This window comes from Flavobacterium melibiosi, assembly GCF_048158545.1.
Taxonomy (GTDB): domain Bacteria; phylum Bacteroidota; class Bacteroidia; order Flavobacteriales; family Flavobacteriaceae; genus Flavobacterium; species Flavobacterium melibiosi.
In genome coordinates this window covers 1-57,671 of record NZ_JBLNKU010000019.1, presented here as the reverse complement: position 1 = coordinate 57,671, position 57,671 = coordinate 1, and the positions used below count along the sequence as shown (strand labels likewise).

Sequence of the window (57,671 nt, the reverse complement as noted above, 5' to 3'; positions counted from 1 at the left end):
ATACTCCGGGTTTTTCTTTTTGCAACAAACTATTAAAACTTATTTTATAAAAGTCCACCACCACCTTGGGTTTCGTTTTTGTCACGTTGTTTTCGTTGAATGGCTTTGTTTTTTCCTGTGCCAAAGCGATAATTGAATCCAACATATGCTGATTGACTTTCCCAATTGAATTGTCCTTCTTGTCTTTTTGGTTTAGTACCGTCGAACGCAAAATTCATAGTATTGAATACATCACTGAATCGGGCTGTTATGGTTCCACTTCCTTTTAAAATTGTATAGCTCGATCCTAAATCTATTTTATACATGGGCTGTCTTTCAAATTGCAAACCTAAATCACGTCCCCTGTACATTCCTGACAGCTGAAGACGAAGGTTTTTAGAAGGTTTAAACGTATTGCTGATTCGGGTGTTAAAAGTAGTCACATCTACTTCTATAAATTCATCGGCAACAATTCCTTTTGTTTTTTTAGTATACGCATCAAAACTGATGTTGGCACTCCACCATTTTTTAAAATCTAAATTTCCGGATAGTTCAAAACCATACGCATTATTGTCATTCAGGTTGGCGTATGATAGAATTTGTTTTGAAGGATCAGTCGGGCTTTCGTAAAGTGTTCTTGTTATTTCATCGTTTATTCTTCTGTAAAATACGCCGGTTGTAATGGAGCCTATTTTTGTTTTTCGCGTGTAATTCAATTCATACGAATTAGTGAACTGCGGGAAAAGTTCCGGATTTCCTTCGGAATCAACCTGAGGAGTACTCCATTCACGAATAGGATTTACCTGGTTGATGCTTGGTCTGTCCACACGTCTGGAAACACTCAGGTTAAAAGAGTTTTTTTCACTAGGGGAGTAATTGATATATCCCGAAGGATAAAGTGTGAATAAATCATCTTCGAAAGTAGCATCATTCTCATTTACCTTTCTGAATAGTGCGCTTGCATTGTATTTTTCAAATCGGGTCCCTGCTTGTGCACTCCATTTCCCCCATTGTTTTGAATAGGTTGCATAGGCAGAGTATATATTTCTATCATAAGCGAAATCGGAATTGTAAGCATTGTCTAAAAGAAACTTATTTCGGGTATCTTCAATTCTGGTTTCTAGTCCTAATTCTAATTTAGCGGTCTCTGATATAGGATCTGTATAATCTAAATTTATTAAAGTATTATTTCCGACATTGGTAATATAGTTGGTTGCAGGAGTACTAAAAGCACCGATTTCCTTGTTGTCGTTAGTGTTGTAATTGACTTCGAGTTCTATATAATGGCCTTCTTTTTTGAAGTTCTTTTTATAATCTAAGTTATAGGTCTGTGAATAATTATCATCTTCATTGTTGAACAATTGTGTAATGTCTTCTTTTCCAAGATCGACAAAATTAACTGTGGTTTTAGAATCGCCACTGCCTTTAAAAATATTATGGTTTGTATAGAAGGAAATAGTATTTTTTTCATTCAGATAGAAATCAAAGCCTATTTTTGCTAAATGAGAAGTATTGTTGTTTACAAAAGTGAATTTTTGAAAATCTTCCTCACCAGGCTCTAATGTGTTTATAAATCCACGATTGGATTGCTTGCCGGTATTCAATCCGTAATTTCCATAAATATTGAACTTTCCGGTTCTGTAATTCATATCTACTGAAGAATTTAATTTTGGTGTTTTTCCAAAGGTTACACCATTATTTATACTTCCGTTGAAACCAATTTTACTGTTTTTGTTCAATACAATATTGATAATTCCGCTCATTCCTTCCGGATTGTATTTAGCAGAAGGATTGGTGATCAATTCAATTTGCTTGATGGATGTAGAAGGGATTTGTTGTAGCAGTTGTGAAGCATCAATATTAGTAGGCTTTCCATCAATTAGTATTCGGACATTTGAATTGCCGCGAAGGCTTATCGCATTGGTTTGCGGATCAACACTTACCGAAGGAATGTTGTTCATGATTTCTGCGGCAGTGGCTCCTGCAGATAATAAGTCTTTACCAACGTTGATTACTTTTCTATCGATCTTTTGTTCAATTGTAGAGCGTTCATTTACTACTTCGACTCCTTCTAATTGGATAGCATCTTCCTCTAAAGAGATTGTTTTTAAGTCCGCTGTTTTTCCTTTTGCAGTTAGTGAAATTGTTTTGTAAACGGTTTTGTAGCCTATAAACTGTATTTCTACAGTGTAGCTTTTTAAATCCAGATTTTTGATAAGGAACGTTCCCTTGTCTGAAGTGATGCCTCCGGTAACTATTTTGTTTTCTTCTTTAACTACAATATTTACATAAGGTAGTGGTTCGTTGGTTTTCTTGTCGATAACCTTTCCGGAAATAGTTCCTTGATTTTCCAGAAGAATTGGTTTGACCGAAGTTTGGCCTTGTATCGGAAGCACCGCTCCCAATAAACAAAGTAAAATTAATTTGAGATTCATGATTTTTGATTTTTTATTAAAATTGATTGATGATGATGCAAAGGTATATATTTATTTTAAATAACATGTATTACATAATACTGTTTTATACAATGTAATTTTTATTTAAATTGAATATTTGAAAAGTTACTTAATAGACTCTTGAATGTTTAAATTGTTACAGCTATTTTAAAAAAAAGAGCTGAACTGCAAAAAGTAAATGATTATACCATGTTTTGCGTAGGAAATTATATTGTTTTCCAATTTTCAAATTGATGCATTATAACTATCTTTGCAACCTTAAAATAAATACATAAAATGACATTATCACAAATTCTTACGCCTTCTATTGAAAAAGCGGTTCTCGCTTTGTTTGACATTGCTATTGACAAAGTTGAATTTCAAACCACTCGGAAGGAATTTGAGGGTGATATAACTATGGTGATTTTTCCATTGTTAAAAGTTATAAAAAGTAATCCCGTAGAATTAGGGACTAAAATTGGTAACTATTTGGTGGAAAATGTAACCGAAGTGAGTCGTTTTAATGTCGTTTCTGGATTTTTAAACATTGTTATCTCTGACGAATATTATTTGGATTTCTTCAATGGAATCAAAGACAATACAAAATTTGGTTTCGTTACGCCATCCCGAAGCTTCGGGACTGAAGATAAAGCCGTAATGGTCGAGTATTCTTCGCCTAACACAAATAAGCCGTTGCATTTAGGTCACGTTCGTAACAATCTTTTAGGATATTCAGTCGCCGAAATTATCAAAGCTTCCGGTAAAAAAGTATATAAAACCCAAATCATAAACGATAGAGGAATTCATATTTGCAAATCAATGTTGGCTTGGCAAAAATTCGGAAACGGACAAACGCCAGAATCAACAGGGTTAAAAGGAGATAAATTAGTCGGGAATTATTATGTGGCTTTTGATAAAGCGTATAAAGAAGAAATTGCCCAATTAATGAGTGCCGGTAAAACGGAGGAAGAAGCGAAAAAACAAGCGCCGATTATTCTGGAAGCACAAGAAATGCTGTTGAAATGGGAAGCTGGTGATGCAGAAGTAATCAATCTTTGGAAAACCATGAATCAATGGGTTTATGATGGTTTTGCTATTACTTATAAAAATTTAGGGGTTGATTTTGATTGTTTTTATTATGAAAGTAATACCTATTTGTTAGGTAAGGATGTCGTTCAGATAGGTCTTGAGAAAGGTGTTTTTGAAAAAGATCCTGATGGTTCGGTTTGGATAGATTTAACCGATGAGGGTTTAGATAGAAAAATTGTACTTCGTTCAGACGGAACTGCAGTTTATATGACGCAGGATATTGGAACTGCTATTCAACGTGTAAAAGATTACCCGGATGTTGGCGGAATGGTTTATACGGTAGGAAACGAACAAGATTATCATTTCAAAGTATTGTTTCTTATCCTGAAAAAATTAGGTTTTGACTGGTCAGAAAATCTATTTCATTTGTCTTATGGAATGGTAGATCTGCCTTCTGGAAAAATGAAAAGCCGAGAAGGAACTGTTGTCGATGCCGATGATTTGATGCAGGAAATGACAGATACAGCTCAGAAAATTGCTGAAGATTTAGGTAAATTAGATACCTATTCTGCTGAAGAAAAAGCAAAATTATACAATACGATAGGTTTGGGAGCTTTGAAATATTACATTTTAAAAGTAGATCCAAAAAAACGAATCCTTTTCAATCCGGAAGAATCAGTAGATTTTGCGGGTAATACGGGACCGTTTATTCAATATACGTATGCCAGAATTCAGTCGATTATTCGTAAGGCTAATTTTGATTTTTCCAATACATCACAAATGGTGACCTTGCACGAAAAAGAGAAAGAATTATTGAAACAATTGGAATTGTTTCCTGAGGTGATTCAGAGTGCAGCCCATAACCATAGTCCGGCTTTATTAGCAAACTTCACCTACGATTTGGTGCGGGAATACAATTCATTCTACCAGGCTGTTCCAATTCTTGGGGAAGAAGATTTACAGAAAAAAATATTCAGAGTGCAATTGTCTAAAAAAGTGGCTGATACCATCGCTGCTTCTTTTAGTTTGTTAGGGATTAATGTTCCGGAAAGAATGTAACAAAATAAAATTGTTCAAACACAAAGCGACTTCACATTGAGGTCGTTTTTTTGTTAAAATAAATCGGAATACCCCCCTCGTCAATTATCTAATTATCTGATTGCCTAATTATCTAATTAGTTTATCTTTGCACTTCAATAAAATAAAAAATCATGTTCGATAATTTAAGCGATAAACTAGACAAAGCCTTTCATATACTAAAAGGTCACGGAAAAATCACCGAAGTAAACGTAGCTGAAACATTAAAAGAGGTTCGTAGAGCTTTACTGGATGCCGATGTTAACTTTAAAATCGCCAAAGATTTTACCACCAAAGTAAAAGAAAAAGCAATTGGTCAGGATGTATTAACCACGCTTCAACCGGGACAATTATTGGTAAAGTTGGTAAAAGACGAGCTTACTGAATTAATGGGTGGGGATGTTGCCGGAATCAATCTTTCTGGTACTCCAACGGTTATTTTAATGTCAGGTTTACAAGGTTCAGGTAAAACTACTTTTTCTGGAAAATTAGCTAATTATTTATTGACCAAAAAGAATAAGAAACCATTATTAGTAGCTTGTGATATCTATCGTCCTGCAGCTATTCAACAATTGTATGTTGTCGGAGATTCGATAGGAGTAGAGGTATATTCTGAACCAGAGAATAAAAATCCTGTAGAGATTGCTCAAAATGCAATCAAGCACGCAAAAGCCAATGGCTTTAACGTAGTGATTGTCGATACAGCAGGTCGTTTGGCCGTGGATGAGGAAATGATGAATGAGATCGAACGCGTTCACAAAGCAATTCAGCCTCATGAAACCTTATTTGTTGTTGATGCAATGACGGGTCAAGATGCTGTAAATACTGCAAAAACCTTTAATGAAAGATTAAATTTCGATGGTGTTATCCTTACTAAATTAGATGGAGATACCCGTGGTGGAGCTGCAATTTCAATTAAATCAGTAGTTAATAAACCGATTAAATTTGTAGGTACAGGGGAGAAAATGGATGCCATTGATGTATTCTATCCTGTTCGTATGGCGGAACGTATCCTTGGAATGGGAGATGTTGTGTCTTTGGTGGAAAGAGCGCAAGAGCAATTTGACGAAGAAGAAGCCAGAAAAATCCAAAAGAAAATTGCTAAAAATGAATTTGGGTTTGATGATTTCTTGTCCCAAATCCAACAAGTGAAGAAAATGGGTAATATGAAAGATTTGGTTGGAATGATACCAGGTGCTTCAAAAGCCATGAAAGATGTTGAAATTGAAGACGATGCTTTTAAGCATATTGAAGCTATCATTCATTCGATGACTCCAAAAGAAAGAAGTAAGCCAGCCATAATTGACGTAAAAAGAAAAGCTAGAATTGCAAAAGGTTCCGGAACAAAAATAGAGCAAGTGAATCAATTGATGAAGCAGTTCGAGCAAATGAGTAAGATGATGAAAATGATGCAAGGTCCGGGAGGGAAAAATCTAATGAAAATGATGGGTGGCATGCAAGGTGGTATGCCAGGAATGAGATAAAAAAAATAGTGTTCAGTATTCAGGTTTTCAGTAATCAGTTTTGAAACACATTATACTATTAATATTTTAAGAGTTTTCGTTTAAGTGTCCAAAACTTTAAACTTTAAACTTTAAACTTTTTAAACAAGAAGAAATGCAACTACTAGACGGAAAAAAAACATCGGAAGATATTAAACAGGAAATTGCTGCCGAAGTTCAACAAATGAAAAACAATGGGGAAAAAGTACCTCATTTAGCAGCTGTAATCGTTGGTACTAATGGCGCCAGCTTAACATATGTTGGCAGTAAAGTACGGTCTTGTGAACAAATTGGCTTCGAATCCACTTTAGTAAGTTTACCGGAAACTATTACTGAAACAGAGTTGCTTTCAAAAATCAAAGAACTAAATGAAGATGATGATTTAGATGGTTATATCGTTCAATTGCCTTTGCCAAAACACATTGATGAGCAAAAAATCTTGATGGCGATTGATCCTGATAAAGATGTAGATGGTTTTCATCCTGCCAATTTCGGAAAAATGGCTTTGGAAATGGAGACATTTTTACCGGCAACTCCATTTGGAATTATGCAATTGTTAGAACGCTACAAAGTAGAAACTGCAGGCAAACATACCGTTGTTATTGGACGTAGCCACATTGTGGGTCGTCCAATGAGTATCTTGATGAGTCGCAAAGGATATCCAGGTGATTCAACGGTAACACTTACTCACAGTAGAACAAAAAATATTGAAGAATTTACAAGAAATGCTGATATTATCATTACAGCACTAGGAGTTCCTAATTACCTTAAAGCCGATATGGTAAAAGAGGGAGTGGTTGTAATTGATGTAGGTATTACCAGAGTAGAAGATGCTTCTCACCCAAAAGGATACGTGATTACTGGCGATGTTGATTTTGATGAAGTGAGTAAAAAGTCCTCTTTTATAACACCCGTTCCAGGTGGAGTAGGACCAATGACAATTGCAATGTTATTGCAAAATACATTGCTGGCAAGGAAACTGAGAAGCCGTAAATAAAAAGTACTATTATTTTATATAGAAGCCTTAAACGATAGTTTAAGGCTTTTTTTATCTTAAAAAACGCTTAAAATTCTGATAATTGATGGTAGAACAGAATTTAAAGAATACTTTTGCACTACTTAAAAAAAAACTTTAAAATGGACGATTATTATTCGGAAATGTTGAACTAATATAGCACTTGTACTATTTTCAAGAGGCTATAAATAAACCCATAGAATTTTGAAATGAGAGCTTTTTACAAAAATAATAACGGATTAATTGCCACTACTGAATGGACTCCAAACTGCTGGATAAATATTGAATGTCCTACCGAAGCAGAAAAAAAATATTTACTCGAAGAATTACAAATTCCAGAAGCATTTTATAATGATATTGAGGATATTGACGAAAGACCAAGGATAGAAATTGAAAATGGTTGGACTCTGATAATCATGCGAATTCCTGTGAAGAGTAACGATGTGAAGTTGCCTTTTCATACAATTCCTGTCGGCGTTGTTTTTAAAGGAGAAGTTTGCATTACCATCAGTTTTCATAAAACGGAAATGCTCACCGATTTTGTAACCTACACCAAACGCAAGAATATTAATATTAAAGATAACTTCGATTTAGTGTTGAAGTTATTGCTTTCCTCCAGTGTTTGGTTTTTAAAATATTTAAAGCAAGTCAATCAAAAAATAAAATTAGCCGAGGATAATTTAGAAAAGTCAATTAAGAATGAAGAATTACAAGCGTTGCTTCAAATAGAAAAATGTTTGGTTTTCTTTATGACATCTTTGAAAGGGAATGATATTTTGTTGCATCGAATCAAGAATATAAAGTCCCAAAAAGAACATTTTGATCTTGATTTGTTGGAAGATGTTGAAATTGAATTGCGTCAGGCGCAAGAAACCACTAATATTTACAGTGACATCTTAACAGGAACCATGGACGCGTATGCTTCTGTGATTTCTAATAATATGAATACTATCATGAAGCAGATGACTTCGATTTCGATAATTCTGATGATTCCAACATTGATTGCCAGTCTTTATGGAATGAATGTGCCTAATGATTTAGAAGATAATCGCTATGGAATATGGATTGTCATTTCCGTATCCGTTTTGTTATCTGCTTTTGGTGTGTTTTTGTTCAAAAGAAAAAGATGGTTTTAAAAAAACGTTTCGAATTTTGAAACGTTTTTAAATTTGCCCATCCTTAAAATAGGAATGAATAAAATGCACCGTTATGCAAGAGTGTTTCGTATTGATGTTTAGGGTTTTATTGGTTACATCTGGAGCTGCATTTGTTTAGCAATAATTTCTTCTAAGTTTTTTAAAACAACAGGTTTAGTGATAAAATCATCCATACCGTTAGAAATGGCTTTTACCTTGTCTTCATCAAATGCACTTGCAGTTACAGCAATAATTGGTATTGCGTTAATTTGGTATTTTGCAGAGGAATGTATTTTTTCTGTTGCTTCAAACCCATCCATTTCAGGCATGTGTAAATCCATAAAAATGATGTCATAATCGTTTTCATTATAAAGTGAAACCGCTTCTTTTCCATTAATTGCAATATCTGAAGGGATATTTAGTTTATTCAAAAGTTTATGCAAAACTTTTTGATTGATTAAATTATCTTCAACAATTAATGCTTTATTAATAATTACATCTTTTATAGTATTGAACTGACTTTCACTGCTGTCTTCAACTGGAATTATCTTTGTATTGATTTTGAATGGAATTTCAAAACTAAAACTCGATCCTCCACTTTCTAAAGCTATAATATTTAATTTAGTACCTCCCATTAGTTGTACTAATTGGTTAGAAATTGTTAAACCCAATCCGGTGCCACCATATTTTCTCGTGGTTGTTAAATCTGCTTGTTCAAAAGCTAAAAGCATTTGTTCTGTTTTATCAGGGTCAATACCTATACCAGAATCCGTGATTTTAAAATTCAAATATTGTAAATCATCTATTCGATTTAATAAATTTACCTCAAGTTTAACATCACCATGAGTTGTAAACTTAATGGCGTTGTCAATAAGGTTGATCAGTACTTGTTGTAATCTTAAATTATCTCCAAGTATGTTATTTGAGATGCCGTCATCATAAATAAAATGCAGTTTTATGTTTTCATCATTTATTCGGTATTCAAATAATCGCATCAGTTTAGTGAGCTCTTTTTTAAGATGTATTGGATATTGTTCTATCTTCATTTTGCCAGCTTCCATTTTTGAATGATCTAAAATCATATTTACAATACCTAAAAGATGATCTGCACTGTGTTCCGCTATTTCTATGTATTCCGTTTGTTCACTATTCAATGCGCTTGTTTTGAGCATGTTTAACATACCGATAACTCCATTAAGAGGCGAGCGAATTTCGTGACTCATATTGGCAAGAAATTGTGTTTTGAAGGTTGCTGTTTTATTCGCTTGTTCCGTTTTCTTTTCTAAAAAAATAATGTTTTCAGATAGCTTTTCTTTTAATATACCGTAACTCATTAATAAGAAATCAACTTCTCTAATTGATGATCTGTGATTTAAATTGCATATAGGTTCTTTGAAATTGGATTTTATATAATTTGAAATATCTAACGAAAGTAATTTGATGTCTTTTGTGAAATATTTAGATATGTAAATACATAATAGTAAAGCAATTAGTGCCATGAGTAGTGTTTGGCATAATTGAGAATAGAATAAGGTTTCTTTTAATTCATTTATTCTTTTTTTATTATGAGCTATAATTTGAACAAATGAATTTTCAACAGCCTCATTCATTTTATTTATTTTTCCATATAAACCCTGATTTTGAGCAACTCCTAGTTTTGAACTCAATTTCACCAAAGAATCAAAGTTATTTTTATAATCTGTAAGCACTTGCTTGGTTGCTGAATCAATATTTCTATCTTTTAAAGTTGAAGTGTATAAATCTTTAAATTTTTGGATAGAAGTATCGTCTGAACGTAACATATAGTCTTTCTCGTGTCTGCGAAATTGAAGTAAAGTAATTTTGTTTAATGAAGAGTTTTTTTCTAAAAAATGTGCTTTCTTTCTCATCTCACCTTCAATCCCATGATCTTTAAAGCCGCGGATTAATGCTGTTTTTTTAAACTGATTTACAACACTATAAAGATTATCTATTTTTTTTGAAAGATGAGTCATAGATGGATTGTTTCCGATGTTCAACTCTTTCGATTCTTTGAAAATTACATCAATTTCCTTTCTTTGATTTTTTAAATTGTCTATGTATAGTTTAAGGTCTTTTTGATTATGATTTAGGTAAAAGTCTTTTTCCTTATATCCAAACAACAAAAATGTTTGAAAATTTCGGATGTTAGCGGTAAACTCTTGTGAAACCCGGTACGATTTGTAAGTGAAGTTATTCAGATAATCTACTTTGCAGTCGATATACAGGTAAAACATAAACCAAACAGCTATCAAAACAATCATTGATGAAAATGATAAAAATATTTGTGTTCTGAAGTAACGAAAATTGTTGAGGAAAAATTTCAAATACTATTTTTTAGATGACCAGCAAATTTATGGCGTCCATTAAAAAAACAGATTAATATACTTCAAACAAAAGGTTAAGTTATTGTATAGTGAATTAAAATTATCAGTAAGTATGAATAAAGTCGAAAGGAGAATAATAAAGAGGCACTAATTTATAGTGTAATTGGAATTACAGATATTATTGGTATAGATTAAACGGTTTAATAATTGGACGGAATTTACTTAGTGAGAATTGCAACAAAAAACGAACCAAAATAAAATCTGTTTCTATTTTGAAATCTAAAAATAAAATATAACTTTGTAATTCAAAGTACTTTATTTATGAATCAAAAACATCAAGAAGATTTATCGCATATTCGTTCCATGATGGAGCGCTCTTCAAGATTTATTTCGTTAAGTGGCCTTTCAGGAGTATTTGCCGGGTTATTTGCATTAGCGGGTTCAATTTATGCCTATCAGTTGTTTAAGCATTATGGCATTGAATATTTTGATGGTAAGCAAAAGACGTATAGTTATGATTTAATAATCGAATTAGCATTTATTGCTTCGGCAATTTTAATTTTAGCTTTGGGCTCTGGTATATTTTTTACTTTGAGAAAAAGTAAAAAGTTTGATTTACCGGTTTGGACTAATACTACTAAAAAGATGTTACTGAATCTAGCGATTCCTTTATTGGTTGGAGGCGTATTTTGTATGGCACTTTTATACCATCAGTTATTCGCTCTGATTGCTCCTGTTACTTTATTGTTTTATGGCTTAGCACTTATTAATGCCGGGAAATATACTTTTTCGGATATTAAATATTTGGGTACATGTGAAATTGTTTTAGGATGTATTTCCCTTTTTTATCTTGGATATGGACTTATTTTTTGGGCTATAGGATTTGGAATTTTACATATTCTGTACGGTTTAATTATGTTCAAAAAATACAAATAGAAATGGGAATCATTGATACATTAAATAAAGATTTCGAAAGTCGAGTCAGACTAGGCATTATGTCTGTTCTGATGGTAAACGACTGGATTGATTTTACCGAAATGAAATCTTTATTGAATATTACTGATGGTAATTTAGCAAGTCATTCTTCGGCATTGGAAAAAACGGGATACATAGAAGTTAAAAAAGAGTTTGTTGGTAAAAAACCGAAAACTTCGTATCGAGTTACCAATATGGGTAGAGCTGCTTTTGTATCGCACTTAAATAGTCTTGAAAAATTAATCAAATCTAAATAACCTTTTTTTTATCTTTATACTTTGAAATACAAAGTACTTTTAAATTTTTTATTATGAAAAAACACCATTTAATTTTAGCTTGTAGCCTGATTTTTACTTTGCTTTTTTACAACGAAGAAGTAGGAGTGAATTTGGCAATTTTCGGTTTGGTATTGACCGGAATGATATGCTATTTCTTTCAGGAACGATTTACCAGTCGTTTGCATTTAGTATTAGTAAGCACTTCTATTTTGTCGTGTTTTGCTTTTGCTTGGTATGGCGATTTTGTATCTTTTTTGGCTTTATCCATGTCTATTCTTTTTTTACAATTTAAAACCCATGAAGTAAAACTTAAAATGCTACAGATTTTCCCCATTGTATTTATCAATGGATTTGCTTCACTAGGACGCATATTGATGTTTAGTCAATGGCTTCCAAAAAGAGAAATCAAAAATGATTTTGCTAAAAAAATTATAGCTTACGTTGTTATTCCAGCTCTATTTATAACCTTGTTTTTTGTGGTATACGCGTTCGGTAGTGAACACTTTTCATCTCTATTTACGGATTATACGTTAGATTTGGATGTTTTGGAAGTCTTTCTAATTTCTTTGTTAGGCTTCTACATTTCGTTTAGTTTCTGGAATTACTGGGTACCTGATATTTGTTATGATTTTAATTCAAAATTAGATAACGATTTTAGCGATGAAAGAAAAATGGAGCATCAACAAACTTTTCCATTTCTTGATTTGGTTTTCGAAAGAAAGAGCGGCGAAATTACGTTAGTACTTTTAAATTGTATGATTTTAATTTTTATTGGTACCTATAATTATGAACAGTTTTTTGAGGAGAAAGTGGTTCTGTCTTTGAGCGCCGCAACACATGAAAGAGTAAATGCTGTTATTTTTTCAATAGTAATGGCTGTTGGGGTTATGCTATTCTTTTTTAAAAATGGATTCAATTTTGACAAGAAAGCGAGTAATCTCAAATTACTATCCAAAATTTGGATAGCATTGAACGGAGTATTAATTATCAGTACCATTATAAAAAATGTTGAATATGTTGCTGCATTTGGTTTAACCTATAAAAGACTTGGCGTTTTCGCTTTCTTGTTATTAGCAGTTGTAGGTTTGTTAATTACTTTTTGGAAGATTTATAAGCAAAAAACAAATGCTTATCTTTTCAATCAAATGATTTGGTATTTTTATGGAACAATACTTTTATGCAGTTTTGTTAATTGGGGGAATATAATCACCAATTACAATATTTCTGTAAATAAAGGGGTAGAGCCTATGTTTTTATCCGGATTAAATTTTAATGATGAACCCCGTCGAGACTATTTTTTACTAAAGCAATTAGATGGACAAGAAATTGAGCTTTCAAGAGAGAAAGAGATTAGTGACAGGCAATCGGATAACTTTTTATCAAAAGCTTTATACTACGAATTTTTAACTAAGAAATAAAAGTAAAAACCCATTTCAAAATTAGACTGCCCCCAAAAAGTTAGATACTATTTGGTTTTTTTTTCATGCTTAATAATCGCCTCTTCCTTTAAACCTTGGATCATCTCTTTTGATGAATTCGGTTCTTCTTTTTGGAGCTTCAGTTTTGGGTAAACTCGCTTCTTCTGTTTTGCTCGAAGGTTCAATCAATTCGTTTAATTCTTTGATTTCTGCATCTGTTAAATCACGGTAGCGACCTACGGGAATGTCAAGCGAAATATTGATGATTCTAATACGTTTCAAAGCGGTAACTTCATAACCCAGATATTCGCACATTCTACGAATTTGGCGGTTTAAACCTTGGGTCAAGACGATTTTAAAAATGGTGGAGCTGATTTTTTCTACCTTACATTTTCGGGTAATAGTGTCCAAAATTGGTACGCCATTTCCCATTTTTTCAATAAATCGATCGGTTATGAGTTTGTTAACCGTTACGGTATATTCTTTTTCGTGATTGTTTCTGGCGCGAAGAATTTTGTTAACAATATCACCGTCATTGGTCATAAAAATTAATCCTTCACTGGCCTTGTCTAATCTTCCAATAGGAAAAATACGTTTGGGATAATTGATATAATCTACAATGTTATTGCGAACATCTAAATTGGTAGTACATTCAATGCCTACTGGTTTGTTGAAAGCCAAATAAACGGGTTTCTCATTTTTCTCACGGATTAGTTTACCGTCAATACGCACTTCGTCATCGGGAGAAACTTTTGTCCCTAATTCCGGAACGACTCCATTGATGGTTACACGACCTTCTTCAATGATTTTATCAGCTTCGCGGCGAGAGCAATATCCCGTTTCTCCTATGAATTTATTGAGGCGTTTTAGATTTTCTTCCATGATGCAAAAGTAGTACTAAATTGTTTAATCGTTTATGCGGTTATTTGTTTATTTGAAAATTAAGAAGTTTGGATAAGATTTTACGGACGACTTGTTTTTAATTACTCTGTTTCAAATAAAAAGCGGGAAACTTTTTCGTATAACTCGTTATCATGCATGCTGTGCCCTAAGCCCTTAGTTTCTATGAAAATTACATTTTTCCAAGCCTCGGCAATTTTCTTTCCTTCTTCGAATAAAACTACGGAGTCGTCAATGTCATGGGCAATTAGTCCTTTTATATTTAATTTTGAAGCAAATATTTTGCCGGAAAATTGTTCTAGACTGAGTTTAAAATTGTTGAGATAATGCGTTTCTAAAGATTTTGAAATTTTAGCATTCAAGCTTAATAATGTAATGTAATTGTTCAGGATGATTTTGAAATCACTCGGAGCTCCCAATATTACCATTTTTTTTAAGGCATCATTTTGATAGACGGATTGGTAATACAAGCAGGTTTTTCCACCAATGGAATGACCGATGAGATACTGTGGTTTGAATTTTTCCACAGCAACATGAATAAATTCGGCGTATTGAGGAATATTGAATTCTTTTCCGCTGGATAATCCATGAGCCGGACCATCGATAGCAATAATAGTACTTCCTGATTTTTGTAGGTAAGGCAGCAAGTTTTCCCAGCGAGAAGCATTGCTTTCCCATCCGTGAACCAAAAGAATGATAGTGTCATTTCCTTTCCAAGTGTAGGTTTGAAAGAAATTTTCTTCCTGTTGAAACGTTTGGGATTGTGCTTCTTGCAGAATTTCGGGCAGCTTATTTTTAGATAATTTACCTTCTCTGGGTTCACTAAAAAAGGCATACGCGAGTTGCGATGCTTTTTTTGGAAATACAAAACTTAGAAGGTTAATGTATAATCCAATAGATTTTGTGAATATAAAAAAAAACATTTTTTTCATAATAAAAAAGCCTCCGATTAGGAGGCTTAAATGTAATTAGAATTTAGAAAACAATTGTTCCATTTTCTCTTTTTCTTCGTCGGCCAATGTGCTGTCGACTAATATTCTTCCTGAATGTTCATCAGTGATGATTTTCTTTCTTGAAGCAATTTCTACTTGTGTCTGAGGTGGAATCGTAAAGAATGATCCTGCGGAAGCTCCTCTTTCAATAGAAACAACAGCTAACCCATTACGAACACTTGTTCTGATTCTAGTATAAGCTTTCAATAATCTTTCTTCGATTAAAGCTTGGTATTCAGCTGATTTCTCAGATAAAAAAGCTTCTTCTTTTGCAGTTTCAGACATGATAGCGTCTAATTCTGATTTTTTATGTTTCAAGTGATTAGATTTTGCTTCTAATCTTTCTTTTGAATTTGAGATTACTTCTTTCTTGTGTTCGATAGAAGCTTTCATTTCTTTAATTTGTTTTTCGGACAATTGAATTTCTAATTCTTGAAATTCAACCTCTTTAGTCAACGAATTAAATTCTCTGTTGTTGCGAACAGTTTCTTGTTGCTTCGTATATTTTTTGATAGCCTCTTTGTGCTCATCAATTGCATTCTTTTTTGCTTTGATCAGATCTTCGATAACTTCGAGTTCACTTTTCAATTTTTCCGAACGGGTGCTTAAACCTGCAACTTCATCTTCTAAATCCTCTACTTCTAGAGGAAGTTCACCTCTTACATTTCTGATTTCGTCAATTCTAGAGTCAATTAGTTGTAAATCGTAAATTGCTCTTAACTTGTCCTCAACACTTAATTCTTTCGTATTCGCCATATTCTATAAGTACTTAACTGGATTTGAATTTTCTTCTGATAAAATAACTGCAAAATTAAGGATTTTTTTCCGAAGATACTCAACAATATAATTTTTTGTATAGCGTTCGCTTTCAAAATGTCCGATATCTGCCAATAAAAGTTGATTTTCGGCTTCATAAAACTGATGATACTTTAAATCAGCTGTTAAATAAACATCAGCTCCGGCTTGAATTGCATTTTTTATCGCAAAACTTCCTGCTCCGCCAAGAACCGCGACTTTTTTTATTTCCTTTCCTATAAAGTTGGAATGTCTAATCCCACCGCATTGCATTTTTTCTTTTGCAAAAAGCAGAAACTCTTTTTCACTCATGGGATTTTTTAATTCGCCAATCATTCCCAAACCAATATTCTGATGTTTGTTTTGCAACGCATAAATTTCATACGCCACTTCTTCATACGCGTGGCTTTTGAATAAGGCTTTCAGGATTTTGTTTTCCAAATGCTTTTCGAAAGTGACTTCGATTTTGATTTCGTCGCCTTGCACAAACTCAAATCGTTCTCCAACTTGTGGATTGCTGTGTTCATTTCCCATGTAAGTTCCAATTCCTTTCGAATTAAAACTGCAATTTTCATAATTTCCAATCGTTCCGGCTCCAGCATCAAATAATGCATTTCGCACTTCTTCTGCATTTTCAGGAATCGTATAGGTTACTAATTTGCGAATGAAGTTTTCCTTTGGAATCAAGATTTTAGTATTTATCAATCCCAAGGTATCACAAAATATTTTATTCACGCCTTCTTGATGATTGTCCAAGGCGGTGTGAACGGCATAAATGGTAATGTCATTTTTTATGGCTTTAATTACGGCTCGTTCCACGTAGTTTTTTCCCGTTATTTTTTTTAAACCCGAAAATAATATGGGATGAAAACAAACCACTAAATTGCATTTTTTTGCAATCGCTTCATCAATTATATTTTCTAAAGCATCATGGCAAACCAAAACTCCAGTTGCTTCGGATTCTTGATTTCCAACCAATAATCCCACATTGTCAAAATCTTCAGCATAGGCGAGTGGCGCCATTTCTTCGAGTACGGAAATTATTTCTTTGATTTTACTCATCGTTTAGTTTTTTTGGTATTCGTGAATCTTTGATTTCATAACATCAGATTTTTGATTGTTTAATTCTGGATTTTCGAATTAACAAATTAACGAATAAACAAATCAACTTTTTTTATAAAGATAAAATATTCTACTTTCGTAAAATGAATTTACTACGAAAATTACTGTTTCCGTTTGCCATTTTATATGGTCTGATAACGAGTATTCGGAATTTTCTTTTCGATAAAGGAGTTTTAAAATCCTATTCTTTTGATTTACCCGTTATTGCTGTTGGAAATCTTAGCGTTGGCGGTACAGGAAAAACACCTCAAATCGAATATTTGATTCGTTTACTTTCGGACAAATACAAAATTGCCACGTTGAGTCGTGGCTATAAAAGGCAGTCTACAGGTTTTATTTTGGCGGAAGCCAATTCAAATGCTGCAATTCTTGGAGACGAGCCTTTTCAATTTTATAAAAAATTCGCGACTATTCAAGTTGCCGTTGATGCCGATAGAAAAAATGGGATCGAACAATTGCTTTCACAACCCATAAAACCAGAAGTGATTCTGCTTGATGACGCTTTTCAACACCGAAAAGTAAAAGCAGGTTTCTATATTTTATTGACTTCCTACGGGGATTTGTATTCGGATGATTTTATGTTGCCAACCGGAAATTTACGCGAAAGCCGAAGCGGAGCAGAAAGAGCGAACATGATTATTGTAACCAAATGTCCTTTTAATCTTTCGCAAGACAAACAGAATGATATTAGAAACAGATTAAAGGTTTCTGGAAATCAGGAATTGTACTTTACTTTTATAGCGTATGACAATTTTATTTATGCAGAGAACCGAAAGGTAAATGTAAATGAAATTCAATCGGCTGCTAAATTACTCGTAGCAGGAATTGCAAAACCGGAACCGTTTTTTGCCTATTTACAAGATACCAATGATGTCTGCTTGTCTTTTCCGGACCATCATAATTTTACCGATAAAGACATTTTGGAAATTAAAAATTTAGCGCAAAATAACATTATTATCACTACCGAAAAAGATTATGTACGATTGAAAGGAAGTTTGCCAAGCGAACAACTTTTCTATTTACCAATACAAGGTTCTTTCGTTTCTGGAAGTGAAAATTTTGATAAAAATATTTTAAATTATGTGGGAACAAGTACAAGAAACCGTTAGTTTTATTAAAGTAAAAATTGATTTTACCCCAAAATATGGGGTGATTTTAGGGTCAGGTTTAGGAAGTTTTACTGATGAAATGAAAGTAGAATTTACTTTGCCTTACAACGAAATACCAAATTTCCCTGTGTCAACCGTTCAAGGTCATAAAGGCGCATTGGTTTTTGGGACAATAGGCGATAAAAATGTAGTTGCCATGCAAGGCCGATTTCATTTTTACGAGGGCTATTCGATGAAGGAAGTTACTTTTCCAGTACGAGTGATGAAATTTTTAGGTGTTGAGAAATTAATAGTTTCAAATGCTTCAGGTGGTGTAAATCCAAATTATAGTGTAGGTGCTATTGTCATGATTACTGATCATATCAATATGACACCAGAACATCCTTTGCGTGGTAAAAATGACGAACGCTTTGGACCTCGTTTTGTAAATATGAGCGAACCGTATTCCAGAAAGATGATTGCCAAAGCTACTGAACTGGCTCAAGAATTAAGCATTGAGGTTCATGAAGGAATTTATCTGGGTTTACAAGGTCCTACTTTTGAAACCTTGGCTGAATACAAAATGGTGAAAATTCTTGGTGCTGATTGCGTAGGAATGTCAACGGTTCCCGAGGTGATTGTGGCCCGTCATATGGATTTAGAAACATTCGGGATTTCAGTAATTACTGATATGGGAAATGAAGAAAGTATAGGGACAATTTCTCATGATGAAGTTTTAGAAGCTGCTAAAAATGCAGAACCAAAAGTGAGAAGCCTAATCAAAGAATTGATTTTGAAATATTAGCATCGCTACACATGTCTGGCAATTGCGGCATAGAATTCTTCCGGTATGAATGGTTTTGTAACAACATCATTCATGCCAAAGGATAAAAGCATTTCCCGATTTTCGTCTAGTGATATTGCGGTAAGTGCAATAATAGGTGTTTCAGTGTCAAATTTTCTAATTTGTTCCGTAGCAATAGTTCCATTGATACCGGGTAAATGGACATCCATTAGAATCAGATCAAATTTGTTGTTTTTTGCTTTTTCTATTGCATCTTCACCATTGTCAATTATTTCGCAAAATATTCCTTTGTTGCGAAGCATTTTGTCGGTAATCATTTGATTGATTTTATTGTCTTCTACTAAAAGTATTTTTTTGTTTTTTAAGCGAGAGTCATCATATGTTTTAGGTTTTTCATCGAGGTTCACTAATTGGGAACCCATTTTAAATTGTAGCTCAAACGAAAATGAAGAGCCTTTTCCTACGACACTACTTAAATTTATTCTACCACCCAGAATTTTAATTAATTTTTTTACAATTGTCAACCCTAAACCAGTTCCCCCGTATTTTCGATTGATCTCTATTGAACCTTGAGAAAAACTATCAAAAACACTTTGTAATTTGTCTGCCGGAATTCCAATTCCTGTATCAGTTACTTCAAAATATAATGTGGCATTTTTATCTTTCAAAGAATGAAGTTTCACAATTACGCTTACACTGCCGTTTTTTGTGAATTTAAGTGCATTGTTAATCAGATTCAGCATGATCTGAGATAATTTTGTAGGGTCACCAATCAAATAATCAGGAATAGAAGAGTCAATTTCAAGATTAAATTTATTGTTGTTTATAGAAGCTATTTCTTTTAAAGAGTTTTGTATGTCTTCTAATAATTGTTTAAGATTAAAGCTGATGTATTCGATTTCAACCTTATTAGAATCAATTTTATTAATTTCCAGAATTTCATTTATAAACTTTGTCAGATAATCCCCGGAAAATTTTAAGGAAGATAAATAGTTCATTTGGGATTTTTTCGGATTTTCTTCCAATAATAAATGGGCTATTCCATTTATGGCATTCAGTGGTGTCCGAAGTTCATGACTCACAGTTGATAAGAATTCAGATCGGGCATTAGAGGCTCTTTCGGCTTTCTCTTTAGCGATTTCCAACTCTTTGTTTTTTTCTTTCAGCATTAGATTGGATTGCGTTCTAATAATATTATTTTTATACAAAGACAAGCTTAATAATGATAAAATAGAAATTAATGCAATCGCCAAAATACTAATTAACTTAGAAAATTTACTAGTTTTCTCCTGTTGCTTATTATCTCTGTCAATTTGTGCCAGTTCCTTTAAACGTTCTGTTTCTTTAAACTTATCATAATCATCAATACCCAGTCTTTCGTTATTTAAAATAGAAATACTTTCTTTCAGATTAAGATGTTGTTTCAAATAGGAATAGGCATTGTTTTTGTCTAATGTTTTTTCAAAAACAGTACTTAATGCAAGCAAAATATCTGATTTTTGTTCTATGTTTTTATCTTTTTCATTCAGCTTCAATGCTTTGTTAAGATAGTTTAAAGCCAAATTAAATCTATTCCTTGAGGCTTCAATTGTTCCTATTTGGTATAATGCTTCTACCTTTGAATTTAAGATTTCCGGGCTATCAGGTTTTGCAATTATGGTTTTGAAAATTGTTGAAGCCACATCGTAATTTTCTTTTGACTTGCTTATAATTCCTCTTTGAAGTGCTAGTGTTTCAGCAGTATCACTGATTTTTAGTTCTTCAAATATGGATTCAGTTTTGTCAAAACAAATTTCGGCATCAGCAAAATTTGATTTTTCTATATAACATACTCCAAGATAGTAATAGGAGTAGGCGTATTCAGCGTTCGGTTTTAAGTTTTTATATAACGTGATACTTCTGTGAAAGGTTTCGATAGCATCATTATATTTTTTTAAATCAAAATAGATTTTACCTAAGTTATAGGTTTGATTAGCCTGAGCTTGAGTGTTACGAATTACCTTAGAATAGTTTATAGCTTTTTGTGTGTAAAAAAGCGCATTTTTGTATTTATTGTTTAAGATATTTGAGCTACTTAAAGTACTGTAATACGAGATGCTATCTGTTTTCTCGTTAGTTTGAGAATACAGAAACGAATTTAAAAAAAAGATAAAAATGAAAAGGTATTTCATTTATAACTAAATTTTTATTTGTTAATTTTTTTACTTTCTATTAAAAGAACTAAATCGATAATTCTAGACGAATAGCCTATTTCATTATCATACCAGCCTACTACTTTTACCATTTTATCAATAACAGAAGTGAGTTGGGCATCAAATATACATGAATTTTTATTGCCAATCACATCAACAGAAACAATCGGGTCTTCGGTATAATCCAAAATTCCCTTTAAATTTGTTTGTGCGGCAATTTTGAAAGCAGCGTTGATCTCATTTATAGTCACCGCACGTTTTACATTGAAAGTAATATCAGTCAAAGAACCATCAGGAACGGGTACTCGTATGCCGCATCCGCCAATTTTACCTTCAAACTCAGGAAATATTTTTGTCAATGCTTTTGCCGCTCCAGTTGTTGTGGGTACGATGGACTGACTTGCCCCGCGAGCGCGACGTAAATCTTTATGAGGTTGATCGTGTAAACTTTGGTCTGTAGTATAGGAGTGAATGGTAGTGATGTAAGCTTGTTCTATACCGCAAAGCTCATTGATTACTTTAATCATCGGTGCTGCATTATTCGTGGTGCAACTAGCATTCGAAATTATGGTTTCAGTGCCGTCAAGAATAAAATCATTTACACCGAGCACTACCGTTTTTATAGTGTCAACTTCCGAAGGTGCAGAAAGAATCATTTTTTTGGCGCCAGCAATAATATGGGAATTCAGTTCTTCAAAAGTTTTGTACTTACCAGTTGATTCCACTACGTAATCAATGTCTAAACTTTTCCAATCCAGGTTTGAAATACTTTTTTCGTGAAAAAACAAAAAATGATTTCCATCTACCAGAATTCCTTTTTCGTCATCGCTGACCGCAAATGGTAAAACACCATGAATACTGTCATATTTCACTAAATGCGCCATTGTTTTTTTATCAGCAATATCATTTATGGCAACAACTTCTATTGAGGGATGGTTTAAAAGTAATCGGAATAAATTCCTGCCGATTCTTCCAAAACCATTTATGGCAATTCTTGTTTTCAATATTTTTTTGTTTAAAGTTTCAGGTTTGAAGTTTCAAGTTGAGCAACTTTAAACCTAAAACTTGAAACAATTCTTTAAAGAATATGTTTTTGTGCTTTGTAGGATGAACGAACTAACGGTCCGCTTTCTACGTGACGGAACCCTAATTCCAAACCAAATTGCTCGTATTTTGCAAATTGTTCCGGCGTTATAAATTCCTTTACTGGCAAGTGTTTTTTACTCGGTTGCAAGTATTGACCTATCGTTACAATATCAACATTGGCTTCACGCAAATCTCGCATCGTTTGATACACTTCCTCTTCTTGTTCGCCAAGACCAAGCATAATTCCCGACTTCGTTCTGTTAATTCCTTTTTCTTTTAAGTAACGTAACACTTCAAGACTTCGGTCATATTTTGCCTGAATTCGTACCTCACGTGTCAATCTGCGAACGGTTTCTACATTATGAGAAACCACTTCAGGATTCGCTTCCACGATTCTATCAATATTTCTTTCGATGCCTTGAAAATCAGGAATCAGAGTTTCCAGCGTTGTGTTTGGGTTCATTCTGCGAATGGCTTTCACGGTTTCTATCCAAATAATAGAACCGCCATCTTTCAAGTCATCTCTGTCAACGCTTGTAATTACAGCATGTTTGATGTTCATGATTTTGATAGAACGCGCCACTTTTTCAGGTTCATCCCAGTCTACAGTTTCCGGTCTTCCGGTTTTTACACCACAAAAACCACAGGAACGCGTACATACATTTCCTAAAATCATAAATGTTGCCGTTCCTTCGCCCCAGCATTCACCCATATTTGGGCAGCTTCCCGAAGTACAAATCGTATTCAAACTATATTTATCAACTAAGCCGCGAAGCTCAGTATATTTTTGGCCTATTGGGAGTTTTACCTTCAACCATTTTGGTTTTCCTACAGGTAAAGTATTTTCTAAAACAGTTTCCATATATCAATTTTCAGAGCACAAAGATAAGGAATGTAGTTTATTTGTGGATTCGTTTATTTGTTTATTTGAAGAAAGAGAAACGGATGCTTTAGGAGCACAATATTTGCTTGTTTTTAGAAAATAGTCGTCCTGCTTTCCGTTATATCCACGCAAAAAAATGCGTGGGATGCCACTGCAATCAGGGCTATATTAGGGCTTTTTGTTGGTTTATGATAAAATGGTAAAGAAAATAATGTGGGTATAAAAATGCTTCAAAATTAATTGAAGCATTTCTTTTTTATTTAATTCATCTGTACCGTAATGGGAAGATTATAGGCAGTTCGCACTGCTTTTCCGTCAATCATTCCCAGCGACCATTTCGTTTTTAAGGATTTCAACACTCGAACGGCTTCTTTGCCCAAGCCATAACCTGGATCTCTTTTTACCTGAATGTCCTAAAATAGTCGTGTCCCGAATTGTCATAATCATGTTGGATTTTTCATGTTATAATCAAAAAAACCTGTGACAATCCGTCAAATCCGTCAAATCTGTGTTCTATTCTAATGTATGAAAATTTGTATCCAAGGTAGGGTTGTAGCGCGTTTTTATTTATAACCACAAGATATGAATTGCCGTTGGTTTTAACCAACGGATAGGAAATTTTAGAGCAAATTGGCTTTAGCCAAAATAGTTTTATAATTTCGGCTAAAGCCAATTTTCATTTCTCATTTTAATCCATTGGTTAAAACCAACGGCAATTGAAAAAATAAAAAAAAACAGTATAAATAATCGTATTATCTTTTATTCTGAATGATTTCCGCCAGAAGTTTTTTGGCGCGAAGCAATTTAATTTTGACATTACTCAACGGTTCGTCAATTTTGTTGGCAATTTCTTGGTAACTCATTTCCTGAAAATAACGAAGTTGAATTACTTCTTGGTAATGCGGTTTTAATTCTTTGATAAATTGTAGTAATCGAGAAAGGTTTTGTTCGGTAATTAATTCATCTTCTGCAGATGGAGTAGTGTCGGCAATATTATAGGCTTGCTGGTCTTCTTCTTCAGTAATTTCAACAAAAAGGCTTGATTTCTTTTTTCGCAATAAATCGATATGGACGTTTTTTGCAATAGCGATAAGCCAAGTATTAAACTGGAATTCCGAGTTGTAAGTAGCTATTTTATCGAATGCTTTCGAGAACGTTTCGATGGTAATGTCTTCGGCATTAGTTTCGTTTTCGGTACGTTTTAGCATAAAACCATATACTTCATTCCAATAATAATCCAATAGAAAAGTAAAGGCAACTTGATCGCCTTGTTTTGCTTTTTCTATCTGTTTGTTTATTTCCAATGTACTGGTTTTGAGAATATATTTGTTATAAAGATATTGATTTGTGTGAATATAAGTGCTATCTCAACTAAAGGAAACCAGAACTTAATGTCATTTTCTTTTAATTTTCCTGCTGAAAATCCAACAACAATCCAAGCGACAAGATATCGCAGCGCAATTAAACTCAAAACTAATATCCATTGAAATTGAAAAGATAATAAGATAATAGGCAATAAAATAAATAGCAATTGCGAACAATAAAATGCTCCTAATTGTAATTTATCTAAAGGTTTGTAGTAATTTGCCGTGGCAATATGCCTTCTTTTTTGGGTAAACCAGTCTTTAAATGTTGTTTTTGGTTTAGAAAGTGTAAAACTTTCCGGGGTGTAAGCAATGGTCGTATTTTTTGCATTTGCCGCTTGATTGATAAATAAGTCATCATCTCCCGAACGAATTTGCATGTGTTCTATAAAGCCATTTACATTAAAAAACGTTTCTTTTTTGTAAGCTAAATTTCTCCCAACACCCATATACGGATGTCCTATTTTTGCCCAAGAGAAATATTGAATTGCAGTAAGTAAAGTTTCAAAACGAATTATTTTATTCAGAAATGAATTGGGGATTTTTTTATATTTACCATAACCCAAAACAATTGTTTTTTGCATTGTAAATTGAGAACTCATAGCTGTTATCCAATCTTTTGAAGTCGGGTAACAATCAGCATCAGTGAATAATAAATATTCTTTTTTTGCAGATTTTATTCCTAAAGTCAGTGCGTATTTTTTGTTACCCCAAAAGGCTTCGTTGTTTTCTACTTTTACCAAACGAACATTTGGATATTGCTTTTCAAAGCCTTCAAAAATAGCCAAAGTATTATCACTTGAAGCATCGTCAATCAAGACAATTTCAAAATCAGGATAGTTTTGTTCCGCAAGTAACGGGATGAAATTCGCTACATTTTCTTCTTCGTTTTTCGCACAAACAATAACCGATATCGGGATTCTTTTTGGTGTTATTTTCTGTGCTTTGGCGAAAGCAAATTTCCCAAAAACACCTAGATAATACGAAATTTGAACAACAACAATAAAAATAAAAAAGTAAAGAATTAGTATAAGCATCTGAGTTTAATGAGTTTTTAAATCGAGTGCAAAGGTATGAATAGAATTGTGAATTGTTAAATACAATCTGTGAATTTCGAAAGAATTTATATTGGGCATTTCTTCATCTCATTTGCGATAGCGATGGACTGATTTGTATTGACTTTTTCTAACTCGGCAATGATGTTTTGATGATTTTTTTCGTCTCTGTTTTGAGACAATTTTCTTGTGGCTTGGATTTCAGTGATTTCAATTTCAAATGCTACAATTCCACGAGTTTGCATCATGGTTTTTTGAGACAAATCTTCTACACGAACCGGGTTTTCAGAATTTTTTTCGTACTTATCAACTAGTTTCTTTAAAGATTCGATTACGGCTTCTCCTTCGATAATTTTGATTTTTCCATACACATGAACTGCAATATAGTTCCATGTTGGTACATTTTCATGATCGTACCAAGAGGAAGAAATATAACTGTGAGGTCCTGAAAATACTGCTAAAATTTGGTCATTGTCTATGAAACCATTCCATTGTGGGTTTTCTTTGGAAATGTGCCCGCATAAAATACCGTTGCCTTCTTTATTAGTGTCTAGTTCCAAAGGAATATGTGTGGCGCACAATTTTCCATTGGTTTGATTGATTAGAATACCAAAACTATTCTCTTGCAGAAATTTTTTGATTTCTTCTTGATTTTCGTTTTTATAAATATCGGGTGTATACATATTTGATAACTTAGGTTTTTTGATATTAGAATTAAAAATAAGATGAATCGATTTGTTATCTAATAATCTAAGGAGTCTAACAATCTGTTTTTGTTAAATCACATTCACTTCGGCTTCAATATGAATGCCAAACGTTTTAAAAATAGTCTCCTGAATATCTTTTGAAACATTCAAAATTTCCTGTCCGGTCGCATTACCATAATTTACTAAAACCAACGCTTGATTTTTATGGATTCCTGCATCACCAAAACGTTTTCCTTTAAACCCAGCCTGCTCAATTAACCAGCCCGCAGGAACTTTTACTTCGGTTTCAGAAATATCAAAATATTTCATTTCAGGAAATTGCTGATGAATTTTTTTGAAATCCGATTTTAATAGAATTGGATTTTTAAAAAAACTACCGCTGTTCCCTAGTTCTTTTGGATCGGGTAATTTGCTTTGTCGAATAGCAATTACGGCATTGCTGACATCCTTTAAAGTAGGATTTGTGATATAATTTTTGGCTAATTCAGACGAAATATCTCCGTAAGAAGTATTGATTTTATGGTTCGTTTTTGTCAATTTAAAAACAACCGATGTAATGATGTATTGATTTTTCACTTCGTTTTTAAAAACGCTTTCTCGGTATCCAAAATGACATTCTTCTTTTGTGAACGTTTTCATTTCCTGACTTTCTATTGTCATCGCTTCACAGGAAACAAAAGTATCTTTAATTTCCGTGCCATAAGCACCAATGTTTTGGACCGGTGTAGTGCCTACATTTCCAGGAATGAGTGACATGTTTTCTAAACCACCAAAATTTTGGTCGATGGTCCAAAGCACAAATTCATGCCAACTTTCACCAGCTTGACTTTTGACCCAAACAAAATCATTATTTTCTTCAATAATTTTCTTGCCTTTCAAATCGATATGTATAACAAGTGCATCAATGTCTTTTGTCAAAAGCATATTGCTTCCACCACCCAAAATAAATTTTTTCTGAGATTTATTTTCTTGTAAAATAGTTTTCAAATCTTCTACAGAATGAACGGCAACGAACTGTTTTGCTTTGGCTTCAATGCCAAAAGTATTGTGTTTTTTTAAAGAGAAATTAGGTACTATTTCCATAAAAGAAAGTGCTTTTTGAATTGTTTAATGTCGTGTCAAAAGTAAGAATTATAAATTGGTTGTTTGTGATTTTCGATAATCATACAAGATCCATTAATTCTAAAATAGATTATTCTGCTTTTGATCCATCAATTAATTGATGGTATTTATCGGCAATAATCTTCATATTAATACTGTAATCTACATTTTTTTCAACAAATTTTCTATTTTTAGAAACGGCTTGTTGTCTATGTTCTGTATTCTCAAAGGACCAGATTAATTCTTCTGCAAGCTTTTTATAATCGTCAATTGGGATCAATTGACCGTTTTTTCTGTGCTCGATCCAGCTTTGATTCCCTGGAATGTCACTTACAATTGGATAGCAGTTTGTTGCCATCGCTTCAAATAAGGAAGCTGAAACACCTTCGGTTATTGGCATGCTAATGTAAATGTTGGATTGTTGTAATAGTTTTGGTAATGCTGTATTCGGAATTCTTCCAGTAAAGTTTACTTTGTTTTCGATGCTTAACTCTTTGGCTAAATCTTTCAATTTAGAAAGTTGAGAACCATCTCCTATAATGGTAAGTGCAAAATCAATTCCCTTTTGGTTTAAAATGGCAAATGATTTTAAAATGATATCGTGACGATATTCCGGCAATAAGGATCGGGTGACAATTGCGCAAATTTTTTCTGGATTGGCATTGTTGTTATTGCCGAATTTCTCCAAATCAATTCCCTTTGGTAAAACCAAAACTTTATTCATATTGACATTGGCTTCTATCATAGAAATAGTCATTACTGGACCCCAAGCATGAATTAAATCTGATTTTTTGAAAGCATAATTCTGAATGAGTTTTTTTAAAGGTAATGAAATCGATTTTTCAGGCCATAAATCCGTTCTGCCTTGTTGTGCAATTGCAACAGGTTTTACACCAGATAATGCGGCAAGAAAGCCATAGCTCGTGGTTCTTTCTGCAATAACCATATCCGGTTTTTGCAGTTGGATTATTTTTTTGATTTTAAAAAAAGCGTGACCAAATTCGAAGATTCTTTTTATTCGATTAAAAATGCCGCTATTTGATGTTTTTAATTCCCAAGTGATAATCTCAAAATCGCCAAATTCCTTAAGACCATTCATCCAAGTGATGGCATCGGCTCTATAGGTTTCTCCTAAAAAAAGTATTCTTCTCTTTTTTATCGACATAATTTGAATTACTCGGAAGTTAAAGCTCGATTTATGAAATCGTTTAATGGTTTTAACGCAATTAGTTTTTTGCTCATTACTGTAACAAAATCTTTTTTGGAAGCGGCTGAAATATCAATTCTTTGAGAAGACTCAAAGCTTTTTAATTTTAAAAATTCAATAGCCGGATGTTCTTTTTCGTACCCTCGAGGTGGGTTTTTTAGCGTATTTTTTTCATTTCGATCAAAATCTTTAAATTCCTTTTTAAAATTTTTCTCCTCAAGAATTGCTTCTAAATCATCATGAAAATAAGCAATTTCTTTACGCATTTTTTTCAAATCCTCCGCTTCAGGACAATACAATCCACCGGCAATAAAACTGGCTCCTTTTTCTAAATGAATATAATACCCAGATCGATTTAGACCTTTTGCACCCGAAGAAAGCCAAATTCCTAAATGCGATTTATAAGGAGTCTTGTCCTTAGAAAACCGAATGTCACGATTGATTCTAAAAGTGCAATTTTTGACTTCCAACATTTCTAGCGAAGGATCCATTGGTTTCATGGCGTCAAGTAGATCAGCAACTAATTGCTGGTAATCATTCTTGACCGCTTCGTACCTTTTTTTATTTTCCAAAAACCAATCTCTATTATTGTTGGCCTTTAAATCATCCAGAAATTGGAGTGTGTCTTTTGAAAGCATCTTAAAACTATTGTAATTGTTTTCTTAAATCAGTTTCACTTATAAAACCAGAATGTTTCCATTTTACTTCTTTGTTTTCATATAATAATAAGGTAGGAAGTTCGCTGATTTTCATTTCAGTCATCAAGGTTTTATTTTTATCTGCATCCAATCGAATAATAACGATTTTATCTGCTAATTCTTTTTCCATTTGCAAAAGATACGGTTTCATTTTTTTGCATGGAGCGCACCATTCTGCATAAAAATCAATCAATACTTTTTTGTCCGAATTTAATAATTCGTTGTATTCCGGAGTTGATATACCAATTATTTTGCTGCTTGGTTTAGAAAGGCCAGCTGCATCCCATTTTAATATTCCGCCGTCTAATTGATAAATGGTTGTAAAGCCTAATTCACTTAATTTTTCAGCAGCTTTTTGACTTCTTCCTCCACTTTTGCAATACACAAAAACTGGTTTTGATTTATCCAGTTTTTCTACATCAGAAACAAAAGTATTTCCAAGCCAATTTACATTTTTAGCATTGTCAATATGATCTGACGCAAATTCCTCAGGAGTTCTTACATCTAGGATTTGTGGATTTGGAGTCTCCTTTATTCTTTCTGCAAAAGCTTTGGCTTCAATGGTTTTTACGTCTTTTGAAGTTTGTCCATTACAGGATAAAACGACAAAAGATAAGATTAGGAGGTATATTGAATGAAATTTCATTGTAATTTGATTTAAATTAGAATAGGCTAAATTAGGTAATTTTTCAATTTTTGAACCTTGATAAACTATTAAATAAAAGTTATAAATTAAAAATTTTATAGGTTTGATGTGTCGATTTTACAACGGCTTCCGTACGCTCCGGATGCGTGTCTGAAATAAAAAGTTGTCCAAAAGTATCGCTATTGACCATTTCTATGATTTTGGCTACGCGACTTTCGTCCAATTTATCAAAGATGTCATCAAAAAGCAAAATTGGTTTCACGCCACTTTGCTTTTTTAAAAATTCAAATTGTGCTAATTTTAAAGCGATTAGAAACGATTTTTGTTGTCCTTGTGATCCAAATTTTTTAATCGGATGTTGGTCTATTTCAAATGATAGATCATCTTTGTGAATTCCCACGCTTGTATAGTGTAAAGCTCTGTCTTTATTGATGTTTTCCTGCAATAAAGTCAACAAGTTTTTTTCGAATAAATGACTTTCATACACCAGTTGAACGGTTTCCTGTGAACCCGTTATGGCTTGATGATGTGTATTGAAAATAGGAATAAACTGGTCGATAAATTCTTTTCTTTTTTCGAAAATATAATCTCCAAAACCATTAAGTTGCTCATTATATATAGATAGCGTATCGTTGTCAAAAACATGATTCAATGCGAAATATTTCAACAAAGCATTGCGCTGGCTCATTACTTTTTGATATTGAATGAGTTGCTGTAAATAATGGGAGTCCAGTTGGGAAATGACGCTATCCATAAATTTTCTTCTGGTTTCGCTGCCTTCCACAATCAAATCCCTGTCGGCAGGAGAAATGATAACCAAAGGAATAAAGCCAATATGATCTGAGAATTTGTCATAGGCTTTTCCGTTACGTTTCAATATCTTTTTTTGCCCTTTTTTTAGACTACAAAGAATTTGTTCATTTCTTTCGTTTTTTTCAAATTCAGCATCAATCACAAAGAATTCTTCTCCGTGTTTAATATTCTGAACCGCTAATGGATTGAAATAACTTTTTCCGTACGATAAATGGTAGATTGCATCAAGCACATTTGTCTTTCCAATACCATTCTTACCTACAAAACAATTTATTTTGGTGTCAAAATCGAAATTTGCTTCCGAAAAATTCTTATAATTGAATAATGAAATCTTTTTTAAATACATCTGTAAGGCTTGCTGGTATTGAGAACTTTGATGTTTTTAAATGGGTTTTTCAAAGTGGGTGCAAATTATTGAAAAATATCGATAAAAATGGCTTTTAGATTTTTTCTATGGAAATTATTTTTCCTTTGGAAAGAAAGAACCTCCTATAATATTTTTTTGAATATAAAAGCATATTTTTTATGTCGGTTTGAATAAAAATTTTATTTTTGCGACTCACTAAATTAAAAATAAATGGCTACTTACAGTAAAAGAGGATATAAAGCACCAAAAGAAAAAGAAGTAAAAGATACAGTTGAAGAGGTAATTGCTGATGAAAAAGATAGCACAACTGCAGGTGTTTTTTCTAAATTAGATGAAACAGCTTCGTTAACGGAGAATTGGGTAGCCAGAAATCAAAAAATCATTATTGGATTAGTTGCAGGTGTTGCGATATTAACTGTTGGTTACTTAGCCTACCAAAAATTTATTGCTGCGCCAAAACAGGATGAAGCTGCAAATGAAATGTTTGTTGCTCAACAAAATTTTCAAAAAGCTACCGATGGAGTGGCAAGTGATTCATTATATAAGTTGTCTTTGAATGGTTCAGAAGGTAAATTTGGATTCTTAAAAATTGCTGATGAATATTCAGGAACTGATGCAGGAAATTTAGCTAACTATTATGCTGGGATAGCTTATTTGAACACAGGAAAATACACTGAAGCGATTGAATATTTAGGTAAATTCAAATCAGAAGATATTGTATTGGGTGCTTTGGCAAAAGGAGCTATTGGAGATGCTTATGCTCAAAAAAATCAACCAAAAGAAGCTTTAGAGAATTATGTAAAAGCTGCTGAGTCAAATAAAAATGATTTCACTACACCACGTTTCTTATTAAAAGCTGGAAAAACTGCTTTAGCATTAGGAAATAAAGCTGATGCTTTGAAATATTTTACAGATATTAAAGATAATTTTGATGCAACTCCAGAAGCGGCTTCAATTGACGTTTTGATTGGATTGGCTCAATAGTAAAAAATGATTTAAGATTCCTGATTCAAGATTGAAGATTTTTGTTTTCAAAATACTATCTTTAATATCTGAAATCAAAATACTAAAATCAAAAATCAAAAATCAATGGCTACCGTAAATAAAAACTTATCCGAGTACGATAAAAATTCAATCCCAAACGCGAAAGATTTTCGCTTTGGGATTGTTGTTTCAGAATGGAATGATTCCATAACTGAAGGTCTTTATAAAGGTGCTATAGAAGCGCTTTTGGAAAACCAAGTTCCAGCCCAGCATATTATTCGCTGGAATGTTCCTGGAAGCTTTGAGCTTATCTATGGTTCAAAGAAAATGTTGCAAACGCAGAATGTTGATGCTGTTATCGCTATTGGATGTGTAATTCAGGGGCAAACCAAGCATTTTGATTTTGTATGTGAAGGAGTAACCCAAGGAATTAAAGATTTGAATGTTCAAACTGACATTCCGGTTATTTTTTGTGTTTTGACTGATAATACCATGCAACAATCCATTGATAGAAGTGGAGGAATTCACGGTAACAAAGGTACTGAGGCTGCTATTGCTGCTATAAAAATGGCATATATTCGTCAACAGGCTTCGTTATCACATCAAATAGATAATCAACATTTATTGTTTGCAGGGGCAATTCAAATAGAAGAAGGTTCGCCTTTAGAGTTAAAGGAATAAAAAATTAAAATAAATAATTCAAAACCTATACTGTTCCACAAATAGTATAGGTTTTTTTGTTTTTTTTATGATTAAATAAGCTACCATTCCCAATAGAAAATCATTAAATTTGTACTTCTTGGTTTTAAAAAACCTAAAACTTAAACTTTAAACCTAAATTTTTTAATGTCGAGTATTATTCAATTACTTCCTGATCACGTTGCCAATCAAATTGCTGCTGGAGAAGTCGTTCAAAGACCAGCTTCGGTTGTAAAAGAATTGCTTGAAAATGCGGTGGATGCCAGAGCTACGGATATCAAATTAATCATTAAAGATGCAGGCAAGGCATTAGTACAAGTTATAGATAATGGTTTAGGAATGAGTGTGACCGATGCCCGTTTGTGTTTTGAGCGCCATGCGACTTCCAAAATTCGTCAAGCCGAAGATTTATTTTCCTTACATACCAAAGGTTTTCGTGGAGAGGCATTAGCATCTATTGCGGCTATTGCCCATGTAGAAATGAAAACCAAGCAAGATCAAGAAGAACTTGGAACACATATTATTATTGAAGGCAGCAAGTTCGTATCACAAGACGTAGCTGTTTTGCCAAAAGGTACTTCATTTTCAGTCAAAAACTTATTTTTTAATATTCCGGCGCGACGTAATTTTCTTAAATCGGATACGGTGGAATACCGTCATGTAATTGATGAATTTCAACGTGTGGCTTTGGCTCACCCAAAAATACATTTTACATTTTATCACAACGGCAGTGAAATGTTCAATTTGCCGCCGTCCACCTTACGACAACGAATTGTAAATATTTTTTCGGGTAAAACTAATGAGAAATTAGTACCGGTTCAGGAAGAAACAGAAATAGTGACTATTCAAGGATTTGTTAGCAAACCTGAATTTGCAAAAAAAAATCGGGGAGAACAGTTTTTCTTTGTCAACGATCGTTTTATTAAAAGCGGCTATTTGCATCATGCTGTTATGGCTGCTTATGATGGGATTTTGAAAGACGGTGCGCAACCCAGTTATTTTTTATATTTATCGGTGCCGCCAAACACAATTGATATCAATATTCATCCTACTAAAACGGAGATTAAGTTTGATGACGAACATGCTTTATATGCTATTTTAAGGGCATCAATAAAACATAGTTTGGGTCAGTTTAATGTGGCTCCAGTTTTGGATTTTGATAGGGATTCTAATTTAGACACGCCATATCATTACAAAGATTTAGAAGGTGCTACTCCTACGATTCAGGTTGATGGAAATTTTAATCCTTTTTCTGAAGATAAACCCAGCAAGCAATTTTCCAGTTATAGAAAACCGGAACCGACAGCAAATTGGGAAAGTTTGTATGTGGGACTAAAACAGGATACAGACGAAATTGGTCATATTACTTTTGAAAATGAAGAGGTAACTTCGTCTTTATTTAATGACGAAGAAGTAGAGCATTCCGTTCATAAAACCTATCAAATACATAAAAAATACATTGTTTCATCGATAAAATCAGGAATGGTAATTGTTGATCAACAACGTGCACATCAACGTGTTTTGTACGAACAGTTTCTAGTTAGTATGACGGTTAACCAAGCATCTAGCCAACAGTTATTGTTTCCATTAAACTTGTTTTTTTCGACAAGTGAAATGGATATTATCGCTGAATTGCAACTTTCATTAATGAATACCGGATTTGTTTTCGAAGAAAATAATATTGATCATATCGTCATTTCAGGGATACCCGTGAATGTGACAGAAAGTGAAGTTTCAATAGTTTTGGAACAATTGTTAAGTGATTTACAGGATGGAATTCCAGAGAGCAGTTTTAGCCAAAATGATACAATTGCCAAATCCATGGCTAAAAGTTTGGCTGTAAAAACAGGGACACACCTTACAGAAAAAGAACAGGAAAACTTGGTAAACGGGCTTTTTGCTTGTAAAGACCCCAATGTTTCCCCATTTCATAAACCTACTTTCATCACAATGCGTGTGGAAGATTTAGACAAAAAATTTGCACTATGAGAAACGTAACGGAGACGGTTAAGCAATTAATCATTATTAATATATTATTTTTTGTTGGAACACTTGCATTAGGGGATCCAGCTTATAAAATGCTTTCCATGTATTTTCCTGAAAATCCAAATTTTCAAGTTTGGCAGTCTATTTCACACATGTTTATGCATGGTGGATTTATGCATATTTTCTTCAATATGTTTGCTTTATATTCTTTTGGTTCTGCATTGGAAAGCATTTGGGGAAGTAAAAAGTTTCTCTTTTTCTATATTTCCTGTGGTTTAGGCGCAGCATTGCTCCATACAGGAATTAACTATTATTATTTTCAGGACGGAGTAAATGTTTTGATGGAACAGGGGTTTTCAAAAACAGATATTTTAGCGGTTTTGAATGGAGGAAGTAATGACCAGATTGTGCCACTTTTAAATAGTCCTAGCTTTCAAAATTTCGTAAGTGCTTATTTTGGAACTGTTGTAGGAGCTTCAGGCGCTATTTATGGTGTAATTGTTGCTTTTGCATTTATGTTTCCGAATGCTGAATTGGCTTTGATGTTTATCCCGGTTCCAATAAAAGCAAAGTATTTTGTACCAGGTTTAGTTTTAGTAGATTTGTATTTAGGAGTATCCGGTCAATCAATTTTTGGAGGCGGTGGCGGAATAGCTCATTTTGCTCATGTAGGTGGCGCATTATTTGGTTTTATAATTATGTGGTACTGGAATAAAAATCAGTTTAATAAGAACCGTTGGAATTAAAAAAGCAATCATTTTCCAGTCGTAGTCTTCAGTTATTTATTACGGCTAAAACATTGATATTAAATCTAAATTGAATTATGAATATTATTGACGATCTGAAGTTACAATACAAGATGGGAGGAATAGCAATTAAGCTAATCTTCTGGAACGTAGTTTGCTTTCTGGTTTCATTATTGTTTTTCTACCAATTTAAGGTTGGAGCATTTGATTTTCCAACCTGGATTGCTCTTTCTTCGGATCCTTCTAATTTTATTGTGAAACCTTGGACTTTTTTAACCTATGCCTTTTTTCACGATGGATTTTGGCATTTGCTATTTAATATGATGGTTTTGAACTTTTCAAGTACTTTGTTTTTGACCTTTTTTACACCTAAGCAGTATTTAGGGTTGTATGTATTGAGTGCTATATTTGCTGGAATAGCTTTCGTTGCCGGGTATTATTTTTTGAATTTAAGTTCTTCCATTGTTGGTGCGTCTGCAGCAATTATGGCCGTTTTAGTTGCCACAACAACCTATCATCCTTTGATGAATTTGCGATTGTTGTTAATTGGAAATGTAAAACTGTGGCATATTACTTTTGTGATCATTTTAATAGATTTAATGCAATTTAGATTAGGAAATACTGGTGGACATATTTCTCATCTTTCCGGAGCTTTATTTGGTTTTATTTTTATTAAATTGCTCCAGAATGGAATTGATTTAAGTAAAATAGTATCACGTGTTTTAGAATTCTTTACAAATTTGTTTAAAAAAAATGCGGCATCACCATTTAAAAAGGTACATAAAAATTATAGTAGACCAGTTGAAAAAAGTAGTTCAAGAATAATTACAAAGGACAAAGCACAGCAACAGATTGATGAAATTTTAGATAAAATTAGTCAGTCAGGGTATGATAGTTTGACGAAAGAAGAAAAAGAATTTTTGTTTAAGGCGGGTAAGTAGGTTAGCAGTATTCAGTTTTCAGTCAGCAGAAAAAAAAATAAAAAATGAAAAACCTTTCATGGTTCAATAAAGTAATGTTTGTATTAAATATAGCGCTTGCTGTAATGACTTTCATTGCCTATATTTTGCCTTTTTTAGCGCCAAAATCTTTTCCGCTTTTATCGGTATTGACGCTTTTTATGCCTCTTTTTTTTATCGTAAATGGGTTATTTTTTGCTTATTGGGCAATTCAATTCAAAAAGCGAATGATTGTTTCCGGTTTGGTACTTTTGATTGGAATTACCTTTATAAATAAATTCTATAAATTTTCTTCTGTTGAATTGCCCAAAGCCGAGAATGATTTTACTATAATGAGTTATAACGTGCACCTGTTTAATGTGTTCAAATGGATTGATAGAAACGATGTCCCTTCTGAGATTCTAAGTTTTATAAATGAGAAAAATCCCGATATACTGTGTATTCAAGAATACTCTTCTTCAGCCGATATTGATTTGAAAGTATACCCACATCGGTATATTTTTACAGATGGGAATAATATTAAAACTGGACAGGCTATCTTTTCTAAATTCCCTATCATTGACCAGGGGAATGTTATTTTTCCTAACTCCACTAATAATGTTGTTTTTGCGGATATAAAAAAAGGAAAGGATATTATCAGAGTATACAATATGCATTTACAGTCGTTAAAGATATCTCCTGATGTAAATGAAATTGATGAAAATATAGAGGCAATTAATCAGAATAAATCACAAATGATGTTCAAAAGGATTAGTGTAGCTTTTAAAGAACAACAACAGCAAGCAGAGATTTTTAAGGAACATAAAAAGGACTGCCAATATCCTGTTGTTATTTGTGGAGACATGAATAACAGTGCTTTTTCCTATGTGTACAGAAATATAAAAGGAAAGTTGAAAGATAGTTTTGAAGAAGCAGGAAAGGGCTTTGGGGAGACGTATAAATTCAGATATTATCCTGCGCGAATCGACTATATTTTTGTTGATGAAAAAATCACGGTCAAAAAATTTGAAAATTTTCCGGAATTTATAAATTCAGATCATTTTCCTATTATGGCACGATTATCTTTTGATCAGAATTAATAGGAAACGCTATTTTAAAATCAGTTGCTGTTTTTTCAAATAGTCCATTGCATATTTTCCTTCATTGAACAACAGATCCAGAGTACTTAGATTATTGATGAATCCATGTTTGTCATCAAAAACCTGGGTGTAGCTTTCAAATAGAGAGCTGTCTTTTTTTCCGTCTGCCAAAAATCTAAAGTCTTTTGTTGCAGTTGTATCCACTTCAGCAAAGTATTCGGTTGTAGTGGTAAATTCCAATTTCATTCTCAAACATTTAGTCATAATTGCTAAAGTCTCAAAATTCAAATCCAATAGAAAGGTGTGTTTTTTGTCGAATATTGGTCGGATATCATCTTCGAAAAATTCAAAAAAAGGAGAGCTTCTATAAGCAGCTTCTAATGATTTGAAATGTTGTTTTTGCCAGTCAAAATTAGTCTCTATTTTTATATCCTTCGTTTTTTGATGACTTTCTTTCGAATGTTTTACGGGGATATTCAATAACTGAATTCCATTTGGACTGTAAATATAAGTGCGATTGCGATTGGTTTGTTTTTGAAAATTATCTGCTATTTCAAACGTAATGCTTTCCGCTTGTGCCATGGCTGCGAAATGACTTATTGATGGGAAATAGGTGGGATGGATGAGAATGTTCATATTTGTCTAAAGTTTTTAAAGTTATAAAGTCTAAATTCATAAAGCTAGATTAAATATAAACTTTAGGACTTTAGACCTTGAAACTTTTGACTAATTTTTTCTCTCTTTTCTTTTTTTCCAAAAATATTCTCCAACAAAAAATGCTACTAAAGCAAGCAGAAATAGTTTAAAATAGGATTGAGGTTGGCCTTCACCGCTAACAGTTGTAAAAACTCTGTCCCAACGTATTTTATTTAACCCTTTTCCATTTGGATCGATACTCAACCATATAAAAATAGGTTTTCCTACGATATGATTTTCTGGAACGTAACCCCAATAACGGCTGTCTTCAGAGTTATGGCGATTGTCTCCCATCATCCAATAATAATTTTGATCGAAAGTATAGCTGTTGACTACTTTTCCGTCAATTCTTATTTCGGAACCATTTACTTTTAAATCTTTATTCTCGTAGTCTGTAATAATCGCTTTGTAAAAAGGCAATGTCTCGGTTGTCAAAGCGACCGTTTTCCCTTTTTCCGGAATATAGATAGGACCCAAATTATCACGGTTCCATTTGTTGATATGGGGGAATATACCACTTTCAACACCTTTTGAAATTTGTCTTGTTACAGACACAATTCCGGGAGTGTTTTTTAATCTTTCTGCTCCGGCAGCCGTAAGCGCTTTTAAGAATAAGGTGTCTCTTAAGTCGCTTCTAAAACCAGCTTCGTCTGTTACATCTAAATCTTTTAGTAGGTACTCAAAATCGATTGGAGTTTTTCCATCTAATGCTACAGCATAAGAAAATTGTGGTTTTGCTCTTTCTGACAATTGTAATATTTTGCCATTAATATATATAATGCCATCTTTTATAGACAGGCTGTCGCCAGGAATACCAACGCATCTTTTTACATAATTTGATTTCTTATCTACAGGTTTGTAGGCGCGTCTTTTTGATGTGTCAAAAAATTTGTAAACGGTGTCCACCGGCCAGTTAAACACCACAATATCCGTGCGCTCAATATTTTGAATTCCCGGTAATCTTAAATAGGGTAATTGTGGCCAGGTCAAGTACGATTTATTTTTGGTTAAAGGAATTGAATCATGTACCATTGGCAAAGCCACTGTGGTCATAGGAACCCTGGCTCCGTAATTCATTTTACTCACAAATAAAAAATCACCAATTAACAGCGATTTCTCCAATGATGATGTAGGAATGGTGTACGGTTGTATAAAATAGGTGTGCACTAACGTAGCTACAATTACAGCAAAAAGTAAAGAACTAATAGTGTCTGCCGTTTTATTTTCAGGTTGCAGACTTCTGTCAGCCACGTATGCTACTTTTTGAGTATAGTTGACATAATAGATGTAGAATCCACAGGTAATAATTCCTAAAAAAGTATCTAAAGAGGATCTTTTTCCGAAACTTCTCAGGGTTTCAACCCAAATAACCGGAAACATAATTAGGTTGATTATAGGGATAAAAAGCAAAATCGTCCACCAAGTAGGGCGGCCTATTATTTTCATTAATACAATAGCATTATAAACAGGAATAGCAGCTTCCCAACGTTTTCTTCCCGCAATTTCGTATAGTTTCCAAGTTCCTAAGAAGTGAACTACCTGAATAATTAGGAAAAATACAAACCATTGATATAGTGTCATAATAAACTTATTTGGTTAATTCTTTTTTTGTCTTTTGAAATTCTATTTTTCTATATTTAAAACATCTTTCATGGTGAAAACTCCTTGTTTTCCAACAATCCATTCTGCTGCAATTACAGCACCAAGGGCAAAACCTTCGCGATTGTGTGCGGTATGTTTTATTTCTATAGCATCAACTGATGAATTGTAGGTTACGGTATGAGTTCCTGGAACCGATCCAATTCTTTTGGCTTCAATATGGATTTCGTTTGCTTTAGGGTTTTCTAATGTCCAATTCGTGTAGGAACTATTTTCTATTACTCCTTTTGCCAATGAAATTGCAGTTCCACTTGGTGCATCCAGTTTTTGGGTATGATGAATTTCTTCCATGTCAACGGTGTAGCTGTCAAATTTTGACATTATTTTAGCCAAATACTCATTGAGTTCAAAGAAAAGATTCACGCCTAAACTAAAATTAGAACTGGATATGAATCCTCCGTTTTTTTCTTTGCAGAGTGCCAACATTTCATCGTAATGTTCAAGCCAGCCCGTTGTTCCGGAAATCACAGGAACATTAGCATGGAAACAATTGGAAATATTGCTGACAGCAGCTGTTGGAACACTGAAATCGATAGCCACATCAGCATTTGAAAGTCCTTCATAGGTGTTGAATTCATCTTTTTTTAAAACAATTTCATGACCTCTTTCAAGAGCAATTCTTTCTATTACCTGACCCATTTTTCCGTATCCTAAAAGCGCAATTTTCATTTGTTTTAATTTTTTAAATTTAAATAAACAGTAACCCGACGGCTTGTTCCGCTCTGCAGTTAAAAGTTATAATTAAGAGTTAGTCCGAAGTTTGTTTTGAATGTTACATCATTGGGATAAATATTTGGTCTCACGGATAAGTTTTCATCTACATTAAACTGCAATAAAGCAGCATCAACATTGGCGTCAACAATATTCAAAACATAAAAACCCAAAGTAACTAAAGCGGACAAATCTCGATTTCTTTGATAAAATTTCTGACCGGCAATTAATCGGCTATTGTCTAAGAAGGCTAAATCATCAGTAGTATATCCTTCTAATCTGCTTTTGTAAGCATCCCTGTATTGATGGTATTTCCTGTTGTTATCAATATAAAAGTATACGCTAGTTCCTAAGGCTCCATAAACAAGTGGTATTTTCCAGTATTTTTTGTTATAAGCCTGTCCTAAACCCGGCAATATTGCTGAAAAGAAAGCTGCTTTTGCAGGAGTCAACGGATCTATATCATTCGATTTCAAAGTGTCTTTTGCTATCAGAACCGCATCTTCAGTTTTCGATTGTGCAAAAACAGTAGCGTTTCCTGCTATAAAGAGGAATAGACCTATGAAAATGATTTTATGCACTACTCGTTTATTAGTTTAATAATTCTGTTGAAGTCTTCTTCAGAATGAAATGGAATAGTGATTTTTCCTTTGCCGTTTCCGGCTACTTTCACATCGACTTTGGTTCCGAAATAATTTGTAAAAGTGCTTTTATGCGCATCTGCAATTTCAAATGAAGCCACTTTTGGTTTGCCGGCAGGTTTTGGTTTTAAACTTTCCTGATAGTTTTTTACCAAAGCTTCCGTATCTCGAACCGATAGATTTTGACTGACGATTTTTTGATAAATATCAGTTTGAATATCTTGGTCTTCAATATTGATTATTGCACGACCATGACCCATACTGATGAAACCATCACGAATTCCGGTTTGGATTATCGGGTCTAATTTTAAAAGTCTTAAATAATTGGCAATCGTAGATCTTTTTTTTCCTACACGCTCACTCATTTGTTCCTGGGTCAATTGAATTTCATCAATCAAACGTTGGTACGAAAGTGCAATCTCAATTGGATCTAAATCATGACGTTGGATATTTTCTACCAAGGCCATAACCAATGATTCGTTATCATTTGCAATACGAATGTAAGCAGGAACGGTAGTCAATCCCACAAGAGTTGACGCACGAAGACGACGCTCACCCGAAATCAACTGGTATTTATTGAAGTCTAATTTACGTACGGTAATAGGCTGAATAACGCCTAATTCTTTGATAGAAGTCGCTAATTCTCTCAATGATTCCTCATTGAAATTACTTCTTGGCTGAAACGGATTTATTTCAATTGCTTCAATTTCAAGCTCAATAATATTTCCTACAACTTTATCGGCATTTTTATCGTCAACGGATTTTATATCATTTTCCGGATCTTTCAATAACGCAGATAATCCTCTTCCTAAGGCTTGTTTTTTTATTGCTTTTGCCATAAAACTATTTACTGTTTTTCTTTATAACTTCTTGAGCAAGATGTAAGTAATTAGTAGCTCCTTTGCTTGTTGCATCGTAGTTTATTATACTTTCTCCAAAGCTTGGCGCTTCGCTCAGTTTTACATTTCTTTGAATAATGGTATCAAAAACCATGTCGTTGAAATGTTTTTGAACCTCTTCAACTACTTGGTTTGATAAACGCAATCTCGAGTCAAACATGGTCAATAATAACCCTTCAATGTCTAAATCCGGATTGTGAATTTTTTGGATGCTTTTTATCGTATTCAATAATTTCCCTAATCCTTCCAGTGCAAAATACTCACATTGAATAGGAATAATCACAGAATCTGCTGCAGTCAAAGCATTTAAAGTAAGTAATCCCAGCGATGGTGCGCAATCGATGATGATATAATCATACTCGTCTTTGACACTTTCCAATGCTTTTTTAAGCATATATTCCCTGTTTTCTTTATCGACTAATTCGATTTCAATAGCAACAAGGTCAATATGTGATGGAATTACGTCCACATTTGGAGCAGAACATTTTATGATGGCCTCTTTTGGCGTATGACTATGTTCCAGAATTTGATACGTACCTATCTCAACAGATTCAACATCAATACCCAATCCTGAAGACGCATTTGCCTGTGGATCAGCATCAATAAGTAATACTTTTTTTTCTAAAACACCCAGTGAAGCAGCAAGATTAACTGACGTTGTCGTCTTTCCAACTCCACCTTTTTGATTAGCAATCGCGATGATTTTGCCCATTTATTTTTCTAAATTTTGAACCGTAAAAATACAATTATTTATGGTTTCTAAAAATCTATTTTGTTAACATTTGTTAAAGCTTGATTAGTCGCTATTTGACAATTCCCATTTTTAAAACGGATTTCATTTTGCAGGAGCTATTCCAGCTGTACGCTACAAGTTCTTGAGTTGCTCCCAGTTTTTTCTAAAGCCATAAAAGGAGCTTCCTTTGGTCGCTCTTTTCTGTCAAGAAAAAATAGGGAGCAACCCGTCGAAGCTTTTCACTGCCATCTGGGCTAGGGGAGTTGTGGCTAAATAATGCTTTGGAAAAAACAAATTTATTTTAGATTTCCCTATTGATTTTTGCACTAAATAAATTTAGTTCTTATTTCTGAAATAGTTTTGCATAAGCCAAAAATAGTACTATATTTGCACCCGCTTTCGGGGTGTAGCGTAGCTCGGTTATCGCGCCTGCTTTGGGAGCAGGAGGCCGCAGGTTCGAATCCTGCCACCCCGACTAAAAATCCTTTCTGTCTCAACAGAAGGGATTTTTTTATTATAGAATAACAAAAACTGATTATTCAGGTTCTATAATACAGCAATTATGACTTATTTTTGTCCTGTTAAAAATTATAATATAATCGTACTATGTCAGATACAATAGAAAAAATTAAATGTCTTATTATAGGTTCTGGTCCAGCGGGTTATACCGCAGCAATATATGCCGCCAGAGCAAATATGAATCCCGTTTTATACCAAGGAATGCAACCTGGTGGACAGCTAACAACTACAAATGAAGTGGAAAATTGGCCTGGTAATCCAGAAGGAATTACTGGTCCAGAAATGATGGTGGGATTGCAAGCACAAGCACAACGTTTTGGTACTGATGTGCGTGATGGTTGGGCAACTAAAGTTGATTTCTCAGGAGATGTTCATAAAGTTTGGATCAATGATACGATAGAATTGCATTGCGAAACAGTAATTATTTCTACTGGAGCATCTGCTAAATATTTAGGGATGCCATCAGAACAACATTATTTGAAAATGGGTGGTGGAGTTTCTGCATGTGCTGTTTGTGACGGTTTTTTCTATAGAAATCAAGAAGTAGTAATTGTAGGTGCAGGAGATTCAGCTTGTGAAGAAGCACACTATTTGTCCAAACTTTGTAAAAAAGTAACGATGTTAGTGCGTAGCGAAAAATTCAGAGCTTCTAAAATCATGGAAGAACGCGTTCGCAAAACCGAAAACATTACCATATTAATGAATCATGATACTGTTGAAGTGTTAGGAGATGAACAAGTTGTTGAAGGGGTTAAAGCTTTAAATAAAACGACAAACGAAGTTTTTGATATTCCTGCAACTGGTTTCTTCGTGGCTATTGGTCACAAACCAAATACTGATATTTTTAAAGATTATATCACATTAGACGAGACAGGATATATTATCAATACTCCTGGAACTTCAAAAACAAATGTTGATGGCGTTTTCGTAGCGGGAGATGCTGCGGATCATGTATATCGTCAAGCGATAACTGCAGCCGGAACAGGTTGTATGGCCGCTCTTGATGCCGAAAGATATTTGGCTTCTAAAGAATAATCGTAGTTGGAAAATTTCAATATAAAAAAAGTCCCATTTGCCTTAGCAAGTGGGACTTTTTTGTTGGTTAGAAGATATTTTTATTCAATCCAGTTTTTACTCCCTCTCCTTTGGAGAGGGTTGGGGAGAGGATTTTCTATTTCAACTTTTTTATCAATTTTGCTTCATCTGCAAATTTTCTGATTTCAATTTTTGGAGCGCCCACAAGTTGGATTTCTGATTTATTAGCGGCGTCTATAATAACTGTTGTCACAGCATTTACACTACAATTGGAATAACTTTCCGTGGTTACATCAACATTTTTTATAGTTAATTTATTTCCTGTCAAGCTCGAGTTATTATCCATTCTAATAATGGCATTAGTTGCATCTCCTTCGATATTAGCATTTGATTTTTGGTACATATCCACTTTCAAATCAGTAGTGGTAACTAAGGCTTTTAGAGATGAATTTTTACTTAATTCGATAATTGCGTTTTCTGATTTCAAATTTAGTTCTGTTTTTGATTTATCATCAGCCTGTAATATGAAATTTTTGGCATTGACATTCAAAAAAAGCCCTGAATAATCCTGCGTTTTAAATGTTAGATTGCCCAATTGAATTTCTTGTATTGCATTTATAGTTGATTCATTTTTTGAAGTTACCAAGTTTAAATCTTTAGTATAAGTAATCCTTACAATTAGTTTTTTGTAGTTCACGGCTTCTTTGGTAGTGTAAATGCGCAGTATATTATCTCTTAAATCCAGTGAAATGATATCGTGTAAATTGTCATCGGCTTCAATTTTTAGTTCTGTTTTTTCTCCTCTTTCCAAGTGAACTTCGAGATTATCTTCTATTTCAAGCGCTTCAAAATTCCCAATTTCTCTTTGCTCAACGGTAACCGTTTTTGATCCTTTTATTTTATCTTTTTTTTGTGCCAATGTCAATGTGGTTGATAAAAGGAGTAGGAGTATGGCAGTATATTTTTTCATAGTCATTTGAATTAGAGTCTACACAAATATAAAAAAATCATCCACTTTTGATGGATGATTTATCTAATTTTTAATTGAAAATTAATTCTTATTCGAGATGAACGCTTCCTCCGGAATTTGCTTCTTTTCGAATTGATTTTGGAACGGTATTGTAACTCACGCTTCCTCCACTAGATGCTTCTGCTTCCAAACTTACTATTGGATGTACATTAATAGAAGCGCCGCTTGAAGCTTCAGCTTTGATTTCATTTGCCAATAAATCTTTGGCATCTATTGTACTGCCGCTTGATGCTTCGGTTTCAAGTTTAAGTGCTTTTCCATTTATGTCAATAGTGCTGCCGCTACTGGCTTCACAAAAAATAGTATCCGATTCAATATTTACATCTATTGAAGCTGCGCTTGAGGATTCCAGTTTAATGTTTTCCCCTTTTAATGTATTGCTACTTTTGATTGTAGCTGCACTTGAAGCTTCTAATCGATTAATAGCAGGCATTTTTACAGTTACTTTTTTTGATTTTATGTTGTTAAAAGAATTGTAATCACAAGCAATAACGAGAACGCCATTTTCTACTTTTGTGGTTATTGCTTTTTGCAAATTGTCATCAGCTTCAACAATTATTTCTATTTTGTTCGATTGTTCAATAACAAGATCTATGGCATTGCTGACTTCAACACTTTTAAAATCGCCTTGTACAATTCGTTTTTCGGTTGTAACATGGCCGCTTCCTTCTATGGATTTCATGTTTATGATATGATTACATGATGTGAATAACAAGGCAGTTAAAGTGACAATAATAAATTTTGTGATTAATGTGATAATTTTTATCATGGCTATTTGGTTTTATTTTGATTGAATAATATCCCCGGTTGCAATTGTACCTTGTTTTATTTCTTTTTTGGTGGAACCAAGAATTAAATAATAATTATTGAAATAAGATGGTAAACCTTCAGATTCATGCCCAACCGTATTTCGAATTTCAAAATGTAAATGTGGAAAAAACGAACTTCCCGATGTTCCAATTTCACCAATTTGTTCGCCTTTTTTTATTTTGTCTCCAGCTTTAAAATTGATCGAACTATTGTTTTTTAAATGACCATACAAACTATAGATACCCTCATTGTGTTTGATGACGACATAGTTACCATATAGCGCCAACGGGTTGTTTTTTAATGCGGGAATGTCAAAAGTTTTATCATCTTTCTGATTTGTTTCTATTGCTACTATTTCCCCATTGGCAACTGCTATAACTTTAGTTTCAAAACCAAACCAATCGGTGTTGTTTTCCCCTTTATTTATAAATTGTTCCCCTTCTGAATTTAGAACTACAAAATCATAGGCATAACGCATGAAATTTCCCGTAAATCCTAATTGTTTTATAGGGATGAATTCGTAATTAAAGCGGAGATGATGGGAATAAAAATCATGACCGTCATAAACTAACAGCTTGTTTTTCAGTGGCAATGTGAAATCCTGGACTTGTTCATAATCTTTTGGAATAACTACATTTTTAACCTCAATACTATCATTGAAAGTGAATGTATATTCCAGTTTTTCAGTAATTGCATTTACCTCTGGAAAAGGATTGAATAACAAGTCTTTTGAAACACTATTCCATTGAATATTTGGAATAGTGTTTATACTAGGTGCTGTACCATTATTGTCTAAGAACTTTTGCTGAATGAGCTTATTGTTTTTATCAAAAACAGAAACTTCTAAGCGTGTTAGTTTTAAAGTGTCTTTTGAATTGTTTTCTACAATAAAATCAAAATTCAAATTGCATTGGTTATTGATTTTCTCTTTTATGGGATTTTCAGGTTTGTGTTCAATTTTAATATTGTTTTGAGCACTTGCAATTAATCCGACTAATCCGAAAAAGGGTATTAAAAACCTATTTCTAATAGAATGAATAGCTTCCATTTTTTAGTTACTTAGTCTTAATGATAATACCGTCTTTGTTTATTTTTAATTCTTTAAAATCTTTTTTTGAATTGCTGATAGTATCCCCTTTTACAGAAACACCATCTTCATTAATAGTAACAGATGTTTCAGTGCTATCATTTTCCACATCATCGTATTCATTTTCATCAGCAGGGCAATTCAAACATTTTATTTGTGAGTTTTCCACTTTATAAATATAGTTGTCAGAACTGAAATGCAAATTGAAGAATGAATCATCTGAATTATCATAATCCTGCACGCTGCTATCAGGTTTTAATAAAGTTCCTTCTGGTAAGTATAAGAACACTTCCACTTCCTGATCACGGAATTTATTACTTACTTCGGTCAATAAATAATTGTCTAAAATCAATTTATTTCCTTCAATTTTGATCGCATATTTTATTTTTTCTGCTCTTTGTTTGGCGTCCTGAAATGATTTTCCTCTTGCCATTTTCTCAATTTGAATGAAAGGTAATTTTTCATCTGTACGTAAAATTTCTAATCTTACATTATTGGAATAAATCAATTGAGTGTTAGCTGAATCCTGAACAAACTTGAAGCTTTCTCTATTGTTAATGTCTTTAGTGTAATACTCATTGTATCTGAATTTTACAAATAAAGTGTCATTTGGCATTAGATTAATTGTTTCTTTTTGAACTGTTTTTCCTTCGTAAGCCACTTCTGATGCTTGTTTTATTCCTATTGAAATTAGTATCGCTATAGCAATTATCCAAAGTGCTAATAATGTGTACTTAGCAATGTTTCCTATTGATTTCATGGTTGGAGACAATAATTTGAAACCTAAAAGTGTCAAGAAAAAGAACGGAATTCCAACAGCAAAGAACATTAACAATCCAAAAGACCATATTGGATAATCCGTGAAATTTCCTGCTTCAATAAAACTTTGCCATGGCACATTAATAAAATCTGAGGAACCTAAAGTGAAAACAGCAATTAGTAAAGAAACTAATGTCGCAATTCCAGTTATGATTAAAATCACACCCAAAAACTTTGCGAAAATCTTGAAAATAGTCATGATAAAATCACCAAAAGAGCTTCCTATTTTCCCGGCACCCGTTTTTATTTGATTGCCATATTTGTCGTAATCAACATTTTTTAATTTTCCAGAAACGCTTTCAAATTCTTCACGTACTTTTTTTTCGATATTCGAAATATTTACCGGTTCTCCAGTCATTTCTAGTTTTTCTGATGTTGTAATGGCTTCAGGTGTTACAATCCAAAGAATGATATACGCTAAAATTCCAGTTCCAAATCCAGCAAAAACTAATAGTATTAGAACGATTCTGATCCATACGGCATCAATTCCAAAATAATGTCCTAATCCTGCAGCAACACCACCAATCATACCTTTTTCTTTATCACGGTATAATTTTTTTGTTCTTCTGTTTGAGTGGTCACTAAAGGTTTGAGAATCTTTCAACTCATCTTCTATAATGTAATCTTCCGGTTGTCCCATTACGGCAATAACCTCATCTACATCTTTTAAACCCACAACATGTTTGTCGCTTATTTGTTTCTCATTCAATAATTCTGAAACCCGCATTTCGATATCTTTTATAATTTCATCATGACCTGATGAATTAGATAAAGAACGTTTTATGGCATCAAAATATCGAGTTAATTTTTGGTATGCATCTTCATCTATATGAAAGAACATTCCGCCTAGGTTTATATTTACAGTTTTGTTCATGACTATTGTTTTTGGTTGGTTATAAGGTTTACGGCATCAGATAGTTCAGTCCAAGTGCCATTAAGTTCGTTTAAGAATGTTTGTCCTATTTCGGTCAGACCATAGTATTTTCTTGGTGGTCCTGATGTTGATTCTTCCCAACGGTAGTTGAGTAATCCATCATTTTTCAATCGGGTGAGCAGTGGATAAATGGTTCCCTCCACGACTAACAATTTTGCGTTTTTCAAAGTGTCTAATATTTCCGATGTGTAGGCATCTTTTTCTTTCAATACGGATAAGATGCAAAACTCGAGAACACCTTTACGCATCTGGGCTTTTGTGTTTTCAATGTTCATAATTTCTTTTTTTTGATTTTGTGTTGATTAAACGGTTCATTTTCTGATTGATGATTGATTTGTGTTTGCGAGGAATGAAGCAATCGCTCCTTGCTATTTGGTTCACTTTATTTATTACGTCTATTCTCTTTTAATTCATTTTATTTGTCTACTTAATAAACGGAATCGTTATTGGATACTTGTATTTTTCTCCATTTGATGTTTTGATTGATGCATAAATGATTAAAAAGAATTCAGCCACTTTTAAAAGGCCAAAAATTAAAACAGCAACTAAACCTACTGTTAACATTCCAATGTTTCCTTCAAAGTTAAAATTTCTAAAAACAAAATCGTGATCATTTACAACAGCTTCTAAAGGAACATTTCTAAACAGGGTAATTAAAAATGTTGGAACTGCAATTAGGATAAGCACTAAAGAATACAATAATAAACTTAACTGAAAATTAAGTACTTGTTTTCCGTGGTGATCCACAAATTCTGAACTTTCCTTTTTTGAAGTCCAAAGTATTATTGGAAAAATATAATTTCCAAAAGGAATAAAATATTGAGTTAATGCACTCAAATGAGTAAATGTTGCGGTGTTTTTTTCGGTAGTTGTTTCCATGATTAAAAGTATATAGTAATTTCTTATGCAAATATATATCTAAAAGACAGTATCTTGTTTCGCATAGTACCAAATGTTAACATAAAATTAACAAATTAATTTAATATGTACGCATAGTATTTTTTTGTATTTTAGCAAAAAAACCTAGTAATAATGAACTCGCCATGATTCAAAATCCCAAAAATAACGAAGAATGGCGATACTATATTGCTTCGCCTGTTCGCTCTCGCTCGAGTCCTATAAAAAACAAATAGTAGCTACATATGAAACTTACAGCATCAAAACTTAATAATTTTCTCTTATTTAAATTACCGTCGGCATTTATCTGCGGTGTACGTGTAAAAGAGATAGATGAAAACAAATGTGTGGTATCAGTAAAACACCGTTGGATTAATCAAAATCCGTTTAATTCTATGTATTTTGCAGTGCAGGCGATGGCTGCCGAGCTTTCTACAGGAGCTTTAGTAATGTTTCAAATTCAAAAAAGCGGAAGGAAAATATCGATGCTTGTTGCTAATAATAAAGGAAATTTCACCAAAAAAGCAACTGGTAGAATCAATTTTACCTGTAAGGATGGTCATTTAATTGAACAAGCGATTCAAAAAACAATTGCTACTGGAGAAGGGCAAACCTTCTGGATGAAGTCTATTGGAACGGATGAAAAAGGAGTTCAAGTATCTGAAATGGATTTTGAATGGAGTGTAAGAGTTAAATAAAAACACCATAATTATTTATAGAAATAAAAAAACGCCTAGAGGCTACCGTCTGGACACATCTCTAAAGAGTATCCAACCTTGCATAATTGAGGCAAATTTCTGAAGACCAATCCAAAATGTTGTAATGCCGGGCCTTCTTTCGGAGAGATAGCCTTTCCATCCGCCTAATCTTGCTATAGCCCATATATATCGCTTCAAATCTGACGATTTATATGGGTTTTTTAATTTTTCGGTCTTACCTTCTAATTGTGCGATTTGCAGTTCTAAACATTCTATTTCTTCTTCTGAAAAACAGCTTCTGGGTTCAGTTTCCTCTTCTCTGGCATATGCAATTTGCATGATAAAGAGCTTTATAATAGTTTCAAGCATCAAAAGACATAGCTTACGAACTGCTTTGCATTGAGATAATTCGCTGGCTTCTATATTGAAACCTTCTTTCTTTAAAATTCTAAATACTTCTTCAATAGTCCATCTGTAGGTGTACCATTCGATACAAAGTAATGCGGTTTGTAAATCTTCGACTTTCTTTGTAGTTAGCAATCTCCAAAGTATTGGGTTTTCAATGTTTTCTCCCACTTCTTTTGCCTCGATAGCATAAAGATTGACTTTCTCTGGAAGATGTTTACCTGAATATTGATGTTTACCTATTGTTATTTCTGAAAAGCGCACTTCTATAGCAGCAGTTCTTTTTTGGATATTTCTTCTTTTATCTCCCTCTAGTTCAATAGTGTACATTCCTTGAAGTGATTGAGAACTTAGATGATCGAACAGTTTGATTTTTATTATCTAACATCCGATTAAATCGCGATCTAATCAACAAATGTGTTTTACTGTCAGGGACAAGACAAAATTGTTCGTAAATATCGCCCTCTCTGTCCTGAATAATTATTACTTCTTTTGCTGCACTTAGTCTTTTCTTTGTTTCAAGAGAAGAATCAATCCATTTATAAGACTCTTTCTCTTCAATGGGTATACGATTGTGAGTATGGGTCTTCATTTTAGGAGGTAGTTCATGTCCTCTATTCCAAATTTTTACATCTGAAAAACCATACGGTATTAAAGTATCCGCATCTATGATAAAACTTGGATGAATAAAAAAACCAAGTCCTCCAACAGAAGCATTGGTTATTCCAATTGACCCGTCCTTCTTGATCCTATTTCTGTGATTATAAAGGTTGATTTCACTGGTATCTTGAATACACAAAACAGATTTGTTAGCAACACATTTTTTACAATTAGAAGACATATTATTGATAATATCAGCTTCACTAACATTATCATTTTGTAAAAATCGATAAATCGCTTTGGCTTCAGAATCACTTTCTGCTAATTGTCTTATCGAATAAATACTATTAGCAAAAAAGCGATTGAGAATAGAATTACCTCTATTCAACAATCGCTTGTCTTTTAAATCTTCAAAATATCTAGTCTGCACTTTTTCTCAAATATAATTAAAATATTTGTGTCCAGACGGTAGGCCTAGAGGCGTTTTTTTATGGAAAATCAAAAAGTATATTTTAGCTTAGCATTTTTTTCCACTGGCTGCATCACACTTTTTTCCTTCCGCTTTGCATTTTGTTTTGCATTTCTCTATTTCTGCTGCACTCATCGATTTTGATTTTGAATCTTTTTTAGCACAGCAAGACTCTTTTTTAGCTTTTTCTTTTGAAACCGGTTTTGCTTCTTGAGCGCTTGCACTAATTGTAAATAAAAGTATTGCTAAAAGGGTACCTATTTTTTTCATTTTTTATAAAATTAAATTTATTTGTTCAAATGTTAAATGGAATTAATTCCTCAAATATAAAAAGAATAATTAATATCAATTTTAAATTTAGGGTTAATATTTACTTAATTATGCTCTTTTTAATCATTATCGGCAGATTGTTTATTTGATAATTATTTTTTTGCTATACTCTCCTTTTGAAGTTTTTAGTTTCACAATATAAACTCCGGAAGCTACATTCTTAATTGGAATCTGAATTCTAGTTTGATCTATATTTTCAACATCCCAATTTTCAATTGCTTGCCCTAGTAGATTAAAGAGTTGAACATCGTTTACTGTTACGTCAGGAATTTTGTTTAGGATAATTAAAACCTTATAATTAGTTGAGTATAAAACTTCAAGTCCATCATTCAAATTATTCTCATCAAGACCAAGTGTTTTATTTGTAAATTGTAAGGAGAAGCGGTTTTTGTATTCACCAACGACTAACGAAATTTTAAAATCACTATTCTTAATGTCATGATAAATATTTGTTTCATTATCATATAAATATATTTTGGTCGAAGGCGACACATTCTCTAAAGTTCCTATTTTTATAGTTGATATACCTTCATTTACTATCGTAATACCCAGAGGAATTATTTGATTATCATCAAAATTTGGCACCCCTTGAATCACAAACTTACCATTACTAAATGCCCAATAGAAATTATCTCCAGCAGTTTTCAGCATTGGAGCATCATAACCAATGTCAAATAGATTGGTTGTGTTAGGATCGGCTCCCACTAATAATCGTCTATTTTTACCAATAGAAGAGATGAAATTCAGAGTAATTTTGGGTCTGTTATCGATTGTCACATTTTCCATTTTATCAGCTGCTTTTGATTTCATAAATATGGAACTTCCAGAAGTCTCTCTTACGAAAGCTCTTTGATCATTTTTAAAATTAATAGTGCCACCCTGAACAGTAGCGGCTGTTCCTGTTATACTTGAATCTAAAGACGCATCGATGAAAAATCCTTGTGCTACTGGAATATATTGCTTTGGTTCTTTTGATCCAGTTGCATTATTATTTACCGTTAGAGATTCATCTGCAATTGCTACAAAAGCTGCCATTAGGTTATAGATAGCATAGCCTCCTTCATATTGGGCTAAGATATGATTGTTTGATAATTCAAAATGATCCCAGAAATAGAGTGCTCCGTTAAATACATTTGTGGTAGCCCTACATCCTGAACAGTCTTTCAAATTGTCCTTGATAAATTCATCGGCATCGAGAGCTGATGGGTAAGGGTTTCCAATTAAATAGGTTTGACCCGATGGTAGACTTGACGAAATGGTTCCTGAATTAGGTTTCCCAATAAAAACATAGTTTTGTAACGCATCAATTGCTGCTTTTCCTCCAGTTCCTTTCATAGTGAATCCTTCTCCTGCTTTTAAAAGTCCTGTGTTTCCGATGTAATTCCATTGGTAGTAATTATCCCAATCTGTGTTCGAATCAGGTGTTTGGGAATTGTAGGACCATAACCAACGGTTACTTATTTTTATTGGTTTTGATAAAGATCCATCGGCAAAATAGGCACCGTTGCCAAAAGTGATTGGACCCGGACTGGATGAATTTGTACCATCCCTTAAAATACCTGTAAGTGAGTGTGGCGTATTATTAATGAGTCCTTGAATCTTACTTACGGGTGATGACCAATAATTGTAATTGAAACTGTTTTTTTTGCCTTGTTGGTCACGCTCAATATATCCTAAACTGGTTGCGTCCAAAATACTTTCGCTATACTGAGTTGGAGTATATCTCTTTTCTACAAGTTGTGATTCTCCTACTAGATCAATATTACCATTCAATAATAAATAATGGCTAATCCATAAGCCTTGACCGTCATTTATTTCAATTGGAGTGGTTGTTATAGGATCTGCAATTGTTAATCTGCCTGCAGTTGAAATTAAACCTAATACGGTAATATCTTTATTCCCAGAACTAATATTGTGTGCCGTTTGTACAATATTCCAATCTATTGGAGTTGAATTATAACCAGTGCTATTTGGATAGTCCCAAACAGAATCGCCATATTTCCATGGGGTTGTTCCGGCACTTCTATCCATCCAATTACCATCTCTTATTGAGATATATGGTAAAGGAGCAGTTTCTTCTTGGGAACTCGTAATGTTTCTTAATTTTCCATCAACGCCTTTTCCTGCAAAAGGTTTAAGATAACCACAATCAATTAGGTTCATACGGTAATAACCTAATAAATTGGACCAAGATAATGGTTTGTCATCGATTCCATCTTTATTGACATCTGGCCCATTAATATCAATAGGTATTATTTCTCCTCTAACAGCTGTACCATTATTGATAATTTGTTGATTCATCATTTGGCGCACATGGTGAGGATCTAAACCTATATTCCATATTCTTAATTCATCCATCCATCCTGAAAAATGATTTACAGGTTTATTCGGAGGGTTCCCTGATTGGTCCATAGCTCCCGCAATACATGTCGAATTATTGCTTAGTGGTGCAGAACCAGAAGCATTTATAACTTCAATTCCATCAACATATAATCTATAAAATCCTCCATTACGGGTAAGAGCAACATGGTACCATCTACTTGTAGTTAATGGGAAAGGAGAGGTTATCTGACTTCCATTATTCCAATTAAAAGATAATGAGCTGCCTATAAGTCTTAAGTCATAACCATCTATAAGACTATTTGCATTTCGTTTAGATATAATTGTTTGAATGGTACTTACTGGATTTGCTGGTTGTGGTTCTGGTTTTACCCAAACCTCTATACCGAAATCACTACCTAATCCATAATTATTTTTAAATTCTACATAATCATCAACACCATCAAAATCAATAACATCACAACTTGTTAACGTTACTCGAACATCACTAAAACAGCCTGTGCCAACCAGTGTCCATCTCAAAGTGTAGACACCTGCATCACCAGAAAATGATGAGGTTGGACTAACATCATTAGAAAAACTATAGGTTCCACATGTATTTGTAGTATTAAAAACAGTCCATTTTCCTGTTGCTCCTGTACCTGGATCATCGCTAAAATCATTACGGACTAATGTTGGGTATGCACCAAAATCATTATTTTCATTAGCTGATTTAGTGTTATCATACGCATTAAGAGTAACCGTTCTTTCTCCACACTCTGCATTGGTATATCCTTGTGCTTGACCGGCGTAGGCATAATTTACTTTTACTGTTGCTATTGCTGTTCCAGCTGGGTCATATGCTCTACATCCGTTAATTAATGACGTTGCTCCATATTGGTGCACACCTGGTGCCGAAGGCACAAAAGTATAGGCAACTTCTAATTTATCTCGTATGATATATTCCCCAGGATCTCCAAGTCCATCAGTCCATTCTACATCATCACTATAAGGTCTAACTGGAATGGTAATGTTATCAATTGCCCAGACACTTTCATCGGTTGTTCCAAAAAATGTCCATTTAACCCTTACGTTACTATTTCCAATATAATCCGATATATCAAAAGAGGAGTTGTCGTTTGCAAACATATAAGAACTAGCAGTTGAAGGAGAATGATTCTGCCAGTCCCAAGTTAATGGAGGATTTGTTCCTATTAATTCTTGTAAGGTGATAGTATAAGTTGCGCCACCATCTAATGACAACTCCAACTTGGCATAATCTCCCGCATGTAAATTAAATGCTTGGTCAAAGTCAACTGTAGCAGTTTGTAATCCTACAAGACTAAATATCGGAGTTTCTAAGGTTGTAGGTCCTACACCAAATTTAGAAATATAAGCCGCGCTATTATAATTACCATGTGCCATTCCAAATTTCTTGCCTTGTGCACCATTATCATATTTTATTATGTAGATTGTACCTACATTTTTATCATCATTGGTTCCTGTCCAATTGTTGACTTTTGTGTTATTTGCCGCGGCTGTCCATGCAGTTCCTGCTACTACATCATCAATTTTCCATTGCGTAGGATCCCATTTGTCTGGGAATTGTCCTTCATTAAAATCTCCGCCATCTCCTACATTAACCGTAGAGATATATCCGCTTCGAGCTACTAACGTTACGGAATCATTTAGGCATATATTGAAATCATCTTCATCTAAAATTGGAGGGACATCTGGAGGAATAGCATGTACATTTACTATATTAGAATATTGAGAACAGTCTCCTACTTGAACTAGAACTCTAAATAAAGTGGATTTAGTATTGTCGAAATTAAAAATGATGTCATAGGAATTAGTAGTAGCAGTATTTGCAATAACACTCCAGGCTGTATCCCCAGCTTCAAATTTTTCCCAACGAATTATAGTTCCTACTTGACCTGATAAATTCATTGTTATTGGGTTTATATCATCAGGACAAGAGTTGATGGCAATATTGTCACTAGGGGTTGTTGCAGGAGTCAAACCAGTAACAGAACCTACTAAAGTACCTCCGGAAATCGTTGGCGCTGTTAGCGTTACATCTTGTGTTTGAGTTGTCGTGTTTCCGTTACCATCATCATATGTCCAAGTTACTTCTGTAGTTCCTTGCGTTGTGAATGGGAAAGTAATATTGGGGGTTCCGTTTATAATAGTGCCAGTAGTAGGACAGTTATCAGTTGCTGTGGGTGGTGTTAAATTATCTATTTGGCAACCTGAAAAAGTTAACGCAGATAATGGTGCGTCTACTGGTACCGGCGCTATTGTGTCATCAACAATTACATTTTGAGTTGCTGTGATTACAATGCCATTACCAAAATCAAAAGACCAATCGACAGTATGCGGGCCTTGTATATCGTAAAACAATGGATCTCCCGTTGCCCCAGTTACTGTAACTCCACAGTTATCCGTTGCGGAAGGTATAGGTACTGTAACTGAACATTGTCCTGTCAAATTAGTTAAAGTTACTACTGGTTTTGGATTCACTGTTACATTCACGGTAAACGTCGCACCAGGACAGTTGTTGGCAATTGGCGTAATGGTATATCTAATTACCCCTGCTGTTGTGCCTGTATTGGTTAATGTTTGTGCAATTGAAGTTCCGCAACCAGCTGAACAAACGCTTTGGCCTGTGATAGTTCCTCCTCCGGCTGGAGTTGTTACAAACGCAACAGTCCAGGTAAATGAGGTGTTACTTACTGTTGAGTTTAGTGCTACACTAGTAGTTCCTGCACTACAAATGGTTTGATTTGAAGCTGAACCAGTAGGGGTTGGATATACAGTGATTGTATAAGTGCTGGCTGTTCCCGGACAACCATTTACGGTTGGCGTAACAGTTATGGTTGCGGATATAGTGGTTGCACCTGCATTTGTTGCAGTG

General features: G+C 33.6%; 50 protein-coding genes and 1 tRNA gene. 18 read left to right on the top strand and 33 right to left on the bottom strand.

Annotated elements, in window-relative coordinates:
- Positions 1-44: 44 nt before the first annotated feature.
- Positions 45-2,414 carry a TonB-dependent receptor gene (locus tag ACM55F_RS17990; protein ID WP_416855200.1) on the bottom strand — a complete coding sequence of 790 codons (2,370 nt, stop codon included), beginning with the start codon at positions 2,412-2,414 and terminating at the stop codon, positions 45-47.
- A gap of 297 nt (positions 2,415-2,711) precedes the next feature.
- Between ACM55F_RS17990 and argS the strand changes: the two genes are divergently transcribed.
- The 4 genes from argS (at position 2,712) to ACM55F_RS17970 (ending at position 8,173) form a co-directional block, all read left to right on the top strand.
- Entirely contained in the window at positions 2,712-4,502 is a 1,791-nt protein-coding gene (gene argS / locus ACM55F_RS17985) for an arginine--tRNA ligase (RefSeq protein WP_416855199.1), read from the top strand.
- A gap of 152 nt (positions 4,503-4,654) precedes the next feature.
- Entirely contained in the window at positions 4,655-6,004 is a 1,350-nt protein-coding gene (gene ffh / locus ACM55F_RS17980) for a signal recognition particle protein (protein ID WP_416855198.1), read from the top strand.
- A 133-nt stretch (positions 6,005-6,137) separates the two neighbouring features.
- Complete coding sequence (locus ACM55F_RS17975; RefSeq protein WP_416855197.1) at positions 6,138-7,019, top strand: bifunctional 5,10-methylenetetrahydrofolate dehydrogenase/5,10-methenyltetrahydrofolate cyclohydrolase; 882 nt, start codon at positions 6,138-6,140, stop codon at positions 7,017-7,019.
- 227 nt (positions 7,020-7,246) lie between these two features.
- On the top strand, positions 7,247-8,173 hold the full coding sequence (locus tag ACM55F_RS17970; RefSeq protein ID WP_416855196.1) for a magnesium transporter CorA family protein: 927 nt from the start codon (positions 7,247-7,249) through the stop codon (positions 8,171-8,173).
- Between the two features lie 113 nt (positions 8,174-8,286).
- Here ACM55F_RS17970 and ACM55F_RS17965 read toward each other — a convergent pair whose 3' ends face one another.
- The gene (locus ACM55F_RS17965; protein ID WP_416855195.1) at positions 8,287-10,455 is read right to left on the bottom strand and encodes a response regulator; all 2,169 of its coding nucleotides are present in this window, start codon (positions 10,453-10,455) and stop codon (positions 8,287-8,289) included.
- A 384-nt stretch (positions 10,456-10,839) separates the two neighbouring features.
- Here ACM55F_RS17965 and ACM55F_RS17960 point away from each other — a divergent pair, with 384 nt between their 5' ends.
- The 3 genes from ACM55F_RS17960 to ACM55F_RS17950 are packed head-to-tail and all read left to right on the top strand — an operon-like array spanning position 10,840 to position 13,189.
- Positions 10,840-11,454: a hypothetical protein gene (locus tag ACM55F_RS17960; protein WP_416855194.1), complete on the top strand. Its 615-nt coding sequence runs from the start codon at positions 10,840-10,842 to the stop codon at positions 11,452-11,454.
- Positions 11,455-11,456: 2 nt separating this feature from the next.
- Positions 11,457-11,750, top strand: coding sequence for a winged helix-turn-helix domain-containing protein (locus tag ACM55F_RS17955; RefSeq protein WP_416855193.1), 294 nt, complete (start codon positions 11,457-11,459; stop codon positions 11,748-11,750).
- Between the two features lie 53 nt (positions 11,751-11,803).
- The gene (locus tag ACM55F_RS17950; protein ID WP_416855192.1) at positions 11,804-13,189 is read left to right on the top strand and encodes a DUF4153 domain-containing protein; all 1,386 of its coding nucleotides are present in this window, start codon (positions 11,804-11,806) and stop codon (positions 13,187-13,189) included.
- A 69-nt stretch (positions 13,190-13,258) separates the two neighbouring features.
- On the opposite strand, the gene rluF is transcribed toward ACM55F_RS17950, so the two are convergent.
- The 4 genes from rluF to ACM55F_RS17930 form a co-directional block, all read right to left on the bottom strand.
- Complete coding sequence (gene rluF, locus ACM55F_RS17945; protein WP_416855191.1) at positions 13,259-14,071, bottom strand: 23S rRNA pseudouridine(2604) synthase RluF; 813 nt, start codon at positions 14,069-14,071, stop codon at positions 13,259-13,261.
- A 101-nt stretch (positions 14,072-14,172) separates the two neighbouring features.
- The gene (locus ACM55F_RS17940; protein ID WP_416855190.1) at positions 14,173-15,021 is read right to left on the bottom strand and encodes an alpha/beta fold hydrolase; all 849 of its coding nucleotides are present in this window, start codon (positions 15,019-15,021) and stop codon (positions 14,173-14,175) included.
- A 36-nt stretch (positions 15,022-15,057) separates the two neighbouring features.
- The gene (locus ACM55F_RS17935) at positions 15,058-15,837 is read right to left on the bottom strand and encodes a zinc ribbon domain-containing protein (protein ID WP_416855189.1); all 780 of its coding nucleotides are present in this window, start codon (positions 15,835-15,837) and stop codon (positions 15,058-15,060) included.
- Between the two features lie 3 nt (positions 15,838-15,840).
- A complete protein-coding gene (locus ACM55F_RS17930) occupies positions 15,841-16,938 on the bottom strand; it encodes a Nif3-like dinuclear metal center hexameric protein (RefSeq protein ID WP_416855188.1) in 1,098 nt (365 codons plus the stop codon).
- Between the two features lie 143 nt (positions 16,939-17,081).
- On the opposite strand from ACM55F_RS17930, the gene lpxK reads away from it, so the two are divergent.
- Both lpxK and ACM55F_RS17920 read left to right on the top strand, forming a co-directional pair.
- Positions 17,082-18,107 (top strand): tetraacyldisaccharide 4'-kinase, encoded by a 1,026-nt coding sequence (gene lpxK, locus ACM55F_RS17925; protein ID WP_416855187.1) that lies wholly within the window; start codon positions 17,082-17,084, stop codon positions 18,105-18,107.
- Positions 18,079-18,891 carry a purine-nucleoside phosphorylase gene (locus ACM55F_RS17920; protein WP_416855186.1) on the top strand — a complete coding sequence of 271 codons (813 nt, stop codon included), beginning with the start codon at positions 18,079-18,081 and terminating at the stop codon, positions 18,889-18,891. The genes lpxK and ACM55F_RS17920 overlap by 29 nt, the downstream gene beginning before the upstream one ends.
- Positions 18,892-18,896: 5 nt before the next feature.
- On the opposite strand, the gene ACM55F_RS17915 is transcribed toward ACM55F_RS17920, so the two are convergent.
- The 11 genes from ACM55F_RS17915 to recF all read right to left on the bottom strand — a co-directional run bounded on the left by ACM55F_RS17915 (position 18,897) and on the right by recF (position 30,989).
- The gene (locus ACM55F_RS17915; RefSeq protein WP_416855185.1) at positions 18,897-21,062 is read right to left on the bottom strand and encodes a tetratricopeptide repeat-containing hybrid sensor histidine kinase/response regulator; all 2,166 of its coding nucleotides are present in this window, start codon (positions 21,060-21,062) and stop codon (positions 18,897-18,899) included.
- A gap of 14 nt (positions 21,063-21,076) precedes the next feature.
- Positions 21,077-22,087 carry a type I glyceraldehyde-3-phosphate dehydrogenase gene (gap, locus tag ACM55F_RS17910; RefSeq protein WP_416855184.1) on the bottom strand — a complete coding sequence of 337 codons (1,011 nt, stop codon included), beginning with the start codon at positions 22,085-22,087 and terminating at the stop codon, positions 21,077-21,079.
- Between the two features lie 74 nt (positions 22,088-22,161).
- A complete protein-coding gene (lipA, locus tag ACM55F_RS17905) occupies positions 22,162-23,031 on the bottom strand; it encodes a lipoyl synthase (protein ID WP_091171698.1) in 870 nt (289 codons plus the stop codon).
- Positions 23,032-23,804: 773 nt separating this feature from the next.
- A complete protein-coding gene (locus ACM55F_RS17900; RefSeq protein WP_416855183.1) occupies positions 23,805-24,356 on the bottom strand; it encodes an RNA polymerase sigma factor in 552 nt (183 codons plus the stop codon).
- Entirely contained in the window at positions 24,347-25,453 is a 1,107-nt protein-coding gene (locus ACM55F_RS17895) for a glycosyltransferase (RefSeq protein ID WP_416855182.1), read from the bottom strand. The genes ACM55F_RS17900 and ACM55F_RS17895 overlap by 10 nt, the downstream gene beginning before the upstream one ends.
- A gap of 86 nt (positions 25,454-25,539) precedes the next feature.
- Entirely contained in the window at positions 25,540-26,154 is a 615-nt protein-coding gene (locus tag ACM55F_RS17890) for an FMN-binding negative transcriptional regulator (RefSeq protein WP_416855181.1), read from the bottom strand.
- Between the two features lie 93 nt (positions 26,155-26,247).
- On the bottom strand, positions 26,248-27,261 hold the full coding sequence (gene murB / locus ACM55F_RS17885; protein WP_416855180.1) for a UDP-N-acetylmuramate dehydrogenase: 1,014 nt from the start codon (positions 27,259-27,261) through the stop codon (positions 26,248-26,250).
- 109 nt (positions 27,262-27,370) lie between these two features.
- Positions 27,371-28,438, bottom strand: a complete 1,068-nt coding sequence (locus ACM55F_RS17880) for a glycosyltransferase (RefSeq protein WP_416855202.1) — start codon at positions 28,436-28,438, stop codon at positions 27,371-27,373.
- A 14-nt stretch (positions 28,439-28,452) separates the two neighbouring features.
- Positions 28,453-29,124, bottom strand: a complete 672-nt coding sequence (locus ACM55F_RS17875) for a DUF2461 domain-containing protein (RefSeq protein WP_416855179.1) — start codon at positions 29,122-29,124, stop codon at positions 28,453-28,455.
- A gap of 7 nt (positions 29,125-29,131) precedes the next feature.
- The gene (locus tag ACM55F_RS17870) at positions 29,132-29,830 is read right to left on the bottom strand and encodes a thioredoxin domain-containing protein (protein WP_416855178.1); all 699 of its coding nucleotides are present in this window, start codon (positions 29,828-29,830) and stop codon (positions 29,132-29,134) included.
- Between the two features lie 79 nt (positions 29,831-29,909).
- Positions 29,910-30,989 carry a DNA replication/repair protein RecF gene (gene recF / locus ACM55F_RS17865; RefSeq protein ID WP_416855177.1) on the bottom strand — a complete coding sequence of 360 codons (1,080 nt, stop codon included), beginning with the start codon at positions 30,987-30,989 and terminating at the stop codon, positions 29,910-29,912.
- Between the two features lie 231 nt (positions 30,990-31,220).
- Here recF and ACM55F_RS17860 point away from each other — a divergent pair, with 231 nt between their 5' ends.
- The 6 genes from ACM55F_RS17860 (at position 31,221) to ACM55F_RS17835 (ending at position 37,463) form a co-directional block, all read left to right on the top strand.
- Positions 31,221-31,994 (top strand): tetratricopeptide repeat protein, encoded by a 774-nt coding sequence (locus tag ACM55F_RS17860; protein ID WP_416855176.1) that lies wholly within the window; start codon positions 31,221-31,223, stop codon positions 31,992-31,994.
- Positions 31,995-32,099: 105 nt separating this feature from the next.
- Entirely contained in the window at positions 32,100-32,675 is a 576-nt protein-coding gene (gene ribH, locus ACM55F_RS17855; RefSeq protein ID WP_416855175.1) for a 6,7-dimethyl-8-ribityllumazine synthase, read from the top strand.
- A gap of 165 nt (positions 32,676-32,840) precedes the next feature.
- Positions 32,841-34,682, top strand: a complete 1,842-nt coding sequence (mutL, locus tag ACM55F_RS17850) for a DNA mismatch repair endonuclease MutL (RefSeq protein WP_416855174.1) — start codon at positions 32,841-32,843, stop codon at positions 34,680-34,682.
- A complete protein-coding gene (locus ACM55F_RS17845) occupies positions 34,679-35,425 on the top strand; it encodes a rhomboid family intramembrane serine protease (protein WP_416855173.1) in 747 nt (248 codons plus the stop codon). Before mutL ends, ACM55F_RS17845 begins: the two co-directional genes overlap by 4 nt.
- A 77-nt stretch (positions 35,426-35,502) precedes the next feature.
- Complete coding sequence (locus tag ACM55F_RS17840) at positions 35,503-36,366, top strand: rhomboid family intramembrane serine protease (RefSeq protein ID WP_416855172.1); 864 nt, start codon at positions 35,503-35,505, stop codon at positions 36,364-36,366.
- A gap of 44 nt (positions 36,367-36,410) precedes the next feature.
- Positions 36,411-37,463, top strand: a complete 1,053-nt coding sequence (locus ACM55F_RS17835; RefSeq protein ID WP_416855171.1) for an endonuclease/exonuclease/phosphatase family protein — start codon at positions 36,411-36,413, stop codon at positions 37,461-37,463.
- Positions 37,464-37,472: 9 nt separating this feature from the next.
- Here the strand turns inward: ACM55F_RS17835 and ACM55F_RS17830 are convergent, their stop codons facing one another.
- From ACM55F_RS17830 to ACM55F_RS17805, 6 genes are all read right to left on the bottom strand, one after another.
- Positions 37,473-38,099 carry a WbqC family protein gene (locus tag ACM55F_RS17830; protein ID WP_416855170.1) on the bottom strand — a complete coding sequence of 209 codons (627 nt, stop codon included), beginning with the start codon at positions 38,097-38,099 and terminating at the stop codon, positions 37,473-37,475.
- Between the two features lie 90 nt (positions 38,100-38,189).
- On the bottom strand, positions 38,190-39,740 hold the full coding sequence (gene lepB / locus ACM55F_RS17825) for a signal peptidase I (RefSeq protein WP_416855169.1): 1,551 nt from the start codon (positions 39,738-39,740) through the stop codon (positions 38,190-38,192).
- Positions 39,741-39,782: 42 nt separating this feature from the next.
- Positions 39,783-40,487: a 4-hydroxy-tetrahydrodipicolinate reductase gene (gene dapB / locus ACM55F_RS17820; RefSeq protein ID WP_416855168.1), complete on the bottom strand. Its 705-nt coding sequence runs from the start codon at positions 40,485-40,487 to the stop codon at positions 39,783-39,785.
- 59 nt (positions 40,488-40,546) lie between these two features.
- The gene (locus ACM55F_RS17815) at positions 40,547-41,110 is read right to left on the bottom strand and encodes a DUF5683 domain-containing protein (RefSeq protein WP_416855167.1); all 564 of its coding nucleotides are present in this window, start codon (positions 41,108-41,110) and stop codon (positions 40,547-40,549) included.
- Complete coding sequence (locus ACM55F_RS17810) at positions 41,110-42,009, bottom strand: ParB/RepB/Spo0J family partition protein (protein WP_416855166.1); 900 nt, start codon at positions 42,007-42,009, stop codon at positions 41,110-41,112. Before ACM55F_RS17810 ends, ACM55F_RS17815 begins: the two co-directional genes overlap by 1 nt.
- 4 nt (positions 42,010-42,013) lie before the next feature.
- Entirely contained in the window at positions 42,014-42,781 is a 768-nt protein-coding gene (locus ACM55F_RS17805) for a ParA family protein (protein WP_416837053.1), read from the bottom strand.
- Between the two features lie 421 nt (positions 42,782-43,202).
- Here ACM55F_RS17805 and ACM55F_RS17800 point away from each other — a divergent pair.
- Together ACM55F_RS17800 and trxB are read left to right on the top strand one after the other, a co-directional pair.
- Positions 43,203-43,277: transfer RNA gene (locus tag ACM55F_RS17800), tRNA-Pro, on the top strand.
- A gap of 131 nt (positions 43,278-43,408) precedes the next feature.
- On the top strand, positions 43,409-44,356 hold the full coding sequence (trxB, locus tag ACM55F_RS17795; protein ID WP_416855165.1) for a thioredoxin-disulfide reductase: 948 nt from the start codon (positions 43,409-43,411) through the stop codon (positions 44,354-44,356).
- Between the two features lie 136 nt (positions 44,357-44,492).
- Here trxB and ACM55F_RS17790 read toward each other — a convergent pair whose 3' ends face one another.
- The 6 genes from ACM55F_RS17790 to ACM55F_RS17765 all read right to left on the bottom strand — a co-directional run bounded on the left by ACM55F_RS17790 (position 44,493) and on the right by ACM55F_RS17765 (position 49,915).
- On the bottom strand, positions 44,493-45,326 hold the full coding sequence (locus ACM55F_RS17790) for a GIN domain-containing protein (RefSeq protein ID WP_416855164.1): 834 nt from the start codon (positions 45,324-45,326) through the stop codon (positions 44,493-44,495).
- 88 nt (positions 45,327-45,414) lie between these two features.
- Positions 45,415-46,155: a head GIN domain-containing protein gene (locus ACM55F_RS17785; protein ID WP_416855163.1), complete on the bottom strand. Its 741-nt coding sequence runs from the start codon at positions 46,153-46,155 to the stop codon at positions 45,415-45,417.
- Positions 46,156-46,167: 12 nt separating this feature from the next.
- The gene (locus ACM55F_RS17780) at positions 46,168-47,244 is read right to left on the bottom strand and encodes a M23 family metallopeptidase (RefSeq protein ID WP_416855162.1); all 1,077 of its coding nucleotides are present in this window, start codon (positions 47,242-47,244) and stop codon (positions 46,168-46,170) included.
- A gap of 7 nt (positions 47,245-47,251) precedes the next feature.
- Complete coding sequence (locus ACM55F_RS17775) at positions 47,252-48,976, bottom strand: PspC domain-containing protein (protein WP_416855161.1); 1,725 nt, start codon at positions 48,974-48,976, stop codon at positions 47,252-47,254.
- Between the two features lie 2 nt (positions 48,977-48,978).
- Complete coding sequence (locus tag ACM55F_RS17770) at positions 48,979-49,311, bottom strand: PadR family transcriptional regulator (protein ID WP_091205948.1); 333 nt, start codon at positions 49,309-49,311, stop codon at positions 48,979-48,981.
- 148 nt (positions 49,312-49,459) lie between these two features.
- Complete coding sequence (locus ACM55F_RS17765) at positions 49,460-49,915, bottom strand: DUF4870 domain-containing protein (protein ID WP_131993132.1); 456 nt, start codon at positions 49,913-49,915, stop codon at positions 49,460-49,462.
- A gap of 263 nt (positions 49,916-50,178) precedes the next feature.
- Between ACM55F_RS17765 and ACM55F_RS17760 the strand changes: the two genes are divergently transcribed.
- The gene (locus tag ACM55F_RS17760; RefSeq protein WP_416855160.1) at positions 50,179-50,631 is read left to right on the top strand and encodes a DUF4442 domain-containing protein; all 453 of its coding nucleotides are present in this window, start codon (positions 50,179-50,181) and stop codon (positions 50,629-50,631) included.
- Positions 50,632-50,673: 42 nt separating this feature from the next.
- Here the strand turns inward: ACM55F_RS17760 and ACM55F_RS17755 are convergent, their stop codons facing one another.
- The 4 genes from ACM55F_RS17755 to ACM55F_RS17740 form a co-directional block, all read right to left on the bottom strand.
- On the bottom strand, positions 50,674-51,366 hold the full coding sequence (locus ACM55F_RS17755; protein WP_416855159.1) for a transposase: 693 nt from the start codon (positions 51,364-51,366) through the stop codon (positions 50,674-50,676).
- Complete coding sequence (locus ACM55F_RS17750) at positions 51,353-52,066, bottom strand: transposase DNA-binding-containing protein (RefSeq protein WP_416855158.1); 714 nt, start codon at positions 52,064-52,066, stop codon at positions 51,353-51,355. Before ACM55F_RS17750 ends, ACM55F_RS17755 begins: the two co-directional genes overlap by 14 nt.
- An 87-nt stretch (positions 52,067-52,153) precedes the next feature.
- Entirely contained in the window at positions 52,154-52,375 is a 222-nt protein-coding gene (locus ACM55F_RS17745) for a hypothetical protein (RefSeq protein WP_416855157.1), read from the bottom strand.
- 141 nt (positions 52,376-52,516) lie between these two features.
- Positions 52,517-57,671, bottom strand: a 5,155-nt coding sequence (locus tag ACM55F_RS17740) for a LamG-like jellyroll fold domain-containing protein (RefSeq protein WP_416855156.1), incomplete at its 5' end; no start/stop codon positions are given.

Bases quoted from the DNA above. Each gene is read 5' to 3' on its own strand.
- ACM55F_RS17990 (WP_416855200.1), bottom strand. From the start codon at position 2,414: ATGAATCTCAAATTAATTTTACTTTGTTTATTGGGAGCGGTGCTTCCG.
- argS (WP_416855199.1), top strand. From the start codon at position 2,712: ATGACATTATCACAAATTCTTACGCCTTCTATTGAAAAAGCGGTTCTC.
- ffh (WP_416855198.1), top strand. From the start codon at position 4,655: ATGTTCGATAATTTAAGCGATAAACTAGACAAAGCCTTTCATATACTA.
- ACM55F_RS17975 (WP_416855197.1), top strand. From the start codon at position 6,138: ATGCAACTACTAGACGGAAAAAAAACATCGGAAGATATTAAACAGGAA.
- ACM55F_RS17970 (WP_416855196.1), top strand. From the start codon at position 7,247: ATGAGAGCTTTTTACAAAAATAATAACGGATTAATTGCCACTACTGAA.
- ACM55F_RS17965 (WP_416855195.1), bottom strand. From the start codon at position 10,455: ATGATTGTTTTGATAGCTGTTTGGTTTATGTTTTACCTGTATATCGAC.
- ACM55F_RS17960 (WP_416855194.1), top strand. From the start codon at position 10,840: ATGAATCAAAAACATCAAGAAGATTTATCGCATATTCGTTCCATGATG.
- ACM55F_RS17955 (WP_416855193.1), top strand. From the start codon at position 11,457: ATGGGAATCATTGATACATTAAATAAAGATTTCGAAAGTCGAGTCAGA.
- ACM55F_RS17950 (WP_416855192.1), top strand. From the start codon at position 11,804: ATGAAAAAACACCATTTAATTTTAGCTTGTAGCCTGATTTTTACTTTG.
- rluF (WP_416855191.1), bottom strand. From the start codon at position 14,071: ATGGAAGAAAATCTAAAACGCCTCAATAAATTCATAGGAGAAACGGGA.
- ACM55F_RS17940 (WP_416855190.1), bottom strand. From the start codon at position 15,021: ATGAAAAAAATGTTTTTTTTTATATTCACAAAATCTATTGGATTATAC.
- ACM55F_RS17935 (WP_416855189.1), bottom strand. From the start codon at position 15,837: ATGGCGAATACGAAAGAATTAAGTGTTGAGGACAAGTTAAGAGCAATT.
- ACM55F_RS17930 (WP_416855188.1), bottom strand. From the start codon at position 16,938: ATGAGTAAAATCAAAGAAATAATTTCCGTACTCGAAGAAATGGCGCCA.
- lpxK (WP_416855187.1), top strand. From the start codon at position 17,082: ATGAATTTACTACGAAAATTACTGTTTCCGTTTGCCATTTTATATGGT.
- ACM55F_RS17920 (WP_416855186.1), top strand. From the start codon at position 18,079: ATGTGGGAACAAGTACAAGAAACCGTTAGTTTTATTAAAGTAAAAATT.
- ACM55F_RS17915 (WP_416855185.1), bottom strand. From the start codon at position 21,062: ATGAAATACCTTTTCATTTTTATCTTTTTTTTAAATTCGTTTCTGTAT.
- lipA (WP_091171698.1), bottom strand. From the start codon at position 23,031: ATGGAAACTGTTTTAGAAAATACTTTACCTGTAGGAAAACCAAAATGG.
- ACM55F_RS17895 (WP_416855182.1), bottom strand. From the start codon at position 25,453: ATGCTTATACTAATTCTTTACTTTTTTATTTTTATTGTTGTTGTTCAA.
- ACM55F_RS17890 (WP_416855181.1), bottom strand. From the start codon at position 26,154: ATGTATACACCCGATATTTATAAAAACGAAAATCAAGAAGAAATCAAA.
- murB (WP_416855180.1), bottom strand. From the start codon at position 27,261: ATGGAAATAGTACCTAATTTCTCTTTAAAAAAACACAATACTTTTGGC.
- ACM55F_RS17875 (WP_416855179.1), bottom strand. From the start codon at position 29,124: ATGCTTTCAAAAGACACACTCCAATTTCTGGATGATTTAAAGGCCAAC.
- ACM55F_RS17870 (WP_416855178.1), bottom strand. From the start codon at position 29,830: ATGAAATTTCATTCAATATACCTCCTAATCTTATCTTTTGTCGTTTTA.
- recF (WP_416855177.1), bottom strand. From the start codon at position 30,989: ATGTATTTAAAAAAGATTTCATTATTCAATTATAAGAATTTTTCGGAA.
- ACM55F_RS17860 (WP_416855176.1), top strand. From the start codon at position 31,221: ATGGCTACTTACAGTAAAAGAGGATATAAAGCACCAAAAGAAAAAGAA.
- ribH (WP_416855175.1), top strand. From the start codon at position 32,100: ATGGCTACCGTAAATAAAAACTTATCCGAGTACGATAAAAATTCAATC.
- mutL (WP_416855174.1), top strand. From the start codon at position 32,841: ATGTCGAGTATTATTCAATTACTTCCTGATCACGTTGCCAATCAAATT.
- ACM55F_RS17845 (WP_416855173.1), top strand. From the start codon at position 34,679: ATGAGAAACGTAACGGAGACGGTTAAGCAATTAATCATTATTAATATA.
- ACM55F_RS17840 (WP_416855172.1), top strand. From the start codon at position 35,503: ATGAATATTATTGACGATCTGAAGTTACAATACAAGATGGGAGGAATA.
- ACM55F_RS17835 (WP_416855171.1), top strand. From the start codon at position 36,411: ATGAAAAACCTTTCATGGTTCAATAAAGTAATGTTTGTATTAAATATA.
- ACM55F_RS17830 (WP_416855170.1), bottom strand. From the start codon at position 38,099: ATGAACATTCTCATCCATCCCACCTATTTCCCATCAATAAGTCATTTC.
- lepB (WP_416855169.1), bottom strand. From the start codon at position 39,740: ATGACACTATATCAATGGTTTGTATTTTTCCTAATTATTCAGGTAGTT.
- dapB (WP_416855168.1), bottom strand. From the start codon at position 40,487: ATGAAAATTGCGCTTTTAGGATACGGAAAAATGGGTCAGGTAATAGAA.
- ACM55F_RS17810 (WP_416855166.1), bottom strand. From the start codon at position 42,009: ATGGCAAAAGCAATAAAAAAACAAGCCTTAGGAAGAGGATTATCTGCG.
- ACM55F_RS17805 (WP_416837053.1), bottom strand. From the start codon at position 42,781: ATGGGCAAAATCATCGCGATTGCTAATCAAAAAGGTGGAGTTGGAAAG.
- trxB (WP_416855165.1), top strand. From the start codon at position 43,409: ATGTCAGATACAATAGAAAAAATTAAATGTCTTATTATAGGTTCTGGT.
- ACM55F_RS17790 (WP_416855164.1), bottom strand. From the start codon at position 45,326: ATGAAAAAATATACTGCCATACTCCTACTCCTTTTATCAACCACATTG.
- ACM55F_RS17785 (WP_416855163.1), bottom strand. From the start codon at position 46,155: ATGATAAAAATTATCACATTAATCACAAAATTTATTATTGTCACTTTA.
- ACM55F_RS17780 (WP_416855162.1), bottom strand. From the start codon at position 47,244: ATGGAAGCTATTCATTCTATTAGAAATAGGTTTTTAATACCCTTTTTC.
- ACM55F_RS17775 (WP_416855161.1), bottom strand. From the start codon at position 48,976: ATGAACAAAACTGTAAATATAAACCTAGGCGGAATGTTCTTTCATATA.
- ACM55F_RS17770 (WP_091205948.1), bottom strand. From the start codon at position 49,311: ATGAACATTGAAAACACAAAAGCCCAGATGCGTAAAGGTGTTCTCGAG.
- ACM55F_RS17765 (WP_131993132.1), bottom strand. From the start codon at position 49,915: ATGGAAACAACTACCGAAAAAAACACCGCAACATTTACTCATTTGAGT.
- ACM55F_RS17760 (WP_416855160.1), top strand. From the start codon at position 50,179: ATGAAACTTACAGCATCAAAACTTAATAATTTTCTCTTATTTAAATTA.
- ACM55F_RS17755 (WP_416855159.1), bottom strand. From the start codon at position 51,366: ATGTACACTATTGAACTAGAGGGAGATAAAAGAAGAAATATCCAAAAA.
- ACM55F_RS17745 (WP_416855157.1), bottom strand. From the start codon at position 52,375: ATGAAAAAAATAGGTACCCTTTTAGCAATACTTTTATTTACAATTAGT.